Raw genomic sequence first — 57671 nt, forward strand, 5'->3', positions numbered from 1 at the left:
CAATCACTCGGCATTGCCTTGGTAGCAGGGATCGTCATCGACCGCTTCATGCGCGATTAAAGCATGAAGGCTCTGGAAACCGCGGGTGCGCTCGGACAAACGTTACTCCAAATATTGGAGGCGCGCATTGAACTGTTCGGCGTCGAATACCGCTTTGAAAAGGCGCGACTAGCGGCGTTGGTAGGCTTTGCCTGCCTCGCCGCTGCCAGTCTTGTCTTAGCAGGCGTCGCTGGCATTGTCGCTTTGGCAATGGCTACGCCGGAACATTATCAGACCTTGGTCATGGCTGCGGTTAGTGGCTTTTTCCTGCTTATTCTGGTTCTTAGCATCGCAGCCGCCGTCTACCTGATGGACCACAAACGCACCCCCTTCACCGAAACGCGCAGTGAGCTGCGCAAAGACGCCCAATGTATATCTTCACTTCTGAAAAAAAGGAAATAGCGCGCGTCAAAGAACGCATCCATGCCCAGCGTATAGAGTTGCTTGAGGAAGTGAGCGAACTCCTGCCTCAAGCCAGCAAGGCGGCAGCAATGGGCAGCATCGCGTTCACATTAAAGCGTTTAACTCCACTGCTCCGCCCTGTCCTTTTCGGATTCGCCCAGCGTGCGATCAGCAGTCGTGGAAGAGGCAAACGCCGTTTCCTCAAAATCGCTACGCTCGGTGCCCTTGGCTTCGGAGCCTGGAAGCTACTTGGCAACAATGAAGACCCAGATTAACCGCTAGTAAAAAAACGCCAGAGCCTCTGTTTGAGTAAAATTAATCAAGTGTCGCCGATTTTTCCGCGTGCGTTTAACGGGAAAGTATCGATGCTGACACCCATGTCTGCGCCCGTAAAAGCGGTCCTAGTGACCATGTTTGAGCCCGGTGACGACCAAGCCGGCGAACTGACCCCCTACCGTGAAGCATTTGGACTGGAGCCCATTAAGTTGCCCGGTAGTGGCTTGGACTTTGTTTACGCCAATGCAGACCGCACGCTGATCGCGCTCGTGGCGGGTGTAGGCACGGCCAACACCGCGGTTTCCCTGATGGCGCTGGGGCTGTGTGGGCAGCTCGACCTAAGCAACGCACATTGGCTGATCAGCGGCATTGCCGGCATCAATCCGCATTCAGGCGCGTTGGGGGGGGTCTATTGGGCAGACTGGGTCGTTGACGGCGATCTCGCCCACGAAGTCGACCTACGTAGCGCACCAGAAGACTGGCCAATCGGCATTTTCCCACTGGGCGCACGCGAGCCCTACGGCCCAAGCACTTTGGAGAATGGCCTCTTTGGGCGGCCCTACCAGCGCTTTCAGATCAACCCTGAACTACTTCGCTGGGCGATGCAGAAAACTGCGAAAATAGCCTTACTCGACCCGCCCGAGCTTTCCACGCCACGGAGTGAATTCGCGAACTACATCGGTGCCGCAAAAGCCCCACATGTGGCAGTGGGTGGTTCGCTGTCGGCCGCACGGTTTTGGCACGGACCGCATCACAACGAATGGGCGGAGCAGTGGGTTTATTACTGGACTGATGGCGCGGCGCGCTTTGTTACCTCGGCGATGGAAGACACCGGCTCGCTCCACGCAATCAGTCAACTTGAGCGCATGGCGCGCGCGCGATTAGACCGCGTGCTGGTCTTACGTGCTGGCAGTAATTTCACCTGTCCGCCAGAAGGCAAATCGGCCGTGGAAAATCTGATTGGCGAAAACGAGCCCAACTATCCGGGCATGGTTGCCGCGCTGGAGAATGTAGTCCGCGTCGGCGGAGCCGTGCTGCGGGAATGGCTTCGCTGAACCTCTACCGAATTGTCTGGCAGGGAATGCCTGTAGTTTGATTGCTAAAGCATACCCCTGGCGATGACTTGGCACCCGGCCTTATAGTCGCACAAAAAAACGTAAAAGCAGTTAGCTTCAACACGCGTTGGTTGGCTATTTGCCATATAACGGCTAGTTAGTTTAGCTATGCCCGTACTGCACAACAACCAACGCAACCGTGAACAGTTCTTGCGAGAGCTTGTTTCCGAACTAGCTTCAACACTGCAAGACGTAGTCGGGATGGAAGAAGCGGAGGGCTTCATTAAAATGGTCGGGCTGCGCATTGGTCAGCAGATCAATGAGGACTACACAACGGCGGCAGATGTCGGCAAATGGAGCCAGCAGGATTTGACTGATGTCCTCATCGACCTGAAAGCAAAAATCGACGGGGACTTCACCGTAGAAAGTATTGAAGAGGATCGCATCGTGCTGGTCAATAAACGTTGTCCATTCGGTGATATGGTATTGGGACGCCCCACACTTTGCCACATGACTTCCTCGGTCTTCGGCCAGATAGCGGCGTCTCACTTCAACTATGCCAATGTGGAAATCACCGAATCTATCGCACGGGGCGACAATCGCTGCCGAGTGGTGATCGGGCTAAATCCATCCATCGCTAATCAGGGCAGTGTTCACTTTCATCGGGGTAAGTTTTGAGCGGAAAAATCTATCAAGACCAATTCACCTTGCTCGAGCAGATCAGTTGCCCGGTTGCATTGGTGGATGAAAATTTGACGCTGCATTTCGCCAACAACGCTTTTGAGCAACGGATAGGCGAATTACCGATTCTCGGCGACCTGGAAACCATTCTCGCTAATCCCGAAGCGGTGATGCGCAGCTTGCAGGCTGCCAGCCAGATATCCGGTCTGCTCCCACTTCGTATTGAAAGCCTGCGAGGCAGTGAGGCGCTTTTAGGCTTAATCAGCCGGGTCACATTCGCCGGAAGACCAATGTTTCTGATCCAGGGTTCGCAGACCGACTCTAACCGCTATTACAAGATCAATCGGGAAATGGAATTCGTTGCTCATGCACTTTCCCGCGAACGGCGCATCGCCCAAGAGCACGAAAACACCTGCCACGCGATCGAGGCCTTCATCGATGTGCTCGTGCATGACATTCGTTCGCCGCTGGCTACCGTGGTGCAGGGCTTGGGGCTCTTGCCCGATGAGGTTGCAGCCGAAAACCGAGAATACAGCCGTGTCCTGATGCATGAGATAAAGCTGTCCAGCGAACGACTGGTCGACTTTGTGGACAGCCTGTACGCGCATTCGCAGGTGCATCGCGCCAAGCTTGTTTTGGAGAGCATTGATCTGTCTATCTTGCTCGCCAATCTTCAAGTGGACCTACGGTCATTGCTCACCGAGTGTGGGGGCGAATTGACTGGGCCATCTCTGCTACCCGTAGTTAAGGCTGACCGTCAGCTCCTTCGTCAACTCTTGCAGAACCTGCTGCAAAACTCCGTGAAGTTTCGCCATACCGAACGGGCATTAAAAATCCAGATCGGCTGCGACCGCCTCAATGATTCTCACCTAGAACTTTTTGTGAAGGACAACGGGCAAGGCTTCGATCCCAGTCGATTAAAAAACTTGTTCAACCCCTACGTACGCACTGGCCAATCCAACAACGACGGATTGGGCATTGGCTTGGCCACCTGTAAATCAATCGCCGACAAACATGGCTGGGCGATTCGCGCTGAGGGCGATCCAGGCAAAGGTGCAACTTTCCGCGTAAAAATCCCTTCCTGGTGCTAAGTACGGGGCGAATTATCACTCGTTACCGCAAAACCAAGGGGGGGGAGGAGCTAGGCCTTCCCGAAATAGTCTGGCTCATTACCAGGCTTCCACTTGATATTACAGCCGATAGACGGTTTCTGCACGTCGTCGAGGATGCGTTCGCCTTCTAAAGTAGCGTCTAGAGCAGCACGAACATCGGAACCCGTCACGGAAACACCGTTGCCAGGACGTGACTCATCAAACTGGCCGCGATAGCAAAGATAGCGATCACGATCAAAAACGTAGAAATCGGGCGTGCAGGCGGCACGGTATGCTTTGGCGACGCCCTGAGATTCATCGACGAGATACGGAAAAGTGTAACCAGCCTCGAAAATCTGGGACTTCATTCTCTCGGGACTGTCGTCTGGATAACACTCAGCATCGTTCGCGTTGATCGCGATAACAGCGACGCCACGGTGTTGATATTCATCCGCCAGACGAGCTAAGTCCTTGCGCAAATGCAGTACATAGGGGCAATGATTACAGATGAACGCTACCAAATACGCGGTCGCGCCATCAAACTGGCCCAAAGAAACAGTGTTACCGTCTGCATCAGGCAGAGCAAACTCAGGCGCCGGAGTGCCGAGGGGGAGCATGGTGGAGTTTACCGCAGCCATGCCTAATAGCCTAGGAATGAAGACGGCCAAATCAAACCAAAACGAACGTTTTAAATTCGGGCGAGAATCCAAGATTGCGAACCTGAATTTTCCGTGATACTAGGCAGGGCAATGAAATTACAATACTTTGGCCATTCTGCCTGCCTGCTCGAGACAGAAGGCACCAAGCTGCTCTTCGATCCGTTCCTGTCCGGCAACTCCAAATGCACGGTCAAACCCACAGATGTCCAGTGCGACTACATCCTCCTGACGCATGGGCACGACGACCATGTGGGCGACACCGTCGCCATTGCTAATGCCAACGATGCAACCGTGATCGCTAATTTCGAGCTGGCCAGCTACCTCAACTCCAAATTTGGCGTGAAAATCGAGCCCATGAACATTGGTGGAAGCATTACCCTGCCCTTTGGCCGAGTAAAGTTCACGCTCGCCTTCCATGGCTCCAGCTATCCAGGCGAAGACGGCCAAGCGCTCTACATGGGGATGCCAGCAGGCATCCTCGTGACTTCCGGCAAACGTAGCTTCTACCATGCGGGCGACACCGCGCTATTCGGCGACATGAGACTCATTGGTGACATGAACGACATCGAGCTTGCCATGTTACCCATTGGCGACCGCTTTACCATGGGCCCAGAAGACGCCGTAAAAGCTACGGAATTCCTCCGGCCGCGTTATGTTGTGCCGATTCATTACAATACGTTCCCACTCATTGAGCAGAATCCCGAAGATTTTGCCGACGGCGCAGCCAAACTGGGCGTCGAGGTCTGCATCATGGAGAGCGGCGACGTCATGGAGTTTTAGGAAACAACGGCGAAATGCTGGCCGGAGGACGGAACCATTGAGGATTGGAATAACTTTGCGGAAAACCCCATTTTCCCCACTGTGGTAACACGTATCCACCACGTTAAACTTGCCCTTCGCGCGTGGGACGCTTTACGGTCACTGTATGAATACCGCGACCGCCGAATCTCTGATTGACGCATTTAAACAGGCCGGACAGGGCCAAGTCTTCCGCTACTGGGAAAAACTCGATGCGGAAGCCCGCAAAACGCTCCTGACACAAGCCTTACAAATCGACCTGAATGAAATTGCACGCCTCAATGAAACGCTCGTGCTCTGCGAAGGGGAACATGGCGTCGATCTGAGTGACCTGCACCCAGCGCCCTACATTCCACGTCCTGAGCAAGGCGGTGACCCGCAACGATGGCACACTGCGCGCTGCGCAGGTGAAGAAGCGTTGCGCGCTGGTCGCGTTGCGGCATTCACCGTTGCTGGCGGCCAAGGCACACGACTCGGCTATGATGGCCCAAAGGGCACATTCCCGGTCACTCCAGTACGCAAAGCGACGCTCTTTCAGGTATTTGCGGAAAAAGTTCTGGCGGCGCGCCTCCGTTATGAGACCGCAATTCCGTGGTTTTTGATGACGAGCAACCTCAACCACGAGGCCACGGTCAATTTTTTCGAGGAAAACGATTACTTCGGGCTCGGCGCAGACACTGTGCATTTCTTCCAGCAGGGCCTGATGCCCGCCGTTGATCTGGAGGGCAAAATCATGCTCGCAGACAAAGGCGAGATTGCCATGAGCCCGGATGGCCACGGTGGTTCCTTACGTGCACTCGTACGTAGTAGATCGACTGAGATCATGAAAGCCGCTGGCATCGACATTATCTCCTATTTCCAAGTTGATAACCCACTCGTCCGCAGCATTGACCCGGCCCTGATTGGCTTTCATATACAGTCCAAGAGCGAGATGTCCTCGAAAATGCTGCCCAAAGCCTATCCAATGGAGAAGGTCGGCCATTTCTGCACGCAGCACGGGCGCACCGTCGTCGTGGAATATAGTGACATGACAGACGAGCTCGTGGAGCAGCGCACGCCTGCTGGCGAGCTCCGCTTCATCGCGGGGTCTATTGCCATCCATGTGCTTGACCGTGAGTTTGTGGAACGCATGGGGGGAGACAACCCCGATGCCGCCCTGCCCTTCCACCGCGCCAATAAGAAGGTGGCCACACTCGACGACCAAGGCCAACCCGTTAAGCCCGAAACGCCCAACGGTGTGAAATTTGAAATGTTCGTCTTCGATGCCCTTCCCTTTGCCGGACACCCAGTCATCATCGCCACGACCCGCGAAGAAGAATTTTCGCCCGTTAAAAACGCCGAAGGCCTCGACTCGCCGCAAACCTGCTGTGAAGCGCAATTGGCCGAATATACTCGTTGGGCGCAAGCCGCGGGCGTTGAGATTGAAACCAACGAAAACGGCCAACCGCCTTTCGTGTTTGAAGTCACGCCAAAGTTTGCTGACAATCAAGAAAGCTTTGTTCATCGCTGGATGGGTTTTTCCCCTAAACCAGAGATATCAGAGGGCATAGTACTTGATGCATAATCTTCGCTTGCCAGCGACACGACTGGCGTAGACAGTGCCCACATGTCCGCCAGCGAGAACTTCTTTCCCATACCCCGCACTGTGCGGAGTGCTTCACGGGCCTTGATCATCCAACATGACAAGCTTCTGGCGATTAAGATGAAGCGCCCGCGCGAAGACGAAATTTTTTATATTCTACCCGGCGGTGGCCAGCGCCACGGCGAGACGCTAGTGCAGTCTCTCCTACGCGAATGCCGTGAAGAACTGGGCTTGGAACCTATCGTGGAAACCGTGGCCTACGTTCGCGAATACATTGGCCGCAATCATTCTTTCGCCAGTCGGCATCGGCATTTCCATCAGCTGGAAGTCGTCTTTAACTGCCGTTTGCAAGAGAGCGCCCACATCGACGAGAATCTGTCAGGAGACCGCAACCAGATCGGTGTGGAGTGGCTTCCGCTCAAAGAGCTTGCTCAAATGAATTTTTACCCACGCAAAATCCTGGAATTCGTCCGCGAAAACTCGCTAACGGTTGATCCGCTCTACCTCGGCGACATTAACTAAATTTAGTTAGCGGCGGCGCTTTGGTGGCCACTCTTCGGTCATTTCCGGAGGATCAAAATACGAATCAAACAGGCCGATGTTCAGATCCGCCTTGTCCAGTGTGATCTCGGTGTTTTTTTTGCCATCCACGAACACCTCCACGACGTAGGGGATCATCAGCCAGCTTACCTTGCGGTTATCGCTAAACTTAGTCACCACCTCCTCGCCCGTCGAGCGCTGAGTCACCGTTTGACTTTCCAAATAGGTCTCAGGGTTGATCCAGAAAATTGTCGGCGTCTCACCCGGATACGCGAGCTCGACCCGATGATGCATGACGCCATCGAGCGGTTCATCTGGAAGTAGAGTCAGCACGTCTTTGCGGTCACGCTCCGTCCATAGAGGGCTAAGGATGATGGCGCTCCTTTTAGCGGTTTCGGCCTCATCTCCACTCACCCGAAAAACCGCTGGATAGTCTTGGTAGATCCGCCACACTTCACTACCATTGGTGTAGGTAGACAAGGTTTGCTCCTCGCTCCCAATGGTGATTCGGCTGCGATTAGGTACGCGCTTGACCTGGCTAAATTCATATTCCTTCCCCTCTTGGAGAAGCTTTCCGGACAAGCGAAGGCTCTGAATTTCTTTGATTTTTTCAGGCCCACCTTGCACCGCAGCATAGCGCTCCAATAATTGAGCTAAGCTCGTCGGCGGCTTATTATAGGTCAGCTTGGTTTCTACGCTGGAAGACCCAAGAGGCTCATCAACGATCTGTTGACTAACATCACCGTTCCACTGGCTTTTCATCCATAAAGCTCCAATGACAACGGCGACCAGCATCACCAAAATAATCACCGCCACGAGGGCCGTGAACCATGGTGATTTACGTTTCTTATAGCGAGCGCGTGGCACGCCAACAAGCTTGCACGCACAACACCAGAGTCAACCCGGAAGACATAAAACCCACACGCTATCCGAATAAGACAATTAATATGCCGAAATTGAATGAGATTCACTACGGAAAACCACGACGATCCGGCCCTCTCTTCTAGCATAGGGGGGGATCCAAAGCCTCAATCAACTAGAGATGGCCTCAACTGATAGGTCGATAGCTATGCTTCGCAATGTCGCGCGCTACTACTTGGCGGAATTCATCCAGCGAATCGATGACGCCCAAGCCAAGCAACTGATAGCCAATATTGCCCACCGTCGTCCCCTCAAGCTTGTAGCTGGTCACCGGAATACCCGCAAAGTCTGCAATCCGCTGACAAAGCAAACGGTTCTTCGAGCCGCCGCCAACGACGATGATGTTGTCAAAAACTTCCCCCGTCAGCGTGCAGAATTTGTCCACGGTATTCGCTACACTGGCACCGAGTGAATCACAAATCAGGCTAACGTAGCCCGGGAGATCGGCAGGAGGCTTACCACCCTGGTGCGCCAAATTAGCGTCGATGGCTTCCTTCATATTCTCTGGGTTGAAGAGTGAGCGGTCAACGGTGTCGATGAGTATTTCCGCGCGCCCTACATCATCTGCCCGCTCGATGAGGGCGGCCCACTCGGCGTCGTTGGTCGGCTTACCACTGAAGTACGGGAGCACTTTTTCCAGCAACCAAAGGCCCAGCAGAATTTTATTAGGACGATAACCGCCCTGCCCGTCACGCTCGTTGGAAACACCCAACTCGTAGGCAACATCGCCAGATGCAGACTGGGCCGTGAGTCCGCCAGCCAGCAACCAAGTGCCCGCTGAAACGAACAGGTCGTTGCCAATGCGCGGAATCGCCTCGAACGCGCAAGACGTATCGTGGCCCGGCGCAAGGATCACATCGATATCTTCCAAACCGGTGAGATCGCGGACCTTGCCCAAACTCATGCCCGCCTTGGCTGGCCCTTGGAACCATTTTTGCGGGATGCCGAAGTAGTCTAGGGTTTCTTGAGAGAAGCCTCCCGTCGTCAAATCCAGCAATTGGCCGGTACTCGCAATGGAGACCTCGTTCACCATTTTTCCCGACAGCAGGTAGTTAAAGTAATCCGGCAAAAGCAGGCAGCGGTCCACTGCTTCGCGCAGGTGCGGAAAAGCAGCCAATGACTCGGAAAGCTGGATGACGGTGTTGTAATTGATCAACGGTAAGCCCGTCCATTCGTAGAGCTTTTTGTCGTCTCCACTGGCGATAAGCTTGTCACGAAGTGGCTCAGTGCGCGCGTCGCGGTAGGCGTGTACCGGCGTGACAAGCCGTCCGTCTTTATCGAGTAATGCATAATCCACGCCCCAGGTATCCACACCACAGGAAACGAGATCGGGGAAAAGTTTTTTGGCCTCTGTCAGGCCTTTGCGGATGTGGCTGACAAAGCCGCCCAAATCCCAGTATTCATGCTGGTTCAGCCGATGAAAGGCGTTGGGGAAGCGATGCACCTCCGTTAGTTCGAGCGATTCGGCGGTATAGGCACCAACGATCACACGCCCACTTGTGGCACCAAGGTCAATGGCGGCGCAATGCGTCTTTTTCATAAGGGGTCGGTTACGGGGTTAAGAAAGCAATTACCGGGCAACAATTAACTCAGCACCTTGGTCCTTCATTGCCTTAGCCAGAGAAGCGGATGGCGGGGCATCGGTCGCAACAGTGATGTTGGGCTTAAAAGGCGTTGTCAGGTGTAAAACCCGACGATCATGTTTACTGCTGTCCAAAACAAAAAAAGTGCGATCGGCGGACTCCATCATTCGGTGCTGGAAAGAGACGATGAATGAGTTGGTATTCCAAATACCTTGCTCAGTGATGCCCGCTCCACCGCAGATCGCCATGTCCGCATGGACTTGCCCGAGCGCCTGCTCGCAGGTCGGCCCATAGAGTATCCCCAGCCGCGCATAAACCGTGCCGCCGGTGACAATCGTTTCGCAAGAGCCTACTTCGCTAAACAGCGCCGCGACCGGTAAACTGTTGGTGATGATGACTAAGCGTTTTTCGGTGAGAAGCTTGGCGACCGCATAACTCGTCGTCCCACCGTCAATAATGACGGTCATCCCTGACTCAATTCGCGAAGCCACGCGCTCAGCGATACGGTATTTTTCCTCGGAATGGCGGTCATCTTGCGTGATAAAGTCATAGTCGCTCGAACCGGTGTCCTCATCCACCAAGCTCGCGCCGCCATGATGACGCCGGATGACGCCGCTGACTTCCAGCTCATTGAGCGCGCGTCGAACAGTCGACAAGCTAATGTCAAACTTGGTCCCTAAAGTATGCAAATCCGCATACTTGTGTTCACGGATAAATTTCTCGATTTCGTCGAGGCGTTGCTTGTTCGTCATGGGATTTTCGTTTTCCAAGCAAACTAGATGGCTCATAGACCAAAATCAACCAAAAGCTGGCAAAAGCTTCCAGCGGCACCGATGTCGGTGGAAAAAATTTGAAAGATGGCGATTCAAGCGGATGCCTCAGTGGCAAAATTGATCTCCGAAAGCGCCATCGCTGGCGATCATACGCCAACTGATCAACCCCGCCGCGACAAGCGCGAACCCGCATTGCACCCACCGTAAGACTTTAGGCGAGATCTTGCCTTGATAGCGGAAGTAGCCGCCTTGGGCCAGCGCGAGCAGCGGAATCGTCCCCAAGGCGAAACCCAGCCCAATCTCTGCCCCACGCACCAAGGAACCCGAAAACAGCGCCACCGTAAAAATCAGATAAAGCGGGCCACAGGGCAGCAGCGGAGTCACCGCACCTAAGCCAGCCCCAAGCAGCCAGCGCGGCAAATTGCGAACGCGACGGCTGAGCTTTTGAAAAAGCCCCCCCAATCTCTTTGGCTTGGGGAAATAACGATCCAAACGAAAGGCCACGGTTAGCATCATGGCGATCATCAGCCAAGGCAAGATACGGGCTGGCGCAGCACCAAAAGCCCCTAAAACCGGACTCCCGATGAGGCCCGCCAGTAGGCAAATCGTCATGTAACACAACGCACGGGTCAGGTGATAGCTGGCAGTTGCCCAGGCCAGCGAGCTTTCTGACTGCCCCAAAGGCAGTGTTGCACAGCCGATCGGTCCACACATGCCCACACAATGCGGACTGGTAATCAGGCCAGCAACAAAGGCGGCGGAAGCGCTATCGATCAGGGCGGCAGAAAGCATGACCCCAACGAGAATCTGAAAATCTCGCCTTCAGGCAATGGACAAATACAAAAGGCGGAACCTGCTACGCGACTTTGCGGACGGGATTGAACTTGGGCTTCGTTGGCTTGGGCTCTGTGACCACAGGGCTTTCCTCCTGATGTTTTGCCCTGCTTGTCATCAGTTGATCCAATCGCCGATGGAGCCTTATATTTACGCAGATGCTGGCGATCTTATTGTCTTTGAATCCGCCGATCTGTTCGGCGCAAAGTGCCAATTCGCGCACTAGGTCTGCGTAAACCATGACCACCTTGGTGGGTGCCAATCGTCGTACACGCCATATAGATCGCGCGACAACATCAGGAATCAACCCACAATACGTGCGGATGAAGTCCTCGTTGTCATCCGTTATAACGCAACGGATCTCCTGACCAAGCAGTTCCGAATATGATAAGCTGTTGATGTGTGGCGCATTCATAACTAGGGTCATTATGCCATTTATCGTCAAAATAACCTATCAGGTCTTCGATGTATTCATACCGATTTGATAACCCACTTACTCCCCAGGCCAAAAGGTTCTGTTTAGTAGGCAAATATTGGCGCCGATCAGCACAATTGCGTGAGCTTACGGTCAGGATGCTTGATTTCATTCAGCAAACGCCATTGCAGCCTTAAACCAATGCATACATCTGCAGTATCATCATCTTGGAAGGACCGGAAATCGACATAGCACTGGACCAGCTCATCCACCAGAGAAGCGTAATGCTCAGCGATTTCTAGATCGCTGGCATACTTCAGCCGCACTCTGAAACGGTTCAGCACCGACGGAATCAGCTGACAATATTTCCAGATGAAGGACTCATTGTCATCCGAAATCACTTCGCGAATGGCTCTCTTATAGTAAGACAGTATCGAAACATCTTCATTAGGTTCATACTGAGGTAAAATAGTCATAATACCAGTAAGAGACCCCCTGAACTAATTTATTCCCTAACGTCGATTTCCATAACAATGGGCGGATCTTCCGTAGGAGACGCGTTATCGATTAACACGCCCGACAAAGCATTGAGCAAGTAGCCCGTTGCCATAATCCCCAACGCGGTGATACCGAAAAACAGTGCGATCAGCGGCAGTTTCATTGTTCGCCGCAACATAATAGCCTCGGGCAAGCTCAACGCCGCCATCGCCATCATAAAGGATAACGCCGCCCCAAGTGGAATCCCCTTCTCGAAGAGCACCACCGCCACGGGCACAATCGCTGCGCAACTGCCATACATCGGCACTCCAAGCAGCGTCGCGATCGGCACCGAAAACACGCCCGTCTTCGCAATCAAGTCCTGTATCGCATCTTGCGGGACATAATTGTGGATGAAGGCACCAATGCCCACCCCGACCAGCACCCAAATCCAAATTTGCCGAATGACGCTAATGGCCTCATTGAAGCCAAAACGAACACGGCTCACGAAAGTAGTGAAAACGGCGGTTTTGGTCTCAACCGTCGAACCGAGAATGTCGTTTTCTAAATAACGCTCCAGCTTCATCCGCCCCAAGATGGCACCTGCGGCCACACCGATGATCAACCCCGTAACGACATACGCCACCGTGATTGGAACACCAAATTCGCCGATCATCAGAATCACCAGGTATTCATTGATAATGGGCGACGTGATCAGAAAAGAAAATGTCACCCCCAGTGGTGCACCAGCCTTGAGTAAGCTGATGAAAATCGGGATCGACGAGCACGAGCAAAATGGCGTCAGTGCACCGAAAATCGCCGCGACCATATTGCCCCAGAGCCCGCCTTGGCTCATCCACCGCTTCAACCGATCTTCAGGCAGCCAAGTCCGGATCACTCCAATTACAAAGATCATCACCGCCAGCAGCAGGAAGATCTTCAGCGAATCATAAATAAAAAAATGGATCGCCCCGACTAATCGGGATTCCGGGTCGAGGCCGATCCATTCGTAAATCAAGACATCGGTTAGCTTTAGCAGCATTTTCCGCCGTCTTTACTATCGGAGCAGCAACTGCTCTTAGCTTGGGCATCAGCCTTTGCCTTCATTTTATCGTCGAGCTTGCTAACGATGCGTTGGAAGACGCTCGGCTTTTCTGGTTTCGAAGCCTTTGCTTGGTCACTTGTTTTTTCCGTCGGCATGGTTGTATTGATTGGGTGTGATGAATCGCCAGCACAGTGCTGAATCAATTCCAACACATGCATATTCCCACATATGCATATACAGTCAAGCGTATTTTTCGCGTGCCATGATTAAATTCCGTAGCGCGACTTATAAACATGCCAGACATTGAGCAATGGCTGACGGGCGGGCGCTGGGAAACCCATGGAAAACTTAAGGGTCAATCCGCCGCGCTGCTTCACGCCATAAATCACCCCTGATTGCAATTCGCCCCGCTCAACTTTTTCCCGAACCGCAGCCAAAAACTCAGACGGTAACGGACACGGCGTACTGGTGTGCATGACGCCCCCACTGACCCCCACCGCAAAGACGGCACCAGAGAGCAATCGCTTCACCGTGAGGAGCAAATTCATCCCACTACGCTCGGAAGTTGCCTACAAAAAACACCCATTCTTCTAGGCTCCATTAGCAGCGCTCGGGGCCGGGGGATTTTTTGCATTCCAAAGCTTATTGTAGGCTTTGACATCTTCGATGAATTTATGCGGTAGCCTTTCCTTCAGGACGGCAAGCGAGGACTTGAGTCTGGACCGGCCCAGCAAAATAGTGTCAGCGCTGGCGTTGCCCCGGATGTAAACCTCCAGATGCTCGGCACCTTCTTTAGCCTCGACCCCGTAGCCAATGAACTCAGAGCGTGGGTAGATCTTCAACCCGTTATGGAGAAATACGATCCATCGTTCTGAGCAAAAGATGGGATCGTCATCCCAGAACGTTGTGTCAGCCGCCATGTCGGCCTCGATCCCCCGCACGACAGTCATGGGGCTGATGCCCGACTTGGCCAGTCGGCGAATGTACGGATGCTTCTCCGGGTTTGGCCCGCGAATGAGTTGCCCCACTAAGAGAATTAATGATACGACAAAGGCCACCATCGCTACCAACAGAAATAGATTCGGGCTCAAGGCATAATTCACATAACCATCCAGCATCACGGGGTAGAGCGCTGGCGTCTCAGCAGCCTGCTCCTTAAAGTCATCTGGAATATCAGTAAGGCGCCCCGATACATGATCCCCCTCAAAATCACTGTCCACATAGACCAGCAACATGCGCGTGCCCACCGGACAAACGAGGTAGGAGCCCAGCTCCGCACCAGTATCGACCGCACCATCTTTGCCCAGCGCCAGATTTTTTGAGCCAACCTTTAGAAACGGAGCATCCGCCTCCACATACTGCACTGCTCCCGGATTACTCAGGTCAACCCTGCCCAGCGAATAAGGCCCCGTTGCCATGTTGTAGAAATACTTCCAGTTGAAGGCAAAAATCACCAGACATGCCGCCAAGACGTATAAAGTAGTGCTGCGAGTCGCGCGCAAGTCGTCGCTCGCTTTTTCGATAATGATATGGGCCATGCAAGTAGGTGGTTATCGGCTGTGTTTTTCGCGAATATTGTCATGAACGAAGCCCTCCAAGCCGTCAATCACTTGATTCTCTACGAACAAGCAATAACCAGAGCCAATGACCGCTATTTTTTACCACCTAAAGCCATTAAATAACATCGATCAGTCCATAATCAGAAAAAAACCTACCCAACCCAGCCAACTGAACCAGTGGAGCCAACCAAGCCAATGGAGTCATTGTCAGATGAGACGATACGTGGTATGATTGATGTTCATTCAGAAAATCGTCCGATTAGTCGGCATTGCCTAACTGACGTCTCACCGACGCCGAGCGGGCTTTTTGTTCTTTGATTCATTTTTTTCACTTTCTCCATCTCCCCCCCCCCCCCCCCCCCCCCCCGACGGCTCAGCGTTTCAAAAAAACGCCCCGGACGTAATTCACATCCGGGGCGTGTTGAAGAGTTAAAGCCTGGGTTTAAGGCACCGTAGCATTGACCGTGATTGGCACCGAGAAGCCATTTTCCAGCTTAACGAGGATGGTTGCCTCTAGACGATCACCCGAGCTCAGACCCGCAGTCAGCAGGGTGAAGGTCAAGGTCTTCGTACTACTAGAGGAGAGAGTGCCAGTGGCTGGAGTCACACTCAACCAGTCAACGGTGTCATTCATCCGGATCACGTAATCCAACGAACCGCCAAGCGCACCAGTCGTCAGCACGACATCCACTGGTGTGGTCGCACCACCAGCAACACCAGTAAGCTGGACGAAGTATTTATCTGCGGTGATCGCAATCGGACGAATCGGAAACAGCGAACTGTCGCCATACTCAATCGCACCTTGATCTGGATTGTCCCCCGCATAAATATCGGCGAAGTTGAACATCGCCAGACCGTCGTCAATGCCAGCAGAGCCACTGGCCAAACGAAAGTCGCCGACTGCCTCATTTACAAAGGTCGGAGCATCGTCGAGCGTGCCATTAGCTTCCATTGCAATGCCGCCATACCCAGCTTGTGTCGCCGCGTAGACCACATGCGCACTGGATAGACCAGCCGAGGAGAGGTTGTCGTAGTCGAAGCTATTCCACGGATCCTGCACGATGTCGGCAATTGGCCGGTCGTAGTTACTATGTGAGGTAAGGCAGCGAATGATGTTGTTGCGGCTCATCCCTAGGAAGAGTTTGCGCGGTGTGTCACCATCATCCCCAAAGCCAACACCCGTCAGGCCATTGCCTCGTGCATTAATGGTGTTGTTGAAGAAGAAGCTCTTACCTTTTGAATAGGTCGGCCCCCCCCCCAGCTTCACCACGGCATAACAGCTATCACGATCATCACCCGAGTTGAAAAGAAGGTTTTGATAGACATAGGACGGACCCACACTACATGGAGCCAAACTCAGGCCGACGAAGCAGCTCTCAATCCGGTTTCCGAAGTAACGGGTATTCATTTGACCGCCATCCATCTCCGTCCCGTCGTCATTAGCGAAGGCCAGCATGTTGCCATAGACATCGGTGTCGCGGTAGAAAGAGCCGTATTGGCTGTTATTGTTTTCACCTTCAATGACATCGTTCCAGCGAATTTCGTCACTTCCGATCATGTCATTATAGCGGACCACGAAGTTGCCCTTCATAATCTTGGCATAAGTACCTGAGACATTCTGCACATAGATCGCACTGGGGCCCATCGGGTGCTTGTTACCTTCCCAATTGTTCGCCATCGCCCGGGGATCGTGCATATAGCAGCGTTCCACAGTAACACGCGAACTCTGGTAAAGGTGGACTGCGGCATCCTTGTTGATCGCCTTCTTCTTACCCGCATTTTTGTCGGCCAAGGTCTCATAATAATAGACCCCTCCCTGATAATTAGGCTCACGCGCCCAACCAGACATTTCGCAATTAACCAAGCGAATATTGTCCGACATAAGCACCTGAACGGCATGGCGACGTCCGCCCACAATGTCGATGTTCTCTAGGATAAGATAGCTGCTGTTCTTGATCAGCACGGCAATATTCTTGGCATAACCGCCATCAATATCGCTTGAACCTGTGCCAGTGATTTTGATCCATCCGTCAGGCTCACCATGAAGGTCTTCAATCAACAACTGGCCGCTGGAGTAAAGGCTCGCCACGGTAATGGTCTCGGCAATGGGAGGTGTCGAGGACCAAGTCGTCACTGCCGATCCAGCTTCTTCCAGAACAGTCCCGTTTGCTTCGAGAACCACCTGAATTTCGTAATCGGTATCTTCTTCAAGGCCGACTACACTGCCACGGTATTCACCGCGAGTATCGTCATAGACCGGCTCAAAAGCTTCGTTCCATATCGTTTCCCCCGCCGCACGATAGTAGATGTGAGCGACCTCATCGCTCACCTGCGCCTCACGGCTTACATATACGCTCACCGACTGATAAGTTGGCACCGTACGGACAGGCAGGTTTTGCGATTCATAAACATGAACCTCATCCAAGAAGAGCTTGCTGCTCGGGTTGTCCTTCGGCATCGAAATGCCGATCTTGATGTAAACTGTGCCTGTAGGCGCGAGTTCATAGGGACTGGAAAATTTCCGATATGGCATAGTGCCCTCAATATCGAAAATTGTGCTCGTGCCACCCAATCTAGTCGTGCCGTCAGCCGCATAGAACCCGATGTTCATCGTCGGGCTAACCACGATGTTATCAATGGATGCTAAAACAGACAGCGAGTAATATTTACCCTCAGTGGCCGGAATCAAGTCGTGGTCATATGACTTGTAAAAGCTAGCGCCATTAAACTTCCCAGCCTGCGCCCCGACAGCGACGGCCGTTGTTTCCACAATTACACCGCCATTCCAATCTGACACACCGCCTTCGAAGCCGGCATCAGGCGTAATACTCGTCAATTGCTGGTTAATGAATGAGGGTGAAACAAGCCCCGTGGCGTCCGTTGTTATCAGCACGTCGTCCAGATAAGACATGCCGGTTCCCGGCTGAGCTGCTGCGAAATAAAACCGTGCAGTCGTCGCACCTGAAGGAGGGTAGATACCATCCGCATAATAGACAGTGTAGGGATTGGTGCCCGTCAGTGTAAGAAAATGATCGGTGCTCATTTGCGTACCGCTGCTATCATAATAGCGCATTTGGATCAGCCCACTAGAAGTCGCGGAATCAGAGGCTGCCGCGAAAGATAAGGCATACTCCTTGGCTGGGTCACAGGAGAATTCATACCAGGACTGTTTCCAGAATGTTCCATGTGTGATGGCTGAGGCATTGTTGCCCTCATAAGCATCTGCTCCGGTAACGAGACTCGCGTGTCCCTTATACCAACCGGAATGACCATTCTCGAATCCGCCATTGGAGTTCACCGTCACAGCCTTATGTGCGAAAATATCGAAGTAAAGTTCGTCGAAATAGGCAACACCGTACGTCGATGTGCTTTTACCAACATATAGTTGCAAGCTGGCGTAATCGGTATCGACCGGCACAAGCACGCCACCACTGTCGCAAGACGTATAGCTCGTAGTTCCGGAAACTCCTCCAGCCCCAACAGTCGAAATCTCTTGATCACTGGCGTCATAAAATTTCACACGAATGCCAGCGCCACCCATCACGATGTCTTCGCACTTCACATAGCCACCGAAAGAAACAATCTGGCCAGGCTCACAATCAATATATTGTATGATCTGTTTGAAGTAAAAAGTCTGATTAATGCGACCAGACTGGGTTCCGGCGTAGACCTCAGTGGTCTCTAAAGAAATCCCAGGCCAATTCGAAGTGCCACCTTCAAAGCCGGGATTAACTAATACATCGACGGCGGAGCATACCACCGGAGATAACAACACACAACAAGCAACCGCCATCAGGCGACGTGGTATCATTTGATTCATGATCAACTAGGGTTAACAATGGTGACGCCTTACAGGGGAGTAGCGCCAAGTTACGAGAAGTCCCACAAGTGGGATACATGGCTGATCAAATATGATATTCTGACTAAGTCAAACTAAATACTATCTTATACAGTCGCATCTGAGGATTTCATAATTATTTCACCATCCTGAATTAGTCAGAGACAAAGCGAATTAAAATGACCGCAGCTACAAGTTGCCAATCACTGGGAGCAGGGCGAACTTACCAATGACAAAAGCTCAATCAGAAATTTGGGTATGGCTCACCAGGATGAACGTTACGCCACATATTCCTCAAATGCACACCGTCATCTATTGTAAGACTTCGATAAAACAACGTACGTTCGCGCTGGGCCGCTTCTTCATCCGGCGCAACTAGTTGGTTAAACTCTTCAACAGCCAATGTGCGATCTAGGGCACGTGATCTATCGATACTCGATAGCAATTCTTCGAACCAATATCCCTTCACACCAATCCTTGGTGTATTAAAATGCGATGACATTTCTTCATTAAAATCTTCGTATGTGATATCGCCAGTCATCACTAGCTTCGACTGACCATCCCATTTGCTGCGAACAGAGGCCCTCATCCCCCCAGGACTAAAGCTATATGTGGCCGGAAATCCTTCAGTGATGGGCATAAAATCGACCATCATTTCAGCTGGTTTTCCACCGACAACGGCTGGTAGCCAATTCGCCTGTTGGTTGAACGACTCGTTCACCGGTTGCGACGAAATATACATAAGAAAATCCAAGGCCCAATCAAAATTCGGGCTCTGCTTATTGATGCCCATTGGAACACCAGCCTTGAAGTTGGCCTCCGATTCACGATATGGAATGTACTTCGCCCAACGCTCCCCTTCTACTGGTAAGGGTGCCGGTGTCAAAATGACTTCGAAGCGATCTTCTTCACGATCACGGCTAGCAACACCTTTAAAAATGCCCGAGGCATCCCAACCACCAGATGAAATAATCGCTGCATTACCAAGCACAAAACGTCTCTGAGCTTGTTCACGGTCTAATCCCAAATAGCCCATCGGAAAGAAATCGGAAATCGTTCGCGCAAAATTATAAAACTCGCGAATCTCGGGGGAATTGAAACTCCATACACCAAGATCCCAGCCTGATATTGCTTCCAAGCCAGACATCTGCGTAATGCCATCAATATCTAACTCGTCACTATAGTGAGAGAAAAATGCGGGTTGATAGAGATTGGCTAGGTTACTAACAAAATAGTTGCTCCCGGAAATAGCTGCGAGATATTTGAGATCCTGCTCCACCGCCATTTCCTGAATAGCATTACAATAGAGTAAGAACTGCCCCAATGTTTCAGGAGGCTGATCATTCGCCAACCAATCGCGCAGGCGCTGATTATCAGGCAAATAGCCGAATGTTTGGCCTCCTTCTTCACGGATCCACATATCCTGCAACCATTCGGGCTGGGGAGATAAGGATATGTTATGCCGCAAAAACGCTTTCCCATCCTTAAGTATAGTACCGTTATAGAAAAGGCGCAGTTTACCAAAGTTACTCACTGGCACGGAATAATAATCGCTCAAGTCGTCATTCCAACCGCCCTCCATACCGTCCATGAATGTATCTTTCCAAGGAGATTTAGCGAGGTAATCGCGCAAGTCAGCATCGAGTTCCGGCGAAGTAAATTCCTTAGCGTTGTAGGGATTAGGCTTCCCTACATACTCTCCCAATGCAGTAAAGAACCGAGCGACCCCGCTCCCCTGAATCAGTTGTGTTTTCCCTGTAACAGCAATATCTGGCGCAGTGCCACTAATCAAGTGCACGTTCATGAACTGACTATAAACGCGCTCAGTGATCGGCGTTTGCATCACCGTCACATTGGCCTCTTTTACACGCGGTAAAGCATTGTAATCATCAATCACCTTACCCAGCGCCTCTCTGTAACCAGGTTCTAATTGCCAATGGGCGACACGAATAATCCGCTGACCATTCTCTCCGCCATCACCCAAGGTACGTTGAAGCACAAAGAATCTTACGGCGCTTGCCAAATACGCGGCCAGCAACAGACCAAGTGCGATATAATTCCAGTTAATTTTCTTTTTTTTCTCCATGGCCTCACCAAGTTTTTATAACGGGTATCTCTACAGCTTCATCCGGATGGCTGCTCGCGTAATCCTTCAGATGATCACGCGCCATTGTACCATAGATGCTGCGTGGATGATCATTGATGATTCGCTGCCAAAGCTTTACCGCGAGCGCATCCTTGCTTAATTGAGCGGCCCACATCGACATTCCCCAAAGATAAACATCTGCGCGCGATGCGTTTGCCATACCGATTTCGTCCGCCTTCAAATAGCAATCCAATGCAGTCGAGATATCATTTAAATAATAGGCATAAAGATCACCAGAATACTGATATGCCACTGCCGCCCAAGGGTCAACGGGGTCTTTTTCAATCTGCGCTGCAATAATAACCAAGCCTTGCTGAATAGACTCAGGGGTCAGTAACTGCACATAGCTCTGTGCGAGGCGCAGGCTTGCTTGGTAACCAGCTTTCCCTGTCGGGTGCTCCTTTTGGACAGACTCGTAGAGGGCGCGTGCTTGTTCTAAATCAGTAACACCGTCACCGTCGGAAGAGCTAACTTCTTTAATGCGCGCCAAGGCCATTGTTGAAAGTGTCTTATAGCCATCATTTGCATCAGAGTTAAGTATTTCCCTAAACAAATCTACCGCAATTTTGGTTTTCTCTGGATCGGGCGGTGTGGCGTGCCAACACGAAATCGCATAGGCGAATGTAATTTCCTCCCAGCGTGGATTCGTTTGGGGTAACTCTGGCTGGATGCGAGAAAGAGATTTATATGCAGATGTAAAATCGAATATGCGGAGCGCAGCCAACCCCTCGTCGGCAACAACCTCGATCTGATCATCATTTACTTTGGACGGGGCACACCCAAACAAAGTTAAAAGGCTCATGACGAGCGCAAAGGCAAAGAGATGAAAACTGCGACTCATAGAAATAAATGCAGAGGTGTGGGGTTCATATTGCAAGCAGTGTTTTAAATTGATTTAGCTCGTGATAGTAACTTTGGCATAACCTGAACAAGGCGTCACGATTGTCACGATCCCCGAGATGCCATCCATTACTCTTGTTGATAGAAGTATTCCGCAGCAATCGTAAACTGTAATCTTGGCATTCTTCGTTGAGTTACCGAATGCGGCATGAATTACGCCCATCTCCGTGGCGTTCACGAGGGTTGCCGAACGTTCCTTCAGCGGTGGCAGTGTCATGATGCAATCTTCCTGATACACAACGGCGCAAAGTTCGGTGTCATTTTCAGCGATAACGACCGGATAGAGACACAGTGGGTTGAGCGGCGTTAGCTTGCCATGCATCAATAGGTCTTTCCGTTCGAGCCAGAAACGTAGATAAAAAGCCAGCATACGCTGATGCGCCTCGCCAATAGCATCCTTCTCAACCGAGATTTGCGGGACAGAAAACAGGATTGCCCATAGTTGTAATGCCGCGCGCTCAACGGATTCACCTGCATTCCACATCACCATGTCGGAATGCACGGCGGTATTGCCGGACAAAAGCCGTAAATCAATCGTTCGGACTCGATTGCTCAACGCGTCGTTGGGGCAGTCTTGTGCACGGAAAATATTACCATATTTCCGCATAGCTGGCCCGATATAGCGTTGGCGAAACTCAATCAGCACGTCGGGATTCAACGTGCGCAGCTCCGCCATGATATCAGTAAAGAGCCGGTCCGTCGCAGCCGGCACAGATACCATGTCAGCTTCCTCTGAATCACTTTTTACGGCAACTTCAGCTGTAAATTGATCCACGAAGTCCAACTTGAGCCCGTCTAGGCCCCATTCGCCAATCGCGCGACGGTAGCAATCAATCAGCATGCCGCGCACAGACGGAAAACGCGGGTCCAGGCAATCGGCATTGCGATGCGGCTTAGGTAAAACACGGTCTCGAAAACACTGCCATGCCTCGCTTTTGTTTCCGACATAGGGAACCGAATACCACAGGAGATATCGCATATCCAGCGCTTTGATGCGCGCCACATGAGCGGTAAAATCAGGAAACTTCGATTCCGCAATTTCCCAGTCACCACAATAGGCGTAGCCCTTGTTGCTGTCGTCGGTCTGCCAGCCGTCGTCAAGAATCAGCGTCCGGCAACCCAGATCGCGCGACCAAGCGCAATTTGCCTCAATCCCCTCTTCGCTAAGTTCCTGATGAAAGCTATACCATGAGGAATAAACAGGATCGTAAGCCGCCTCCGGGACGGGCGCTGGCCGATATTCATCCATGCCTGCCCACCAATCGCTAACCCCAGCCAAAGCCTCATTATACGCGATTGCACGCTCATCAATACGCAGGATGAAGGAATACTTATCCATCTCGGGCCAAGGCGCATCGAACAGGACCAGTGTGCATTTGAAGGCAGCGACATCTTCTTCCACCTGCACGCGGATTCCGACTGGGTTTATGGCATCCGACAGGGCAAAGGTGTGGCGGTTCTCACCACTGCCAGAATACAGCGCATACACAGGTGCGCCAAGCGTGGCGTAATTGTTGATCGTTTGTACCCAACCAGAGCTTAGTGAGCGGTCGCTGCCAATGGTGGGATGCCATTTTCCAGCAATATCAACCAGCGGGATGAGCCACTCCAGCACAATGGGGCTTGGTGCCTGTCTTTGTGCAAACTGAATACGTATATCGTATTCCTTAAGCCCCGGTGCGCATGTCTTCACCACGCTACTCGCGGTAAATTCCTGTTCCGCATCAACCGAACGGATCGTGGCCGATGGGATGAAAAACGGGCTAAAGGGGGGGGGGGAGGAAACACTGACCATAGCGCTTCATTCATTATTCAGCCTCTGACTAAGTCAACAACAATTCATGGATGGCTTGTGAGAGCGGCAAAGCTTTTAAGAGGTCAATTAGCCCGCGACAGTGCTGCTAAGGTCCATTGATATTCGGCTATCAATTGTTCGTCCACATTGGAACGGTGCAGGTCGGCAGGGAGAACGTCCCAAGTGTAAGTTTCCATCTCCAGGTGGTGACAAGCTGCTGGGTGACGCGCTAACCAGTCCAAGGCCCCTTCCAGGTGGTCACGGGTTGACTGCAAAGGTACCGCGGGTTCGTCACTCAGGGGAATATGAAAATGCACGCGCCATTCTTCGCCAAGCTCGTCACCGCGCTGGGCGGCAGCCAAGGCCTCGGGCAGGTCAATAATGCGGCGAAGTTCGGTGCCTTGTTTGACGATAACCTGGTGCAGGTACGTTTCGTCCGCAAACGGCGTGAGCGCTTGCCAGGCATCATTCCGCGGGTCGAGCTTGAGCGCGGAGCTCAGGTGCAGTTTGCTTAAGCGGATGCCAGCCCGCGAAAGGCGGTCCAAGGCCATGGCGGGTTCTTCATATTCCACCGCAAGGTGGCAGGTATCGTAATTAACGCCGACAAAGGGCCGAAGCCAATCGCCGTGGCTATCAACGAGTGCGTCAAAAAAGTCTACAGTCTCGGGCGTGGTCTCGAAGAGGCCAAGGGGCTCCGGCTCCAAGCCAAGATGCAGGTCCTTGCCCGTTCGATCCACCAGATCGGCGATGTGACGCCCGCAATTTGTGACATTGCGCCGCAAGGCCCGGATAGCCTCTGGTGTGAGATCAAAGCGCTTGAACGAGCCAGGCAAGGTGCTAACACTGCCCTCTAAGATATCGGCTGGTAGCAACTCGGCCAAGATGTCGAACAGGCGATTGGTATAATCGAGGCGCTCCGGCGTCGTCCAATCTGGCCGGTAAACATTCTCCTTCACTCGCGTCCCGTGAAAATCGCCGTAGGGGAAACCGTTGATCGTGAAAACATAGCAATCCGCACCGTCGAGCCAGCGGCGAAAGGCTTGCATCGCGGTGGCGTCGAGTTGCTGCGCAGCTTGGGCGCTCAGGCGCAGGCCAATGCCAAATCGCTCATCCGGCGCGACGCGTTGCTTGATTACGGGGATATGCGTTTGCAGCTGGCGAAAAGTATCCTCCCACGTCTCCGCCGGATGGATATTCGTGCAATAACCGAGATGCCTGTCGCCACGTAGCTGCATGACTAGGATTCGACGCGAAACTTCTCACACTGACGGAGAAAGCGGCAGGGGTTTGCGAAGAGGAAATCGTCTAGGTCCTGTTCGGAAAACCCGCGGGCGCGCAGTTCCAAGGCCAGCCGCGGCACCGCGAGTGGATCACTCGGCCCCCAGTCGCAAGCGGAGTTCGCCCAGAGACGTTCACGTCCATGGATTTCCAGAATATCCGCCGCGCGCTCAGGCGTGCATTTGGAAATCGGATAAAGCGTAATGCCTGCCCAAAAACCCGCATCGAGCACCTCGCGCACGGTGTGCTCCTCGACATGGTCAATGATCACGCACTCGGGGCGAATCCGTGGATTATTTTGCAATGCTGAAAGAATCAAACGTGTGCCCTTCAGTTTATCTTCGAGATGCGGCGTGTGGACGAGGATTAGCTGTTCATGCTGCACCGCTAAATCGATATGCTCCTCAAGAATCGCAAGCTCGTTGCGGGTGTTTTTGTTAAGGCCGATTTCGCCGATTCCCAAGACATTTTCCGCCGCCAAAAATTCTGGAATCAATTGCATGACCTCACGTGCGAATCCAGGGTCTTCGGCTTCCTTCGGGTTAATGCAAAGCCAGCAATAATGAGGCAGGTGATACTTCGCCGCCCGACGCGGCTCGTACTCGGTGAGCTGCTTGAAATAGTCGTAGAAGCCCTGCGGTGATGAGCGGTCAAAGCCCGCCCAGAAAGCCGGTTCGCAAACCGCACGACAGCCCGCCATGACAAGACGTTCGTAGTCGTCCGTCACTCGGCTGACCATGTGCGCGTGTGGTTCGATATAACGCATGATTATTCGGTCGATTGTTGCCAAGCACCCGCAGCGGGCCCAGTGGTTGCACGGTCCAACGGCTGCTCAGTGGGGTCACTCATCGCGCGCAAAAAGGCATCCGCTCGTTGGCTGGCCGATGCGGAATCGGAGAGCGTGGCCAAGGCTTTTTTCAGCGCGACGACACGGTAATCATCCGCCCGGCCATAACGCTCGGCACGGTCGAGAAACGCCGCCACTTCAAGCAGCTTGCCCCGTGCTTCCAAAAAACCGCGGTCGACAATATCTTCCGGATTAGGCATCAGAGATCCGGGTAAATTTTGTTGAGCGAGAGCAGGACGTAAGCCGTGACAAGGTTCGGGTCTTGCTCCATCCAACGACCGTTTTTGTTCTGCCAACTGCCATCCTTTTCTTGAATTTCAAGCAGGTGCACAACCAGCTCTTCGCGCCAGTTGATTTCCCCACGATTGGCGACGTCCAGCATCTTGATGTGGGCGGCATCCAGTCCGATGGCCATCGTCATGTAATAGAAAAACAGCCCTTGCTGATCCATGCCGGGATTCTCATCAAGCGTGTAATGAATTTGCAGCCAATCGAGCACACCTTCGACGCGTGGATCGTCGGCGGACACATCCGCATAGGTATAACTGAGCAGACCTGCGTAACTGACGCTGCCATAGGAGCGCAAAGCGGTCTCGCCGTTCTCAAGCTCGATGCTGCCCGCCTTGGAATCATTGGGGGCGTAGACGAAGCCACCGCGGTTGCTCGAGTCCTCTGGCTCATCGAGGTTTTGGCAGCGCGAAAGGAACGTAATTGCGGCCTCCCAGTCGAGCCGCGCGTCGTCCTTGACTCCTTCGACCAACTCGCGCGTTTCGGCTAAGCTTTGTATCGCAAAAGTTGTGTTAACCATGTCCGAGTGCGTGTGCGAATTCCCATAACCCACGCCACCGTAGTAGTCATACGCCTCGGTGCCCGGCTCATAACCAAGCTGTTGGCCACGGATCACAAACTCACGCGCACGGAGCACGGTGTCTTCGTAATCACCAATTGCGTGGAGCGCCATCATGCTGATAGCCGTATTGTAATTGGCCAGACCCTCCCCTTCTGTATAAATACCGCCATCTTTTTGCACGCGAGAGAGCAGGTAAAGCGCTCCCTTCTCAACAGCAGGATTTTCACGACCAACTGCGGAGGACACTGGACTGGTGGCGAACGCCTTGATGGCTAACGCGCTCAGGCCCGGATGATCAGCCGTGGACCAATAACCGGCTTCGTTTTGCTGGCTCGCTAAGAACGTCAGGGCGCGCTTCATCGCAAGCCCAGTTTCAATTTTCAAAGAGACATTCTCCGCCAAGGCGGTTGCGGCGGTTAGCATCGCCAGCGTCAGGCTAAGCCCAAGGGTCATTTTTCTAATCATTGTGCTGGGTGGGTTAATTTTTCAGGTGACAACTTAAGCGCGTCAGCGCTGGCGTCAACCGGTTCAGGCAAAAGGGCTATTTCCAGCAAAACCGTCTCGTCGGCCTTCGGCAAGGAGGAAGCTTGAGCATTGATGTACCAATTGTCGTCCACCGTTCGGCGCGGGTCTCCGCTGTTGATGAGCGAGGCGGGATCGGTGATCAGCGATGCAAACGAGCCATCGACCTCTGCGATAAAATTCACACCCTGAAAGTATGAACCTGTGTAAACCCAATTGGCAGGCAGCATGGCTGATTGACGCGCCTCATCCCAGACCCAGGTCTCGACCGGGATACGTTCTTCGCCGGCGATAATTGCGATTGAGACACCGGGCCCCAAAGGCGACGGGGCCAGCGCCAGGTATTCATCGTCAATGTTTTCCGGCGGTGCGACGGCGTGCTGCGCCGCGGCGCGGGAGACACCAAGCAAGAGCATGGCCGTGTGCAAATGAAAGGGCTGGATGCTGGTCTTGAGTAAGCTCTCGTGCGTCTTGCCGTTCTCATGCACCAGCAAGTATTCGATCTGTTCCCCGTCATTACTTTGATTCAGGCGCACTGGCAACGTGGCCGTGCGGCGGTCAGGATCGACAATGACGCCACCCACATCCAGCCGCCCGTCTTCCAGCTGTTTGACTTCGGGCTTGATCGCGGGTCGCCATTCCAGGGGCGGAGGTTCCTCCCCCCGAGTAATGGGCACCAGCGTCAACATGCACAACAGTGCGCACACAATTTTGCCTCGATAAATCACTCTCGCACCATCATAGGCTCGATCCAGAGGCCCGGTGCCTCCCGGGTGTTTTCGTTAACGGGGAGCACCTCAAGGATCACGTATTGGCGAATGGGATCGCGGACGGAAACCACCTGAACCGGGCTGGATGAATTCATCGGCTTACTGCGGAAGGCGACACGCCGGTCAGCCCGCACTTGGAAAATCACTTGTTGATCAGGTGGATACCCTTCGGGCACGCCAATGCGCGAGACGAAGCCGCGGTAGGATTCGTCTGCCATGACCGCCATCGCGTTGCCAGCCGGCATGCGCACAATACGCTCCACGGGATCGACTACCAGCGGCTCGGCCGTGGTCGGATTGGTACGAATGGCCAAGCTGTCTTCGTCTCCTGAGACCGGAGCCCGGCGGATATAGGACATATCCGTCAAGGATCGCAGACGGCGACTGCCCACCGTGATCGAAGCCAGCTCATCGCTTTTAAACGTCATTTCTCCGAAAAAGGGGTCTTTCGCCTTCACGTCATTGCCACTCAAGTCAATGTCATTGGCCAAGAGCCGGCCGCCGTTCCTCGCGGTCACAATATAAGCACTGGAGACAGTCGCGTAATCTTGGAGCACCAAGCCGTGGAGCTGCTTTTTCTCGAACGACTTGGGCCCAAAAATGAGCGAATCGATGTAGATGCGGTCCCCCACCATCTTCACGAACTCGCCCTCCACAAAGCTGCCATTTTTCATTACCACGCCTTGAGCACCGGGGGGGATGATCGCATTGACGACTGGAGCCAAAGTAAAATTGATGCGGGAAACATCGCGCAGCGGCACCCTTTTCTCCTTGTCCTCACCATAGGCAACGGTGACCTCTTCGGTCGTAAATTCCTTAATCTGCCCGGCCAGAAAACTGCCATTAACCATCAACACGCCTGCATGGGTGAAATTTTCTTGGTAATGCGCCTCCAGCGGTCCAGGCTCACCAGCATAACCAGCTGGCTGAAAGTCTGCATGCCAAAGCTCGAAATCGCTCACCGTTCGGTCGACACCCGCTCCCTGAACAGTGATGCGCCCACGCTCAAGGCCCACCTCGCCGTCGATAATCTCTCCGGTTAAAAGCACCACCGTGCCCGCGTGGGCGACCGTAAGTATGAACCCGGCCAATGCGATTAATGTCGGCCACCTTTTTCCTGTCATAACACTCATCGTTGATAGAGAGGCAGGTAATTATAAGGCATCGCAAGCACCGTCGTATAAACCGACGTCATGTAAACGGGGCCACTGTCTGCCCGGCCAACGCCTGCACCCAACTTCCCCCAATAACAATATTTTCCGTCTCGATTCACGCTGCCCATAAACTTTTTGTGGGCTGCTTCATACCAGCGAACCCAAGTATCACCGCCAATCATGTACTGAGCCGGAGCCGCGTAATAATTGCCGTAGGCAGCCCAGCTAGCTTCCTTTTTATCAAAGAGATACTGCGAGCCAGGCGGGATCAGCGGGTCGTCGTAATTACCTAAAACCTGAAGCGAATAAATTGCCGCCGCCGTGCGGGCAAAGCCCGGCCGGTCCTGCCCCGCCTGATACGCGAAACCCGCAGAATCAGCCACCTTGCAGGCACGAATATACTCCACCGCCTTGTCAAAAACGTCCTGCGGTACATCAACCCCTACATTGCGCGCGGCGCGAATCGCAACCGCCTGGACCACCGTAACGGAAATGTCCGCCCCTGACGGACGCGGCTGGTAGCGCCAACCGCCCGAACGATCCTGTGCCTGCATAATGACCTTCACCATGCGCTCGAGCGCAGGCCGGATTTCCGGATTTTGCGTCTGCCCATAAAGCTCCGCCAGCACCAGCGTCACGATGCCGTGGCTATACATGTAATGGCGTTGGTTATTGGTGCGAATCTGGCCATCGGGCAGGACAATGCTAAGCAAATAATCCACGCCCTTTTCCACCGTTTTCCCATGCGGGCCTTCCCCAGGAAGATTACCTGCCGCCATGTAAGCAATAAGCGTATAGGCCGTCATGGCACCATAATATTGATCCCGCCCCGGTGCGCCTTTGCCCCACGAACCGTTGGGCTGCTGTTGCGATGTCAACCAAGCCAACGCGCCGTCGATTACGTCCTGCGTGGCAGGATCGATCTCGGGCATTTCCAACACGACTTCAACTACAGGTGGTTCCTGCGCAGCAAGGCCAACCACACTGGCGAGTAAAAAGAGGCAGCAACGAAATGGCTGAAATAAAGTCATACTAACGGGAACCGGATGCAAGATTACGACGGTACTGCTCAATCATAGAACGATATTCATCGGGATAAGATTCGGCTAAAGATTGGCGGATAGCTTCGCGTTCGCGGGCGGGTAATCCCGTAAATTCGCCTTCGCCAAGGATGTCTTCGCCCGAGGTGGTAGACTTTTCTCCATCAGAGGCCAGTTTGCCAGTGCCTTTGGGATCACTGGAGTCCGAGGACTCCTCGCTACTTTCACTGGGTTCGCCTTCGCCAGATTCCGAAGAGGCCATATCGCCGGGTTGTGTGGGCTGACCTGTATTCTCGCCTTCTTGTGGTTCCCCAGGTTGTTCACCGCCACTAGCCTGCTGGGCTTCAATTTCAGCGACAAGGTCACCAGAACCAGCTTCAGCTTTGGCCTCGGCAATGGCTTTCTTAGCACCGTGCAACGCATCAAGGGCCTCTTCGGCCTTCGCTTTGGCGGACTGAGTGTTGCCCCTCTCTAAACTTTTCTTAGCGGCGTCTAATGCAGCTTCAGCGGCGGCAACTGCGTCCTTGGCTTGCTGAGGTAGGTCGCCGATGGCCTTGTCCTTGGATTCTTCCCCTTTTTTGTCTTCGGCATCGGCTTGCATTTCTTCTCCAGGTATTTCGCCCGTCTCAGTCTTATCACCGGCTTCACCCTTCTCGGCAGCATCATTAGTAGCCTGGGCCTTCTGGGCCTGTTGGGCTTCCTGACCAGCGTCATTGGTGGCTTGAGGCTCGGCATCCGCGCCATTCAGAGCATCAAGAGCGTCCGCAATATCATCAAGCGCCTCGGCTTGATTGCCTTGGTCTAATTCGTTGAGTGCGTCATTCGTGGCCTGTTCGGCTTGGTTCAAAGAGGCATCGGCTTGGGCGAGTTGTTCTTCGTTGGCGGCAGGTTCGGCATTTTGGTCTGCCACTTCGGCCTGCTGATCCGCTTGCTCACTGGCAGTCTGTCGACCTGCGAGCAACAGTAATTCCAGCGCTTCATCTTGTGCATTAAGCACGAGAGCGCCGCGGCCCTGAAAAGCCATATTGTTGCTGGCACCCTCCATTTTTCGGGCAGCACGACCAAGAATTTCCGCGGGTTCAGGAGTGGCCTCCCACGCTTCTTTCTGCAAAAACTCAGTAGAGTGGCGAATGCGTTCCTGTTCTGCAACAAGGCTACTAAGATCCGAACCGGACTTCTCACGCTTGCGAGCTTGGATGTTGAGCGCGGTCTGCCACTGGATCAGCTTTTGCAGCTTCTCGGCGAATGAGGCCAACGCCTCCTGTTGATTTTCCGGCTCGGCATTCTGTTGCTGTTTTTCCTGTTGAGCGGCTTTCTCTGCATCTTTTTGAAGAGTAGCGAGGGCCTGCTCCAACGAAGTAATTGCCTGTAATGCGGTCCCTGCCGCTTCAGTACGCTTCTCGAGATCCTTTGATGGCATCTGCGAACGAGCGGCACGCATCCGCATCATGGACTGTTGCAGATCAGGGACAGCCTCCGGGGCCTCATTGCGAGCAGTTTCAAAAATCCCGACGACATCCTGAAGAATCACGCCTTGGTAGCTGGCTAAACTGCGCATACTGTTCAAATCCTTCACTTTCTTGACACTGTCGCGGTGTAACAGCGTTTGCTCCTGAATAGCTTTCTGCAACCGCTCTGCCAGCTCCAGAAGACGCTCTGAACGGGGGGATTTGGGCGTCAAGTAGCCGATGAGCTCCTGCATGGCGGTTAAGGCGTTTTTTTCAAAAGAAACCGCGCTGTAGACCTGCTCTTGGTCCAACGCCTCACGGGCGCTAGAGAGCTGCCCAACAATCCGCTTTTGCTGGATGAGTGCTAATGCCCCCTTGTAAAGTGCTGAAGACTCAGGATCGCCACTTGAGGCAATGATTTCGATCGTCGAGATGACATAGTTAAACTGATCGCTGAGATCGCGCTGCTCTTCGTATTGAGAGTCCACCGAGGCGGATTGAATTTCCGACAATGCGCTTCCGGCCTTCACGTGCTGCGCTAGCCCAATGCCAGCTTCCAGATTGCCTTGTTGACGCTGAACGAGCTCTTGCAAGATCGCTGGGACGGCGGAAACGTCTCGCTTCTGGTTGTATTCGTTGACGAGGTCGCGCAACTGTACAAGCACCGAGAGCTGCCCGCTGTAGGCGCTCATGAGAAATGCGCGGGCCTCTGACTCCGAACCAGCCTGTTGTGCTTGGTCCAGCTTGTTGAGGATCTTGGCCATCTCATCGAGGCTGCTATTGGACAAGAGTAGGCGCGTGCGCTTCAAATCTTCGACTTGCTGGCCACCCAGTCCGTTGCGCTCGTATTCGAGAATGATCGAATCCAACTGGCTAATGATCTGCTGGGTGCGCTCACGCAGCCTTGCCTGCTCAGCCTTTTTGTCTCCCAAAGCCATTTTTCCGTCCGATGAGGCAATTGAGGGGGGGGGGGCTGACTTCACCGATTGGCCTATTGCGCCAGTGCTAAATAGGACGCTGGTGAGGACGAGGAGAACGAGGCGGGGTAAATATTTCACTGTGTCTAACATAACGGGAAAAGCGGCTGAAGGTCAAGTAAGCAGCGGGCTTACAGCATATAGGACAACTAGGATCATTCCTTGCGATCGATGAGTTTCCCGAGGTCCTGATTGACCGTTCGCTGGCTTGAGGCGACGCCGGAAATCTGATTAAACTTGTCTAGGACACGGTTAACCAGCTCAGCCTGCTTTTCCTCCGGTGTAACGACGCGAGCGACATAACGACGGGTTGAGCCGGAACCCGGCCCTGTGATGTCATTCGTGTCTTCAGCCACGATCCAATATTCGACGATGTCGCCAATCTCCAGCAGGGGCGACATCTTGCCCAACGGCCAATCATACCGATTGTGCAACGCCGCCCCGGGATTCTCGCCGATATCCAATTCAAAGGACTGCTCTTGGCCGCGGTTGATGGAATAATGCAAAGAAACATTGCCAATAAGGTTGTCGTCCGTGGCCTTGAAGCTCAGGAGCATATCCGCATCGGGTGTCACCAACTGCTGGATTTCGACCGGAAAAACAATCTCTACGGTCGGCGCTTGGTCCTCGATTATTCGCACTGGGTAGGCGGGCGACGCCGTGGATCGCACGCCGTCTTCGTCCTTCACTCGGACACTGATTCCCGTCAGGCCTTCGAGGGGAATTTCAACGGTTCCCCCAGCCTGCTCAACATTACCCGTAAGAACGGACATTTCTTGCGTTTTCCCCAAACCAGCGAGATGCAGCGTGCCGCCGGAAAGCTCCTGATTCGAATGGGCAACGAGCATCAGCTTACCACCCGGCAGGACATCGAGCGCTTGCAAGGAAATGGATTTCGCGGCCCGCCCCGTGTAACTCGGTGGCTGATAACGCGCGTCCACCTTGAGCAAGACAGGCTTTTCACGGGTGGAAACCGTGTAACGCTCACTACGCCCATCACCCAGATAAACGCTGTATTCAAAGGTCTCTGGCACAGCTTCGATCAGCCGATGAAACACCTTCGGGTCATCGCTATACACGCTAACTGGGAACTCCTGACTGCGGCCCGACTCGTAATCAATCTCCACGCGGCCTTCCTTCGGGATGATCCCCTCCGTGCGAACCAGCAGGTCGATATCGTCACCAAAGCCAATGATCACGTCACCCGTAATGCCGTAGACCATCGTCTTGCGGGGAACGGGTTCCCAAGAAAGCAGAGCACGGCGCATCAGCGCCAACCCAGTGTCACCCGCCAGCAAAAAACCAGTCACCGCAGCGGCAGTAATGAACAGCCCACGCACGAACATTTTGCTCGCGCGTTTAAGCGGGACTGCGGTGCCAAAACGCGTTTCCCGCGAAACAGTCTCGGTCTCCTCGGCCAATGCCTGCACCATACTTGGGGCGGTGTTGCCAGCGATCACGCCCGGCTGCATCAGCTGCAACGTGGAAATCAGCCGGGTCTTTAAACTCGGATGAGCACGCTCGATCATAAGCGCGGTTTCCTCGTCGGACGGCGGGTGCCGATACGGCCAGAACACATAACGGTAAAACGCACCGCCGATGAAAAGTACCTCGGCGACCAATGCGAAAAAACGCAGGAACCAAGGCATGACCAGCCACCAGTCGATGAAACAACGCAATGCGAAAAACGCCAAGAACGTCGTTGCAATCAACGACAGCCCGAACAATGCCCGCTCAAACAGATAACGCCTCCGCACCCCGTCGACTTTTCGCATGAAGTCGAAATCGCGCTTTTCCAGATGGACCGGACGTGCTGGCACAGGCGGCGTCAAACGCGGACGCGCCGCCCACTTGCGCTTGAGGGTAGCAAGCGATTCGTGCAGCAGAGCCTGTAATTTTCCCTTCATACAGTTACTTCAGCCCGGAGAGTTTGCGGATGATCCACTCCGTGGTCATCAGGCCGATTAAAATGATAAAAAAGAGCGGCGAAGACCAAATATCGAGGTCCACGTGGGATTCGACCGTCTCGGATTCGGCATCGAGAATATCCGGCAGGCCAGCAAGATCTTCTTCACGGAAGAAACGCCCACCCGAAGCGTCTGCCATTTTCTTCATTAAGGACGCATTCATCGCGGTTTCACCAAGCTCAAATTGGGCGTCGGTCACCAGCGCATCAACCTTCGCCGAAGGGTCGTGGTCAAGCGTCAACGAGTAGGAACCCGGTCGCGCGGCCAAGAATGAGACTTCGTAAAATCCCTCCTGCTCAGAAGCAGGCTGCAAGATAACTTGCGACGTGCTTGGCTGGTCAGCAATCTCCGCGTCGGCCAACGGCTCGTAGCGCAGCGTCGCAGGAACGGATTCCTCGGTGTAGGGGCGGTAACCCGGCTTGAACAAGCGGCCAAAGACCTTAACCCGATCGCCCGCCACATAGTCATTACGCTCCACATTAAGCTGGCTGAGAGAGGACGAGGTGAGCAAGCGGCTTAGGGCCATGCGCTGGACCACTTGGCTCCAGAAATTCCAATATGGATTGCCGCCGCGCAGCGCACGCCAACGCCAAAAATTGTCCGTGCCCAGATAAAGACAGGAGCCCAAGCCAAAACCTTGCAGCGCGATAACGGGCAATTTGCCAAAGCGCGTCGCCCGCAGCAGAGAGGGGTCCACCGCCAACACTTCCGTGGTCGCTTTGGCCTGCGTGACGGGCGCGACCCAGTAAATTGGCGGCAATGCCTGCCAATATTCTGCGTTCTCCTCTGGGTCAGGCTCAAGCTGCATCATTGGATTACGCGACCCCGCAGGCGTGATTTCCAAATTGACCGGCTGGTCGTAGTAGTTGCCGATGCCCGACGTTGTGACGCCCGACTGGAACTCCACCGGAATCAAGTCGGCCAGCGGACTCTGGAGATATTTCCAGGGCATGTTTTCGCGCCCGGCCAGTAGGATCAATCCGCCACCAAACTGCGAAACCCAGTCAACCATAGCCTCCATCGCGGGTTTGCCAATGAGCTCCGGCGGAAGATCACCAAGGATAATAATGTCGTATTCAAACAGCTTTTCCCGCTCGCGTGGGAAATCCTTAATGTAATGTGAGCCTTCGCCCTCAGCCATGGCGGGTGAGGCACCGTTGAGGAAGACATTCAGCTCGATCCGACGGTCACGACCCAAAGCGGCCTCAAGGTAGCGGAATTCCCAGCGCGGCGTATTCTCAGCCAGCAGTACATTGATCTTGGAATCGATGACCCGGATGCGCTGCTTGCGCGAGTTGTTTTCCTGGCTGGTTTCATCACTACGCGGGTCGATACGGGCCTCAACGGTGTATTCACCCACTACGGTAGGCAGAAAACTCAACGTGGCAGTCTGTTCATTGCCAGTAAATGTGACCGATTCGCTGTCAACAATTTGCCCATCAACAAAGAGCGTAAGATTGGCGCGTTGCCCCGCCAGACCTTGCCCACGGAAGCGGATCGTGGCATTGACTTCGTCTTCCACCGTGACCACCTCGGGCATGTAAAGATTGTTGACGACAATATCCAGCGGCTCGGTGATCCCAACGCCGAAGAAATAGAGCGGTGCCTTGTCTTGGCCGGCCTGAGTCGCCGCAGCCATGGGCGGCATACCGCCGTTGCTGGCACCATCGGTCAAGAGCAGCATCCCGGCGAGTGGTTGCCCGCGCTTACGGTCGAGAATTTCGCGGACCGCGTTGCCCAACTGCGTGCGCGGGCTAGTCGCAGTGAGGTCGGTCAGCTTCTTGTTCTCGCCACTCTCAGGCACTTCAAGCGGATTAGAAATCTCGGAGACTTCCTCGTTGAAAGTGAAAAACACCAAGTCGAATTTATCGTTGAGCCGCGGAATCAGATCGATGTCCGTATTGCCCAGCACCGCGCGCATGATGTCCAGCCGAGGCACCGAAGAATACTGGTCAGCGTTGCCTGTAAGGCCTTGTTTGAGGCCACGGTCAGCAGGTAAATCCCCCTTGGCAATGGCAGCGCGCACGAGGTCTTCCTGACGCTGACGCACGTCGGCAATGTTGCTCGATGAGCTGGTGTCCAAGCCGATGAGCAGCGTGCGGCGAATCGTGCCCTCCACCGTCAACTGGAGCACCGGACGCTGGATCAGCAGCAACATGGCCGCGATCACGCCAATGCGCAGCAAAATCAGGAAAATACGACGCCCTTTGCTAATTTTGCGCGCAGTATAGCGATAAAGCCAGATCACACCGCCAAAGAGAAAAATTGACAGAAAAATCAGCGTCCAGTCACCCAATGGACTGCGCAAAATCAGCTCAGCCCCGGAGAGATCCCCCGATTGCGCCGAGGAAAGCCCGAGTAAGAATGCAATGACTTTGTTGACAATATCCACGACTTAACGAGATCGACTAAAGCGTTGAGCCAGAATGGTTTCTGATATAATTAACACAAAGGCCAAGAGAATGAAAATTGAGGTCAGCTCGGTGCCGGCACGGTTGGTGTCCATCTGGCCCCGTAATGATGCGCCTTGCTCCCAAGTGACGACTTGGGCGGATTTTGCCAGCAGCTCCTTTTGGGCATCGGGGAGCAGCTCAGGGCGCGATTCAGAGGGATCAAACTGGGCGGCAAACTTGATAATCGTCTCCGGCTGGGTGTCCAAAGTAATCTGATACCCCCCCCCCTGCCGGACGTTGGGGATGCGCAAACGCGCCTGCCCCTCGACCAACTCCACCGTGGTGCTTTCCTGGTAAGGAACATCACGCTTATCAATGCTCTCCACCGTCGCCGTGGCGTCGGCGTAGCTGTCACTCATGTTGAGCATGAAGGGCTGACCCGCGCGAATATTCAGGCGGTCATCCTGACTCTGGATGATGTAGCCAATCGTCCGGTGTAGGAACGGCAAATAAATCGCGCGCAAGGGGAAATCGTTCCAGCGAGTATCCGCCGTGCTACCAAACAGAACCACGCGACCATCGCCATAAGCACGCTCCATGATTGCGGGCGTGCCGTCGCTGTAGTTGAGCACCGATACTGGCGGACCAGCGAGACGAAGCGCCTCCGGGCGCAGGCGGGGAGTTTCTTCTTCTGGCGGCCATTGAGTTGGCAGCAATTCAGCGCGTTCGTAGATTAACGCCGTGCCGAGGGACCCCTCCGAGGAACCTGTAAAAATCGCCGGAATCGGGTGCTCTGGTGCCCGCGCATCGAAGCTGAAGACCTCGTTGGGAATCGCGCCTGGCATGTAGAGCGCGGCAGGCAGCATCGCGTATTCGTCGAAAAGCACGTCATTATAAAAGGCCGTGTCGGTCTTGGGACCAGGGAATATCAACAGCCCCCCCCCGTTGCGCAGGAAGTCCGCCAAACTGGCCACCATCGAGCTTGAGAGTCGTTCGACATCGGAGATGACCACGATGTCCGCTCGGGCAAGATTGGCGGCGCGAAATTGCGATGCGTTGACGTCTTCCACCTGGATATAGAACTCACTCCGACGCGACTCCGGCACCGGCTGAAGGGCACCTTTTAAGAAGAACAACGAACGGTCCTTTTCTTCCTTAGCCTCGGAGCCATCGACGAGGAGCACGTTAATCGTGTTGTGGGCCTGGATGGCGATGGTCCGCTGGTCGTCCGCCTTCAGACGATCATTCGGGATCGAGGCCGTGACCGTGTGGTAGCCATCTTCAGCCAAGCGCGCGTCCATGGACACCGTCTTGGATTGGCCGGGCTCGATCAGCTCAATGTTGGCGTCGTTGATCGGCGCCCCACCGTCCAGCGCAAGGAACACTTTGACATTGTGCGCCTCGGTGTTGCCGTAGTTCGTGACTTCAACGTAGAAGCGGACTGGACGGCGGGTCGAAACAAGTTCTGAGTCCGGCCGTAAAAGGCTGACGCCCAAGTTCGGCTCAGTCCCCTGCCCCAGAAAAATCATGGTCGCGGGAAAACGCGAGGCCGCCGTCTCCAGTGTGTTGACGACCTGCGTTAAGTCGCGAAAACCGAGGCTCTGACCGTCGGTCAGCACGTAGAGTTCGCCCTTGGCCCCTTGGTCCGAGGTGATCAGATCCACCGCACTTTGCAACGGCCCAGCAAGATTCGTCGACTGGTCCGATGGCTCGAAATTCCGCAGTGTGCTCCGCACCAGAGACATATCCTGAGTTGGCACGGAAATGGCCGGATCGAGATTGTCCGAAATCAAAAACACCGCCACTTTGGAGCCCGTCGGCAAAGAGTCGACAATGGCCTCTCCAGCGGCGCGAGCGCGGTCACGACGCGTGTCCACCCCGTTACTCGTACTCATGCTATAGGAGTTATCGATCAGCAGAACGGCGCTGGTGCTCGACAGGCCCATAAAGTTATCTCCCGGCAAAATCGGGCGAGCCAGCGCCAGCGCCAGCATTATGATGATCAGACAGCGAATGAGCAGCAGCAGCAGGTCCTCAATACGAAGTTTTTTCTGATGCTGCTGGATGCTCTTTTGCAGAAACTGCATGGCTGCCCACTTCGTATACTCGACGCGGGTGCGGTTTAGCAATTCCAGGAGAATGGGGATGGCGATCGCCGAAGCTCCGAACAGCAATGCGCCATTGAGAAATGTCATAGCAAAGCGTTCGGGGTTAGTAGCGGCCAGTCACGCGCAAGCGTGTCGCCAGATAGCGGTTTAGGACCTCGCCCACGGGTTCCGCCGTGTTGCAGAGGATATAGTTGATATCGAATTGTTCGCAGCCATTGCGAATCTGCCTCAGAAATTTTTGAACTTCCTCCTGATAACTTTTGCGAATAGCATGGGGTTGCAGGGTCAGTTTTTCCGCCACTTCCAGTCCCTCAAACTCGACCGTTCCATCGAAGGGAAAATCAATCTCGTAGGGGTCCATAACGTGGAAGACCACCACCTCGTGCTTGCGAAAGGCCAAATGACGCAGCCCATCTAGAATGACTTCCGGGTCGTCAAAAAGGTCGCTGATGACAAACGTGATCCCCGCCGCTTTGAGCTGGTTGGCAAACGAATGAAGCACATCGCCAATCTTCGTTTGTTCCGCAGGCTCGAAGTCCATGAGCATCTTGCAGATGTTGGTCATCGCACGCGGGTTACTCGTCTTGGGATACATCGAGCGGGACTCGGTGTCAAAAATGCTCATCGTCAGACTATTGCGCTCGTGGACGATCAGGTAGGAGAAAACCGCCGCAATGATGCGTCCGTAGTCGAGCTTAGACGTCTCGCCCGAGCCATATTGCATGGACTTGGAGCCGTCTAGAAGCACACAGCCGTCGAAGTTCGTCTCCTGCTCATACTGCTTGATCAAATAACGTTCCGTGCGGCCAAAAACCTTCCAGTCCATATGACGCATATCGTCACCAGCGACGTATTCGCGGTGCTGATGGAACTCAATCGCAAAGCCCGTGAACGGTGACTTGTAACGGCCCGCCATGGCACCCTCTACGACCTTACGCGCATGCAGGCCCAAGGCCTCGGCCTTGGTCAGGGTCGACGGCTCGAGCAATTTGCCCTCTGGTGTATCAGCGTTGGAGCGCTTAGGCTCCGACAATCTGATGGGTGAACGTTTTCGTTTGCGCTTGGAAAAAGCCATACTGGTCGCGCCAGGGGGGGTTACAGATTAGGCGCGAGGCACGGTTTTCAGGATGTGCTCGATCAACGATTCAGAGGTAATCCCCTCGCTTTGCGCCTGGAAATTCGGCGAAATACGGTGACGCATAACTGGCAAAGCAACGGCGGCAACATCGTCGCAACTCACGTAGAAGTTACCATGGAGCAGTGCGTAGGCCTTGGCAGCGGCGATCAAACTGATGCTCGCGCGAGGGCCAGCCCCCCAGCCAAGGTATTTCCTCGCCCAATCATCTTTAATGGACAGGTCTTTTGAGGCACGCGTCATGCGGACAATCTTTTCAGCGTAGGAAAAAACATGGTCGGCGACAGGCACGCGCTTAACCGTCTTCTGAAGCTGCAAAATGGTCTCCTCGTCAAGGATCGCGTGAACCTCCTCGCTGGAGGGGCTGGAAGCACGCTTCATGATTTCGATTTCCTCGTCGGTGTCGGGGTAATCGACATTGATCAAGAACATGAAACGGTCCAACTGCGCTTCTGGCAGCGTATAGGTGCCTTCTTGGTCGAGCGGGTTCTGTGTGGCCAGTACGAAAAATGGGCTGGGCAGCTTATGAACGGTCCCACCAACAGTCACCTGACGCTCTTGCATCGCTTCGAGCAACGCAGCCTGCGTCTTGGGGGGGGTTCGGTTAATTTCGTCCGCCAGCACAATATTCGCGAAAATCGGGCCGTGCATGAAGCGGAAGTTGCGCTCACCCGTTTCGGGGTTTGTCGCCATGATCTCGGTGCCAGTGATGTCGGACGGCATCAAGTCCGGCGTGAACTGCACGCGCTTAAAGGAAAGATGGAGCGTTTGGGCGAGTGTCGAGATTAACAAGGTCTTCGCCAGCCCCGGCACGCCGACCAGCAGCGCGTGGTTCTTGGTGAAGATCGCCATAAGCACCTGGTCGATCACATCTTCCTGACCAACAATGACCTTGGCCAATTCCTGCTTAATGGCACCATAGCCATTGCGGAGGACTTCCAACGCCTCCATATCTTCGTCCGTCGCCTGCTGCATTGCCGCCTCAGCGTAGGCGGCCTCATCAATTGCCGCGGGCTCTTCGTATTGAACTTCTTCGGTTTCTTCCCAAACAGGTTCATTTTCGGAGCCAATTTCATCAGAATGTCTAGCCATGGGGTACTATTAGTTAAACGTTAATCAAAGCGATAAGTAGTCAGTGTCATAAACCCAATACGGTCAAGCAGCGTTTATATCACTTGATAGACCCGTCTGCTAAGCTCTAAAATAGATCTGCCTCAAATCAGCAACTAGTTGCGAAAGATTATGGCGATACTTTGCCCAATTTCGAATCGGTGGCCGGAAAGTAAATGGTGAGTAATTTGCCTTTGAAACGAAGGGGAAGTTGATTACGCTGTAATTCATGCGGACATCGTTTTTTCGTTTTCTAAGTCTCTGTTTACTCAGCCTCGCCACCACGACCTTCGGACAAACCGAAGGGCGGCGAACTGCTGTCTTTGTCAACAACTTGGCTGGGGTCGAGCTAGCCGACAAAGCCAATGCTCTGGAGTCCCTGCTCGCGGCAAATCTCAATGGACAAGGCTTCTCCGTCATCAGCCGACAGGAGGTGGCCAATTCACTGGAGAACGACCCTGCCCAGACCAATCTAGGCCGCGCACTGGCGTCGAGTTCCTCCGCGCTGCGGCTCGCGCAGACGCTGGATGCTGATTACCTGCTAGTGGCCAACCTAGTCTCCTTCGGCAGCAAACAAATTGCCTATCGCGGGTATGACGTTGCCACGGCCAACACCACCTATGTCCTTCGCGTATCCTATGGCCTACTGGAAGCCAGTGGCGGCGCAGGGCTGGTTGGCGAAGAAATCACCGTCTCCGAAATGCTTCGCCAGGATGAGAGCATCAACATTGTGGACACCGACCTGCTCAACGGGCTGATTACCCAAGCCGCCGCGCTCATTGCCAAGAATGCCCGCGAGGAAGCCCAACTCGGCAATATTCCCGTCGCTCCCGCACTCGCAGCGCCAGTTAGTTTCGCCATCACCCCTCGCCTTCAGGACATCGCACTGCCCAACGTCATTATCGACGAAAACAACGTCGTCACCCTGACCGCCGAGAAGTTTCCCATCGAGGCAACCGGAGTGGACATTGAGCTAGACGGCGTGGTCTTAGGGAGCGCGCCAGGCACCTTCACCGCCCGCCCTGGCCTGCACCAACTTCGCCTGACCCGCGACGGCTTCGTCTCCTGGGAGCGCAACGTGAACCTCTACGACGGCTTCGTCCTCGTCGCGCAATTGAACTTTTCCGCTGATGGCCAGCAACAATGGCAGGAGCTCTCCGGCTTCCTCCAAGAACTGCAAACCGGTCGCGAACTCAATGACGCCGAAGCTGAGAAACTCCGCGGCGAAGCCGAAGCGCTGCGCCAGAGCGGTTTCCGCGTAGACACCAATCAAGCGCCGTCGTTCATCTATGAGAACAGCCTCTGGGGGAACCCATTTCCCGTTCCCATGGTCAATGAGTAATCATACATAACGATAAGCCACCATGAAACTGTTTCCCATCTTTCTGATTTCAATAGCCAGCACGCTCCTCTTCGCCCAAGAAGAGTATCCAATCCCAGTTTCGTCTTACCACGAACCGATCCAACGAACCAGAGAGGTACCGACCAAGTGGGAATATAAGATTGTTCAAAATCAGATGACTGAGGAATCCATGAATGCTTTGGGTGAGCAGGGATGGGAACTCGTCAGTTTATCAGTCACAGAATCCAGTTCAGCCAGGGGGAATAGTCTCCTATACAACTATGTCTTCAAACGGCAAAAAAACACCCTGTTACTTCGAAAAAGAGTAACAGCCGAATAAATTCGCCCCTTCCATCGTTTAACCACCATGAAACTCGCTCTATCCGCCCTCGCCTTCCTCAGTCTCGCTCTCACCACGCAGGCGGACAAGCCCACACTGGCCATCACACCGGTAAATGTCTCGCCCGCCGTCGCCCAGTCCAAAGCCAACCCAGATGAAAAGGTGGCTCTACCACAAGTCGTCGAGGCACTCCAAGGCCAGCTCATCAACGCATTCGGGCAGACAGGCAAATTCACTGTCGTCAGTCGGACGGACCTCCCCCCTGTCATCTCAGAGCAAGTCCTTGGGCAATCCGGCAACCTCGACTCAAGCAGCGCCGCCAAACAGGGTAAAATCGCTGGCGCGAGCTACGTGCTCGTCGTCGGCATTGACTTTTTTAACCTCTACACCGAGCGCGCTAATTTTGCCTCCATTGCCCGATCACAGGTGAGCAGTATCCTGCGAATCAATGCAGTGTCTCGCCTCTATGACGCCACCACCGGCGCGCTAATCGCCAGCGACAGCACCACCGTCAACGACCAAGACTTCCAGCAGTACTTTGCCTTTGCTGAACGCGAAGGGAATCTGGAGACCGTCGTCTATCTCCAAGCCGCGCGAGCTCTTGCCGAGCAAATCGCCACCAATCTGACCAACGACCTCTACCCAGCCAAAGTCGTCGCTAAATCGGGCAAACAGATCACCATCAATCAGGGCTCGGCCAACGGTCTTACCTTCGATAATTCCCTAGTCGTTTACGCCGTTGGTGCCCCCATGACGGACCCCGACACCGGGGCCGCGCTTGGTCAGGAAGAAATCTTACTTGGCTATGCGGACCTCGTCCGTATCGACGAACGCACCTCCATTGCAATGCTCAAGGAAGACAACGGCGTCGAGCGCGGTCACATCGTCCGCTTTGAATAGCCCCCCCTGGGCCCTAAATTAGTGCACTTGGCGCATTTGGACAGAGTCGATGGAGCGCTCCCCAACGATAACATTGGTGATGACAACCATCCAATCCCCCGGTGCAGCCCAGCGGAAACGGCTGTTTTTGAGCCGCTCGAAGCTGTTCAAAATCGTAGTTTCCGTGTTGTCAGAGAATTCCATTAAAAATGGCTCGACCCCGCGCAGCAACAGCATTTGCTTAAAGAGCAGCGGCTCGTCGGTGAAGCAGAATATGGGGCTGTAGCCTGGTCGTAGGGCACTGAGCACCTCCGCAAGATACCCCTTGCGCGAGAAGACGATAATGCCAGCATTGAGATCCTGCGCCAATTGAGTCGATGCTTTCAGCATTTGAGCTTTGGGCGTCTTAAGCTGCACTTCAGGCATCAACGGATCGTTGCGTAGTTCCCGCTCAATCTGGCGAGCAATACGATCCATCACCTCGACGCATTCCGCCGGATAGTTGCCGGTGGTGGTCTCTCCCGAAAGCATGATGGCGTCCGCCTTTTCAAAGACGGCATTGGCAATGTCGGAAACTTCTGCCCGAGTAGGCAACGGGTTTTCGATCATGGATTCCAGCATATGCGTAGCAATGATCACTGGCTTTTTCTGCTCAATACACTTTTTAACGATCCGACGCTGAATGACCGGTAATTGTTCGTAAGGGCACTCGATACCCAGATCGCCACGGGCAACCATAACGGCGTCTGACGCGGTCACAATGCTGTCCAGATTGCTAATCGCCGTCTGGTCCTCAATCTTTGCGATGATGCGTGCCTGTGAACCCAGCGACGCCAAATGACGGCGCAAGATGTCTAAGTCTTCTGCCTCACGGACAAAGGATAAGGCAAAGAAATCGACCCCTTCCTCAACGCCCAAGGCAATGTCGGCCCGGTCTTTATCCGTCAACGCAGGCAGACTGATCTGTGTGCCCGGCAAATTAATATGGCGGCGGTTTCCCATGGGGCCAGGAATGACCACTTCGCAGCGTACACGATCTTCCAGCACTTCCAAAATCTTCATCCGCACTAAGCCACTGTCGACGAGTAATGTCCCGCCGGGGCTCACATCATCGACGAACTTTGGGTAATTGACTGTAACGCCACGAATCCCCTCCTCCAGATTATCGAAAATGTTACCCTTGACCAAAAAGTCGAACCGCTCTCCCGCCTCAAGCATGATTTTCTCCGGCAGATCGCCAGTGCGAATCTCCGGTCCCTTAACGTCCATCATGATGGCGATGTGCCGATTGACGCGTTCACAGACCTCACGAACACGGCGGATAGAATTACGGGTCCACTCGTGACTGGCGTGTGCCATATTGAGCCGACAGACGTCCACTCGGGCATGGATAAGTTCTTCGAGCCGCTCCTCGCTTTCGCTGGCAGGCCCGAGGGTGAAGACGATTTTCGTATGTCGATAGCTGATGTTCATAGGCAGACGCGTTTGGGTTGCATGGTTCTAAAGCATGCAATGCGCCAACTGCCAGCCAAGATTCAAGCCCACCAACATAGATTCAGTAATTGTGCCCACAAAAGAAGGAAATGTTTACCCTGGCGTAACAGGCAGGCTAGACATTTGGTTGGCAATTTTTAATAGCTATGGCAATTTATGCGCTGTAATTTCAGTGTAGAAAGCAGGCAATGTCTGCTTATCCACCCACATTTTTTCTAATTTCCCAATGGCCCATGGCCCTACAACAGACGCCTCTCAATCAGCGGTAAGTACCAACCTGCGCGAACTGGTTGGTCACAACCATTGCGTGGCTGGCAGCACCAGCATTGCCAAAGTCCAAAAGCTTTTCCAACAGCATCGCTTCAATTTTATGGCCGTGGTGGACGACCACCGAGTCGTAGGCATGTGCGCCAGGGAGCGTATCGGCGGCCTACTTGGATCACAGTTCGGCTACTCCATTTACGGCAAGAAACCGATCCGCGAGCACATGGCACCCTCGCCCGAGATCATTCGCAACGATACCCTCATCCAGCACGTGCTCGACCGGGTCTTCAGCCGTAGTTCGGAGCGCTTTTATGAAGACGCAATCCTCGTGGATCAGCAGCAACACTTGATTGGCCTGATTCCCATCAATAATCTCGTCCGCCTGCAAAATGTTTTGCTCAACGAGAAAATACGCCTCCTCGAATACAGTGAGATGAAGCTCATCCAGCAGAAAAAGCAGCTCGAAACGCTCACGCTGGACCTTGAGCGCGCCAATCAAGAGTTGGGATCCGCCCGTGATCTCGCTCTCGAAGGCACCCGCCTCAAATCAGAATTTCTCGCCAATATGAGCCACGAAATCCGCACGCCGATGAACGGTATCGTGGGCATGATCAGTCTGCTGCAAGAATCCGATCTGGACGAAGAACAGGCGCAGTTTGCGGACACCGTCCAACGCAGCGCAGATGCCCTAATGGGTATCATCAACGATATTCTCGACTACTCCAAGATTGAGGCGGGCAAGCTTGAAGTTCAAGCCGAAGACACCCCTGTGCGCGAACTCGCCGAAGAGTGTAGCCAATTACTGGCCCGTCAGGCAGCTGATCGCGGAGTGGAATTCATTTTGGACATCGACACCTCTGTGCCCGATTGGGTGCAACTCGATCCCCTCCGCTATCGTCAAGTGCTCAATAATCTAATTGGCAACGCGATTAAATTCACTCACGAAGGGACGGTGACGGTAGTCATCGACTTGGCGCACACTCCCGAAAAAGGCGCGTTTCTCCGCACCTTAGTGCACGACACTGGCATTGGCATCAGCGAAGCGGAACAACAGCACCTTTTTAACGCCTTCCGACAGGCGGACGGCTCTACGAGTCGGAAATATGGAGGTACCGGCCTCGGTCTCGCTATCTCACGCCGTTTGGCCGCGCTCATGAATGGCACACTTGAATTCACCAGCCAGAAGGATGTCGGAAGCTCATTTTGGCTCGATTTGCCACTTATCCATTCCGATGGCGAAAACATTCGCGCGGATTCCATCCGCATTACGCCTGGCTTGCACGCGCTCGTGGTTGATGACCATCCACGCGTTCGTGAAATCGTCGGCCGATACCTGACCGCCTATGGTTGCAAAGTAGAAGAACTGCCTGATACAGCATCAGCCTTGCGACGCATCCACGAACAACTCCAGCAAGGCTCCGCCTTTGATTTCGTCTTCATTGAAGCCGAGCAAACCGAAATCAGCGGCAATCAGCTTTGCGAAAAGATACGGGCCGATGACGCGCTCAAGGACCTGCGGCTGGTCCTCATTGGTGACATTAACAACCGTCAACGCCCCTGTTGCAACGAAGTGTTCCGCCTGTATAAGCCAATCTGCCCCAGCCAATTACGACGCATGCTGGAGCGTCATCAACCCGATAGCCCAGCCCACACACGGACTGAGGCCCTGAAAGTCGCCGAGCCAATGCCCCAAGCTGCCTTGCACATATTGGTCGTCGAGGATTCCCCAACCAACCAAGAAGTTGCCATTGAAATGCTCGAACGCCTCGGCCACACTGTTTATCTAGCCGAAAACGGCCTACAAGCATTGGAATTTCTCCGCAGCCAAACCGTCGATTGTGTACTTATGGATTGTATGATGCCCGATATGGACGGCTACGCCTGCACCCGTGCTATACGCGAAGGCTTCCACGGCATCGCCTGCCGAGATATCCCCATTGTCGCCATGACCGCCAACGCAATGAAAGGCGATGAGCAAAAATGCCGTCGCGCAGGCATGAACGCCTATCTCAGTAAACCCATCAAAGTATCTTCCTTAGCCACCGTCCTCGGTCGCATTCCAGCACGAGTATAAAATCAGCTCAGATCATTACCTCAATGCCTGCAGGGTATCTGCGAATCCTCGCCACTTCATTTTTTACGGATAAAAAGATCAATGGACACTCATTCAGGAGTATAGTATTTCCTAACTTCGTCCTTGACCAGCAAAGCCCAAAATGATGTTTGTTTCAGCTTTACTGGATGCCGGGCTAGCTCAGTTGGTAGAGCAGCTCATTCGTAATGAGCAGGTCGACGGTTCGAATCCGTTGCCCGGCTCCACTAAATAGCCCCCCGAAACCCGCATCAGCCCGCACGCCTAAACGCACCGCGGGCTTTTTTATGCCCTAAGCCTTATCCAAGGGGGGGGCTTATGTGCTTTGACGGCGACGCCAGATCATTACGCCGCTGAGGATCAATACTGCCATGCCCGCTGCTGTCGATCCTGGCTCAGGAACAAAGTTGATCTGGCCAGTACTGCTGAAAGTCGCTGGGTCGACCCCTGAGAGTGAATTAAAGTCATTGGCAACAAAATCGAGGTCAAACGTGCCGCCAGTCAATATCGCGATTTCATCCATAAAGGCTTGACCAGCAACGGAATTGGCAGTCAAAACTGCAGATCCAGAACCGACTGCACTGGGGTCCGCATTATTCGGCACTTCAATGAGGAACTCGGTGATATAGCCAGTGGCCCACTCAACGCCATTGTATGAAAATGTCAAATTAGTTGGTGCCGTAAGACCAAGATCGTCGTAACGATAATCTTCGTAACCGGGCGATGCTGGGCCAGGAGACTGCGTCACTGAGTCGCCCACTCCTACACCAAGTAGATCCATCGGACCAAAACTCCAAGTCAACAATGTGATATCTAGGCCACCACCGCCCGGATCAAATAGGCTGAAACCCGTTTGAGTAGCACCAGATGCGCCACTCTCACTCGGAGCGCCCGCATAGTCGTTGATAATCTCTTTGAACATCACCGTTGGGCCGACCCAAGCTGGGCCACTTCCATCGTTTACGTTGGTGATCCCGTCCGTGTAGGTAATGAATGCAGCCGACGCTGATAGCGAAGATAAACAGATGAAGCAGGTAGTTAGCAGTGTTTTCATGGTGCCAAGACGTATAAGGAATACACTCCATCAAGACAAGGTTTTTATACTAGATTTTATAAATATGCCCAGCTAAGTCCCTTTGCTTTCCACATTATTTGCGTTGCCCACTCAGATGCACCATAAGCAACATGCCACTCAGGATTATGCCCGGCAACAAGACCAACCAAGGAGCATTCGTCAGGTAGGCTTGATTCTGCCTGAGCATGGCCCCGAGCTCGGGGAAATCCGGATCGCCAATTACACCCAAAAACGCCAGCCCGCTCAACTCTAACGCGCTCAGTGCAAAAACCAACCGTGCCAGTGCAACAACGTCAGGCATGAGATTCGGCCAAAGCGTCCAACGAAAGAGTTTCCATCCCGTCACTCCCAGCGCGGAACTCGCCTCAACATAAGCCATGCGGCGCTGCTCGCGCCACGTTACCCGCAGTTGGCGATAGCTGACCGGTGTGTTACCCAGCGCGACCGCGAGCACTACCGTGCCGCCAGCTGGTGGCAGGAACATCAGTAGGATCAGACTCAAAAAAACAACAGGAAATCCCAGCCAAACTGCTGCCACCAAGGGGATCAGTGTGCGGCCTATTATGGGGACTTTCTCTTCAATTACAAGCATCATCGAAGCCACAGCAAAATTCAAAACTAAAGCAATCAGGCTAAGCGCGACAGTGTTACCCAAGCCTCGCCAGAGCCGGCTAAGTACATCGCGGCCCAAGCCATCAATACCGAGCAAATGCGGCGGACTAAAGCCTCCCAAGCGCAGTTCGCGGAAGTCTTGTGCCAAAGGATCGTATGGCGTCCATAGGAGACCCAGAGCTGCGATCAGCGCCACGCACACCAGCAGCCAATTAATGCGCATCATCGACCTCCGAATTTGCCAGTTGCGGGTTAAGGGCAACAGCTAAAAGTTCAGCGCCCCAAACCACCACAAAAATTAAAAACATCACGAACAGCAGCGCATACTGAATAACAAAAACATCTCGGTCGAGCACTGCACCAACAAGGTACCGGCCCATCCCCGGCCAAGCGAACACAGTCTCAGTCAACACCGAACCACCCAACAACAGGCCAAAGCTCGTTCCCAAAGCGATAATCAACGGAGCTCCGAGCAGCCGTAAACCATGCCTGAGCCAGATGGCCGCGTGGGAAAGCCCCTTGGCCCGCAAAGCAATAACCAACCGCTGCCAGCGTGGCTCGTGCAACCGTGCACGCAACAATCCGCTAACCACTGCTGCCGGAAAAAATGACAGGCAAAACGCTGGTAACGCTAAATGATGCAGCGCCGAAACAAGTGCCGCACCATCCCCCGATCGAATTGAGTCGATAACTAAAAAGCCCGTACCACTCGGCCGATCGAGCATAAAGTTGAATTGCCCCGAGACCGGAAACGCCCCACACCAGACGGCCCCCACGATGATCATCAGAAGACCGAGCCAGAAGATCGGCACGGTGAGGCCCAGTGCCCCGAGTACCGCGGGCATTTTTTTCGCCCAGCCCCATGGTAACGCCTCCCCCAAAAGTGTCGTCGCCAAGCCCATCAGCGTCCCGAGAACCAGCGCAATAAGGCTAAGTTCCAAGGTTGCGGGTAGTCGATTGGAGACCTCATCAGCAACAGGCCTCTGGTTAAGAATGCTCGCCCCCCAATCGCCTCTCAGGAAGTTGCCAAGGTAGTTCAGGTATTGAGTGCGCCAAGGCAAGTCCAGACCGAGCGCCGTTTCGATCTCCCTTGTTCGCTCGGGGTCTGGTGCTTTTTGCGCGAGCAGCACTCCATCGCCCAACGCCAACCGTGATGCGCCAAACAGCAAAGCACTCGCCGTCAGAAACAGCGCCAGCAACAGCAAAGACTTGCGCAGCACGTAAGCGACCATCTCGCTATGCCAACCGCGCACGTCTCCTTGTCAAGCCAGCGTCCCGCTAAATCGGAGAGAATTCCACATTCTGGAATTTAAAAGCGGGATCAAAATAATGCAGAGCAGGGTCAGCTTAGGGGGGGGGGGAGCTGGCAATAGCGACCGATGGCTTCGGGCATAAAGACGATGTGCAGCTGGGCAACAGGCGATCAAATTAGCATTGAGCATACAAATCCGCCACAACAAAAGAATAGCCATCAACTAAAACTTTTCCGAGGATGATTAACTCGGATACCTACAGCTATAGCTTCTCGGTGTAAGTTAGCCAAACATGCCCCGGCGGAGGCTCACCGAACACCTTGATTTCATCTTCTGTATAAGTGTGTCGCATGCCACTGGGCGAAAAAACCAAAACACCAGTTACTCGCTCGCTTGGTCGCAGCATCGCCACACTTTGATAAAGCATTTGCCAACCAGTAGATCCACTCTCAGCAACTTGAACTGAAACTCTGTTCTTTCGATCAGGTTCCGGTTGTAGTATTTTTGCCTCCCCCGGATCGACGGTTGCGCGAATATCATCCAAAGCAATTGCCATTGAGCGTTGGCCGAGATTCAACACACGAAATGACCGCTCGGGAAATTCTCGTGTGTCATCATCATAATAAACGTTTTGAAAGCCGCTTTCACCTCCGGTAAGCCGGATCACCGAGAGAACGGAGGTCGAGTCATCTTCCGTCGGAGATGGTGCCGTGAGCGTTGCTACCTTTACTCGGGTAAGTTTCTGCTCAGGATCAACAGAAGAAACGTTCTTATAGATTTCCAATCGTTCCCCCGGACTGACTTGAACAGGACTACTGATTGAGTAAGGAACGTTACTTATCTGCTTGTATTGATTGCCATCTTTCAAGAAAAGCGCTCCGCCGGATTCATCAATAAAGACGAATCGCATGCTCACCTTATTCCCAATTGGCGCAGCATTCAAAGCGACAGTAGGACATAAGCACAGCAATGCCTGAAAAGTCAAAAATATTAATAATTTACGATTCATAACTCATCATGATCAAGCCACCTGAAAGAGACGATTTGGTAGCGGCGACCAAAAGCAATATTCTTAGAATCAGTGGGATCACTATATGCATCATCAACTGACGACACATAATCTGGAAGTCTCTGCACGACCGCCTCGCACCAAGATTGAGATTCAACTTTTTGGCTGATCGGATTGACCACGTCCCCATAAGCGCGGATTCGAAAAGTATCAGATCGCGCTGTAAGATATGGCCCCAGAGCCGAGAGCACATCTGCTTGAAGTAGATAGCCAGGAGAGCCAACCATTGTGGACACCTTCATGTAATCTCTCTCAGCGTAGCGATTTGCATCAAACTTGGGCTTAATCTTATCGAAACTATGGCTGATGGTGTTGATTTGAGATTCAAAATCGTCGCTATGGATGGTCGCATCGATTGCGGACTGCAACGCGCCACTCAGTCCGAGACCATAGACATCATAATTTCCGGGTATAAGGCGGCGGTTAACGAAATCAGACATTGATAGAAATGGTCCACGAAGTCGCACCTGCAAAACAATCTCATTGGCGAGCTGATCGATCTGATCGGTTGTTAAATTACGAAACCCTCTCCATGAGTCCTCAGTGGTCACTGTATCTACGACATTTGTCGCTCCTGACCGATGAATTGTCCGCGTGAAAGGTGCCGTCAAATTTTCGGTGTCAATTTCACTTCCGATCTTGATATCACGCAGACTCGATAGAACCGCTTTCCATGCTTCTGGTGAGGTGGAATTCACATTGAATGCACCTTCGCTAATAAGGTTCTTAGCCGCCATACGGCTATTTTCTTGTTTAGTGGCAGACCCACTTCCACGGTAGAGTGACTCGTCAGCCTTTGATTCATCATCCAGTGAACGAAATGGCCTATATCGTGCGTTGACTAAGGTATCGGTGTTGAAATCGAATTCGCCGGAAGCTGGATAAGAAGATAAATAAAACCGGTCCCAAAGTATTTCATTCCAAATATAAGAACCATCGTAGTGCGTACCTGAATACGGCGACTCGAAGAGCTTATCTCGACTGACTAAGTAATGAGGATATGAATTGGAAATCGGGTAATTGACCTGCCAAGACTGAACCGATGTCTTATCACTTCCGGTCGTCCGGAGATCTACTCGGTCAATGAATGCGTTGGTATTTAAGTGCTGGAGCTGCCCAAGCGACGTCAACGGATTTTTAGGATCTGGTATCGAATAGAGTAGGTTTTCAAAACCAACGTCAGAATCCAAAAATGGTGACGGTGCCAAGGTATTATAACTACCCGTTCCCGTAGCGATCGGCCCCCAACGAACGTTTGTATAATTACCGGGCTTCATTAGCAGGTGCGAATGGTAATACCCTTCGTTACCCGGATATCCCTTTTTCTGATGAACCGCACCCCATTCCGTCAGGTGATTTCTCGAGGTCGCACTATGATACCCAGTGATGTAATTCGTTCGATAATTTCGCTCATAAAACAAACCAGTTCGCGTAATGTTATGGACGATATCCGAAAGCGAGCAGGTCAGCCCTGTACCTTTCATCTCATTCCCATTTATGGGATTATCCGCATTCATGGGGTAAACATATATGCCATCAAAGTCCGTAGTCCCGCCCGGATCAGCTACGTAATGACCTGTAACAATCTGGAGTAATTTGCGGTCCCTTTCGTTTGGATCATAATCCATGTAAAGCTTGGTCGTATAACTCGAGCTACCATATAAAATGGCGTGAGTATTGGGTGGCGTGATGCTGACCTCCGTATTATAGGTCAAGTGAGCATCCGGTGAGAAATCATTAACCATGATTACTTCGAATTCACGCTGGGCGGCAGTAGATTTTGGAATTGGAACGGTGGCTAAAAACTCTTCAACAGTAAAAATTTGAGCTACACCTGCTTCCATGCCAGAACTTCTCAATACGAGCTTGATCTCTCCAAGCCCACCATTCGGCAACAGACTTATACTATTCTCTTTGAAATCATCAGGTTCAGGATCCAGCGGGTCATCCGTAGGTTCTAATTCGTCAAACCCGATCTTCGGCTGATTGCTAGCGAAACGTATCGTATAGTCAGACGGACCAAGCGGTACGCTGTAGGGATTGGCCAAAACTACGAGTGGATAAAAATTGACCCAAATTTGACCGTCCTGAATTCGTAATCCATAATACAACTTCGAGTGAACCACAATGGGATGAATCCCGTGCTGTGTCGACGTTAACAGCCTTGGGACTGCCTGCCCCCGGTCATTAAAAACACCGGCTGGCACATCCCCAACTTGATTACCCATATTGTTAAAAGACCACAGCATTTCCCAGGTCGGAGTATATGCCAGAATGCCCGGCGCTACATAAGGGTCTACCTTAACGAACGGCATACCAGTGGGGACTTCCGCCAGCGGCGACACCTCCTCATTCAGCACGCGGTTATAATCAGCAGATGGATCAATGACCGGCCCATCATATACAGCAGCAACCGCTGATCGAAGTGAGTTGATATCTGATTGGCCCAAAATATAGGAAAGGTCACGCTTTAGCCCGCCATGCTTTACATCTGCGAGCACGCCTCGTGAATATACCGTCACATCATGAATGTTTTCATCGATTTCATCCCGAAAGTTGTCGTCGCTATAAAGTAGCCCCAGTTGATCCAACTCAAAAATGCCACTTAGCTTTGCGTCATTCGGCTGATAGATCGCAGCAAAACCGTCGTCCTTGCTTGTCGCAATCGCCTCAGCTGCGACCCGCTGAGCCGAAGCAATACGGCGAAAGTAAGTGTCACTCGACGCCAGCTCTCCAGCATAGGGATCAACCAGATTAACGCGCGCTTTAACACCTTCGTCACCAACCCAATAAGCGTAGTGGCCAGTCGTTAACCCGGAATCAGTGGTTAAAGAAACTTCGGGAGCCGTCACCGCACGATTCATCGCATTCAAGTCAGTTCCGTTTCCAGGGCTAACCAGTATTCGATGCGGCTTACCGTTGATATCGAGCACAGACTCACGAGGAGAACTCGTCAAAGTGAGACCTGTAATTTGATCGATGGGGTCAAAGGTAACTCCATTCTCGTTGCCGCTGACCAGCCAGGATTTAAGGTCGGGCAAGGCATTTGCTGTCGTTGGGTTTTGCGGATCAAAATCATCCTCATTACCATTGCTCCATGCCCCAACCCAATGACGGTTTCGGCGATCATTCCAATAGTCATCAAACTTCACCATCTCAGCAGTTGAGTCCATATCCACTCCCACATCGACGCTCTCCGGTATGAGAATATCAGCCTGACCAGTCACTCGTTGATCCGGCCCAGTATGACGCTGTAATTCGCCAATCGCAACGCTCAGTGCGAGTATCGCATTTTGTCGCGCTTCACTATTTCGGGCCGCATTGGTTGCTGCATGTACCTCTACTTTAGTTAAAGTTGCCATTGAAAGCAGCAATAACAGAATAAAAGCGGCCAGTGACATTGCCACGATGATAGCGAAACCTCGCTTGTTTTGGGATAAGTACCTTCTATGTACGATTCTGCTGTTAGTCTTCATGCTAACATTGGGGTAAATGGTGTGTCATTATTCTACTTCTTAATCGGAGTACATTTTTCAAGGGGGGAGATTTGATCTGGGTAGCCACGGCTGCGAAAGCAACTAAGCATCTTAAATGGCTTAATATATTAAAGCCATGTTGATAACATATGGCATGCCCATATGTGTTTCAACTCCGCCGCTATGCAATTAGTTGCGTAGGCGAGATCGGTGAGGCCGTTTTTGCTACTAATGAGTGGTCGACGTTAACGTCTTTGATACCTCGGCAAATACCTCGTTCATGAGATTATTGGTATTTATGGAAATCTTGGAGGTCAAAAATCTTCCATGACTTTTCATCAGTGCGTCGATATTCCAGCACCAGCCCAATACTCTTGGCTGGTCCTTGATAGTAGGCTAAGTGAAAACGCTGCTTTCCTGCCTTAAGCACAGCTTTCCCAGTTTTAGCCTGCATGCCATGGTTACCGTCGTTGTCGATAATTTCTTTGCCGTTGATTTCAAGGATTGAACCGTCATCGGAACTGAGGCGAAACTCATATTCACCCGCCAATTCTTGTGGCCATTCCAGCACCGCTTTGAAGTCGATGGCAAACCACTCAAACTGATCGGTGACTCCGGGAAATCCATCGGTAAAATCCCGGACAGTCAGATTGAATGCGTAACTATAAATCTTTTGAGTTTGCCGACGCTTCTTCTTCACATCCTTGAACCATTCGTTATCTGAACGTAATCGACTGATGTGATCGAAGGTATAGATCGTGCCGACCCAAGAATGATCAAGTTGTTTAACGGTTCCGAATGAATCGATGTTTAAGGATTGTTTTTTAAGCATCCCTTGTAATTGGCCAATTCCACCTGCTCCCGAAATTTTGCCAATTCCGATACTATCGCTGGATTGAATTACCGGGACTTCCATATCCAGCGGCATTATCTCAGCCATACTCACTACCGATCGCGTCATAACGGGCGCACTAGCCGTACTGGAAAGCTGAACTTTAATTTCGGGTGGCGGTGGTGGAATAGCCGAAGGAATGTCTGGGGCAACTAATTCTGGCTCTGTTGCCCGTAAGGACTGAAAGATAGTAAATCCGCCCAGCGCGAATAAGGCGACGAAGTGCGCAATCAAACTGACAACTAGCACTTCAACTAGTGGTAAGTTTACTTTACGTCGCATACTGATATGTCCGTTTGAAAGTAATAATTAGCGCATTTTTTGAGATTTAAATTTTTTGCCAGAAAACGCTTCGATGACTTGCTCGCCCCAGAATGGCGTAGGCGTGTAGTTCCAATCAAGAAGAAGGCGGGGTGAAGCACGCGGATGAAAGCACCACGCAGTCCAATTGAGCCGGTAATCTTGAATCACTGCCAACATTGCCGGCACCCAAGTCTCGGCATCCTCCTGTGCACTGGCTGCCATCCATTCCATCTTATTAATGTCGGCCCCGACTTCACCAACGAAGATCGGGTATTTATCAGCGACTTTAAGGAATTTGTTCACCCAGCCCTTTTTCCATGGATAGACATGCGTCGAATACATGACTCCGTTAGCTTGTGGGTCATCCTTAACCGCATAGCCATCAAGAATACCAGAAAGGTCATAGGCCCAATCCAACCCACCGATAACAACAATATTTTTGGCACCCGTGGCGCGGACTGTATCGACCATAGCCTGCATTCCGGGCGACTCAAATCCCTGGGCATTCTTAACCTTTTCATCCGCAGTTAGAAATGCGTCCTCATCGGCCTTTTTGCCTTTTTCCGCCACAAATCCCCCATTAAGCCAAACATCCCAAGTAATGCCATGCGGCTCATTAATCAGATCAAATAGGACGGCTGGGTGGTTCGAATAGCGAGTCGCAGCATCCTTCCAAAACGTTAAATACTCGTCCTTGGGAGCACGATAGCGGTGGAGGTCCAGCACGACATACGCGCCACGATTTGCAGCGAGTGTAATGACGTTGTCTACAAGCTTACGGTAACTCTCACCATCATCATCGAACCAATAGGAATCCTTGACCGGTAGCCGGATGACATTCGCACCCCACTTATCAATAGCAACTTCTGTCGATTTTAATACATTTTCGCCGCGCGCACTCCATTCGAGACTGGCAACATTAACACCTTGGAGCCAAACTTCCTTGCCTTCAGGATTGTGTAGACGATTCCCGACAACTTTCAGCATCGGTGGCCATTGGTTAGTCTTGGGTGCTTCGACAGCAACGGTGAGGCGCGCCTTTTCGGCAGCTTTAGCATCAGCCTTAGCACGAACAGCTGTGGGATCAACTGGCTCCAGTCTGATATCGTCCAAGTCCATAACCCCTTGTTTGACCTGAAAGAGGCTGGGCATATATTCGAGGGCAACTGCGTCCTCTGGAACCAGAAACACGACTGATTTTTCCTGCCACTCATTTGTTGATTTCCTCAAATAAGGATGAGGAGGAGAAGTCGATGCCTTGCCGCCACTGGCGTTCTTAAAGTTCATCATAATGCGGGCGTCGTACCATGCTTTGCTGCCTGGTTTTAAATTTGTTGTCCGCCAGCGCCAGCTAAGTTTGAGCGCTTGAACTCCCGCAGGGATATCGACCACTCGATAAAGCATCGCGGTTTTACCCGGCTCCAAAGAAGTCAGCCGAGCATAAGTATTCCCGCCGTCTTTTTCGTAACTAAGCGATCCACCGGGGCCACTCCAATCAGCGGGACCGCTAGTGCCATTTCTCTCAAAGTCACCGTTGGATATTAAGCTGTCCGAAGCATGGAGGCCTGTCAC

General features: G+C 53.0%; 49 protein-coding genes and 1 tRNA gene (2 of these 50 cut by a window edge). 14 read left to right on the top strand and 36 right to left on the bottom strand.

Annotation, left to right across the window (positions count from 1 at the left end; genetic code table 11):
* The 6 genes from IE065_RS08730 to IE065_RS08755 all read left to right on the top strand — a co-directional run.
* Positions 1 to 60 carry the end of an ElaB/YgaM/YqjD family protein gene (locus IE065_RS08730; RefSeq protein WP_189514068.1) on the top strand. It extends 267 nt beyond the left edge of the window, so 60 of the gene's 327 nt are visible here — the last part of the coding sequence; its start codon lies off the left edge, out of view; it ends in the stop codon at positions 58 to 60.
* Positions 61 to 63: 3 nt separating this feature from the next.
* Entirely contained in the window at positions 64 to 441 is a 378-nt protein-coding gene (locus IE065_RS08735; RefSeq protein ID WP_189514071.1) for a phage holin family protein, read from the top strand.
* On the top strand, positions 408 to 716 hold the full coding sequence (locus IE065_RS08740) for a hypothetical protein (protein ID WP_189514074.1): 309 nt from the start codon (positions 408 to 410) through the stop codon (positions 714 to 716). The genes IE065_RS08735 and IE065_RS08740 overlap by 34 nt, the downstream gene beginning before the upstream one ends.
* Before the next feature lie 102 nt (positions 717 to 818).
* A complete protein-coding gene (locus tag IE065_RS08745) occupies positions 819 to 1772 on the top strand; it encodes a purine-nucleoside phosphorylase (RefSeq protein WP_189514077.1) in 954 nt (317 codons plus the stop codon).
* A 168-nt stretch (positions 1773 to 1940) separates the two neighbouring features.
* Positions 1941 to 2450, top strand: a complete 510-nt coding sequence (locus IE065_RS08750) for a methanogen output domain 1-containing protein (protein ID WP_189514079.1) — start codon at positions 1941 to 1943, stop codon at positions 2448 to 2450.
* Positions 2447 to 3544: a sensor histidine kinase gene (locus IE065_RS08755; protein ID WP_189514082.1), complete on the top strand. Its 1098-nt coding sequence runs from the start codon at positions 2447 to 2449 to the stop codon at positions 3542 to 3544. Before IE065_RS08750 ends, IE065_RS08755 begins: the two co-directional genes overlap by 4 nt.
* Positions 3545 to 3594: 50 nt before the next feature.
* Here the strand turns inward: IE065_RS08755 and IE065_RS08760 are convergent, their stop codons facing one another.
* Complete coding sequence (locus IE065_RS08760) at positions 3595 to 4182, bottom strand: thioredoxin family protein (protein WP_189514085.1); 588 nt, start codon at positions 4180 to 4182, stop codon at positions 3595 to 3597.
* A 111-nt stretch (positions 4183 to 4293) separates the two neighbouring features.
* Between IE065_RS08760 and IE065_RS08765 the strand changes: the two genes are divergently transcribed.
* From IE065_RS08765 to IE065_RS08775, 3 genes are all read left to right on the top strand, one after another.
* Positions 4294 to 4983 (top strand): metal-dependent hydrolase, encoded by a 690-nt coding sequence (locus tag IE065_RS08765; RefSeq protein ID WP_189514088.1) that lies wholly within the window; start codon positions 4294 to 4296, stop codon positions 4981 to 4983.
* 145 nt (positions 4984 to 5128) lie between these two features.
* Positions 5129 to 6565 carry a UTP--glucose-1-phosphate uridylyltransferase gene (locus IE065_RS08770; RefSeq protein ID WP_189514090.1) on the top strand — a complete coding sequence of 479 codons (1437 nt, stop codon included), beginning with the start codon at positions 5129 to 5131 and terminating at the stop codon, positions 6563 to 6565.
* Positions 6566 to 6607: 42 nt separating this feature from the next.
* Entirely contained in the window at positions 6608 to 7105 is a 498-nt protein-coding gene (locus IE065_RS08775) for an NUDIX domain-containing protein (RefSeq protein WP_189514093.1), read from the top strand.
* A 6-nt stretch (positions 7106 to 7111) separates the two neighbouring features.
* Here IE065_RS08775 and IE065_RS08780 read toward each other — a convergent pair whose 3' ends face one another.
* The 27 genes from IE065_RS08780 to IE065_RS08910 form a co-directional block, all read right to left on the bottom strand.
* Positions 7112 to 7990 (bottom strand): hypothetical protein, encoded by an 879-nt coding sequence (locus IE065_RS08780; RefSeq protein ID WP_189514095.1) that lies wholly within the window; start codon positions 7988 to 7990, stop codon positions 7112 to 7114.
* A gap of 181 nt (positions 7991 to 8171) precedes the next feature.
* Positions 8172 to 9584: a rhamnulokinase gene (locus tag IE065_RS08785; RefSeq protein ID WP_189514098.1), complete on the bottom strand. Its 1413-nt coding sequence runs from the start codon at positions 9582 to 9584 to the stop codon at positions 8172 to 8174.
* Positions 9585 to 9614: 30 nt separating this feature from the next.
* Positions 9615 to 10415: a DeoR/GlpR family DNA-binding transcription regulator gene (locus IE065_RS08790; RefSeq protein WP_200163366.1), complete on the bottom strand. Its 801-nt coding sequence runs from the start codon at positions 10413 to 10415 to the stop codon at positions 9615 to 9617.
* A 90-nt stretch (positions 10416 to 10505) separates the two neighbouring features.
* Complete coding sequence (locus IE065_RS08795) at positions 10506 to 11192, bottom strand: sulfite exporter TauE/SafE family protein (RefSeq protein WP_189514101.1); 687 nt, start codon at positions 11190 to 11192, stop codon at positions 10506 to 10508.
* Between the two features lie 64 nt (positions 11193 to 11256).
* Positions 11257 to 11649 (bottom strand): hypothetical protein, encoded by a 393-nt coding sequence (locus tag IE065_RS08800; RefSeq protein WP_189514104.1) that lies wholly within the window; start codon positions 11647 to 11649, stop codon positions 11257 to 11259.
* A gap of 128 nt (positions 11650 to 11777) precedes the next feature.
* Positions 11778 to 12125, bottom strand: coding sequence for a hypothetical protein (locus IE065_RS08805; protein ID WP_189514107.1), 348 nt, complete (start codon positions 12123 to 12125; stop codon positions 11778 to 11780).
* Between the two features lie 29 nt (positions 12126 to 12154).
* Positions 12155 to 13168, bottom strand: coding sequence for a permease (locus IE065_RS08810; RefSeq protein ID WP_189514110.1), 1014 nt, complete (start codon positions 13166 to 13168; stop codon positions 12155 to 12157).
* On the bottom strand, positions 13159 to 13326 hold the full coding sequence (locus IE065_RS08815; RefSeq protein WP_189514114.1) for a hypothetical protein: 168 nt from the start codon (positions 13324 to 13326) through the stop codon (positions 13159 to 13161). Before IE065_RS08815 ends, IE065_RS08810 begins: the two co-directional genes overlap by 10 nt.
* A gap of 111 nt (positions 13327 to 13437) precedes the next feature.
* On the bottom strand, positions 13438 to 13719 hold the full coding sequence (locus tag IE065_RS08820) for a DUF3634 family protein (RefSeq protein WP_189514117.1): 282 nt from the start codon (positions 13717 to 13719) through the stop codon (positions 13438 to 13440).
* Between the two features lie 42 nt (positions 13720 to 13761).
* Positions 13762 to 14709 (bottom strand): hypothetical protein, encoded by a 948-nt coding sequence (locus IE065_RS08825; RefSeq protein ID WP_189514120.1) that lies wholly within the window; start codon positions 14707 to 14709, stop codon positions 13762 to 13764.
* Positions 14710 to 15172: 463 nt separating this feature from the next.
* Positions 15173 to 18550: a hypothetical protein gene (locus tag IE065_RS08830; RefSeq protein WP_189514123.1), complete on the bottom strand. Its 3378-nt coding sequence runs from the start codon at positions 18548 to 18550 to the stop codon at positions 15173 to 15175.
* 262 nt (positions 18551 to 18812) lie between these two features.
* Positions 18813 to 20654 (bottom strand): type 2 periplasmic-binding domain-containing protein, encoded by a 1842-nt coding sequence (locus IE065_RS08835; protein ID WP_189514125.1) that lies wholly within the window; start codon positions 20652 to 20654, stop codon positions 18813 to 18815.
* Between the two features lie 4 nt (positions 20655 to 20658).
* A complete protein-coding gene (locus IE065_RS08840; RefSeq protein WP_189514127.1) occupies positions 20659 to 21555 on the bottom strand; it encodes a tetratricopeptide repeat protein in 897 nt (298 codons plus the stop codon).
* Positions 21556 to 21609: 54 nt separating this feature from the next.
* The gene (locus IE065_RS08845) at positions 21610 to 23409 is read right to left on the bottom strand and encodes a glycoside hydrolase family 36 protein (RefSeq protein WP_189514130.1); all 1800 of its coding nucleotides are present in this window, start codon (positions 23407 to 23409) and stop codon (positions 21610 to 21612) included.
* A gap of 83 nt (positions 23410 to 23492) precedes the next feature.
* Positions 23493 to 24644 (bottom strand): metabolite traffic protein EboE, encoded by a 1152-nt coding sequence (gene eboE, locus IE065_RS08850; protein WP_189514132.1) that lies wholly within the window; start codon positions 24642 to 24644, stop codon positions 23493 to 23495.
* 2 nt (positions 24645 to 24646) lie between these two features.
* Positions 24647 to 25453, bottom strand: coding sequence for a TatD family hydrolase (locus IE065_RS08855; RefSeq protein ID WP_189514134.1), 807 nt, complete (start codon positions 25451 to 25453; stop codon positions 24647 to 24649).
* A 2-nt stretch (positions 25454 to 25455) separates the two neighbouring features.
* Entirely contained in the window at positions 25456 to 25734 is a 279-nt protein-coding gene (locus IE065_RS08860) for a hypothetical protein (protein ID WP_200163437.1), read from the bottom strand.
* Positions 25734 to 26849: a prenyltransferase/squalene oxidase repeat-containing protein gene (locus tag IE065_RS08865; protein ID WP_189514135.1), complete on the bottom strand. Its 1116-nt coding sequence runs from the start codon at positions 26847 to 26849 to the stop codon at positions 25734 to 25736. Before IE065_RS08865 ends, IE065_RS08860 begins: the two co-directional genes overlap by 1 nt.
* Positions 26846 to 27595, bottom strand: coding sequence for a YdjY domain-containing protein (locus IE065_RS08870; RefSeq protein ID WP_189514138.1), 750 nt, complete (start codon positions 27593 to 27595; stop codon positions 26846 to 26848). The genes IE065_RS08865 and IE065_RS08870 overlap by 4 nt, the downstream gene beginning before the upstream one ends.
* A 35-nt stretch (positions 27596 to 27630) precedes the next feature.
* Positions 27631 to 28800 carry a hypothetical protein gene (locus IE065_RS08875; protein ID WP_194500019.1) on the bottom strand — a complete coding sequence of 390 codons (1170 nt, stop codon included), beginning with the start codon at positions 28798 to 28800 and terminating at the stop codon, positions 27631 to 27633.
* 5 nt (positions 28801 to 28805) lie between these two features.
* Positions 28806 to 29861 (bottom strand): prenyltransferase/squalene oxidase repeat-containing protein, encoded by a 1056-nt coding sequence (locus IE065_RS08880; protein WP_189514142.1) that lies wholly within the window; start codon positions 29859 to 29861, stop codon positions 28806 to 28808.
* A gap of 1 nt (position 29862) precedes the next feature.
* Complete coding sequence (locus IE065_RS08885) at positions 29863 to 32376, bottom strand: coiled-coil domain-containing protein (RefSeq protein WP_189514144.1); 2514 nt, start codon at positions 32374 to 32376, stop codon at positions 29863 to 29865.
* Between the two features lie 74 nt (positions 32377 to 32450).
* Positions 32451 to 34202, bottom strand: a complete 1752-nt coding sequence (locus IE065_RS08890) for a DUF4175 family protein (protein ID WP_189514145.1) — start codon at positions 34200 to 34202, stop codon at positions 32451 to 32453.
* Between the two features lie 4 nt (positions 34203 to 34206).
* Positions 34207 to 36654, bottom strand: coding sequence for a hypothetical protein (locus IE065_RS08895; RefSeq protein ID WP_189514147.1), 2448 nt, complete (start codon positions 36652 to 36654; stop codon positions 34207 to 34209).
* A 3-nt stretch (positions 36655 to 36657) separates the two neighbouring features.
* On the bottom strand, positions 36658 to 38850 hold the full coding sequence (locus IE065_RS08900) for a BatA domain-containing protein (protein WP_189514149.1): 2193 nt from the start codon (positions 38848 to 38850) through the stop codon (positions 36658 to 36660).
* A gap of 16 nt (positions 38851 to 38866) precedes the next feature.
* Entirely contained in the window at positions 38867 to 39796 is a 930-nt protein-coding gene (locus IE065_RS08905; protein WP_200163454.1) for a DUF58 domain-containing protein, read from the bottom strand.
* 69 nt (positions 39797 to 39865) lie between these two features.
* Positions 39866 to 40990: an AAA family ATPase gene (locus IE065_RS08910; protein WP_200163455.1), complete on the bottom strand. Its 1125-nt coding sequence runs from the start codon at positions 40988 to 40990 to the stop codon at positions 39866 to 39868.
* Positions 40991 to 41237: 247 nt separating this feature from the next.
* Between IE065_RS08910 and IE065_RS08915 the strand changes: the two genes are divergently transcribed.
* From IE065_RS08915 to IE065_RS08925, 3 genes are read left to right on the top strand one after another with little or no spacing between them, the layout of a single operon-like run.
* Positions 41238 to 42350 (top strand): PEGA domain-containing protein, encoded by a 1113-nt coding sequence (locus IE065_RS08915; protein ID WP_189514153.1) that lies wholly within the window; start codon positions 41238 to 41240, stop codon positions 42348 to 42350.
* A gap of 22 nt (positions 42351 to 42372) precedes the next feature.
* Positions 42373 to 42690, top strand: coding sequence for a DUF4177 domain-containing protein (locus tag IE065_RS08920; protein WP_189514155.1), 318 nt, complete (start codon positions 42373 to 42375; stop codon positions 42688 to 42690).
* Positions 42691 to 42717: 27 nt separating this feature from the next.
* Complete coding sequence (locus IE065_RS08925; protein WP_189514156.1) at positions 42718 to 43590, top strand: CsgG/HfaB family protein; 873 nt, start codon at positions 42718 to 42720, stop codon at positions 43588 to 43590.
* Positions 43591 to 43608: 18 nt separating this feature from the next.
* Here IE065_RS08925 and pyk read toward each other — a convergent pair whose 3' ends face one another.
* Positions 43609 to 45042 (bottom strand): pyruvate kinase, encoded by a 1434-nt coding sequence (pyk, locus tag IE065_RS08930; RefSeq protein ID WP_189514158.1) that lies wholly within the window; start codon positions 45040 to 45042, stop codon positions 43609 to 43611.
* A gap of 247 nt (positions 45043 to 45289) precedes the next feature.
* Here pyk and IE065_RS08935 point away from each other — a divergent pair, with 247 nt between their 5' ends.
* A complete protein-coding gene (locus IE065_RS08935) occupies positions 45290 to 47401 on the top strand; it encodes a response regulator (RefSeq protein ID WP_189514160.1) in 2112 nt (703 codons plus the stop codon).
* Positions 47402 to 47570: 169 nt separating this feature from the next.
* A tRNA-Thr gene (locus IE065_RS08940) sits at positions 47571 to 47646 on the top strand.
* 89 nt (positions 47647 to 47735) lie between these two features.
* On the opposite strand, the gene IE065_RS08945 is transcribed toward IE065_RS08940, so the two are convergent.
* The 7 genes from IE065_RS08945 to IE065_RS08975 all read right to left on the bottom strand — a co-directional run.
* Complete coding sequence (locus tag IE065_RS08945; protein ID WP_189514162.1) at positions 47736 to 48473, bottom strand: hypothetical protein; 738 nt, start codon at positions 48471 to 48473, stop codon at positions 47736 to 47738.
* 94 nt (positions 48474 to 48567) lie between these two features.
* On the bottom strand, positions 48568 to 49332 hold the full coding sequence (locus IE065_RS08950; protein ID WP_189514164.1) for an ABC transporter permease: 765 nt from the start codon (positions 49330 to 49332) through the stop codon (positions 48568 to 48570).
* Entirely contained in the window at positions 49319 to 50359 is a 1041-nt protein-coding gene (locus tag IE065_RS08955) for an ABC transporter permease (RefSeq protein ID WP_189514166.1), read from the bottom strand. The genes IE065_RS08950 and IE065_RS08955 overlap by 14 nt, the downstream gene beginning before the upstream one ends.
* Positions 50360 to 50621: 262 nt before the next feature.
* Positions 50622 to 51368 (bottom strand): hypothetical protein, encoded by a 747-nt coding sequence (locus tag IE065_RS08960; protein ID WP_189514168.1) that lies wholly within the window; start codon positions 51366 to 51368, stop codon positions 50622 to 50624.
* Positions 51365 to 54835 (bottom strand): hypothetical protein, encoded by a 3471-nt coding sequence (locus IE065_RS08965; RefSeq protein ID WP_189514170.1) that lies wholly within the window; start codon positions 54833 to 54835, stop codon positions 51365 to 51367. Before IE065_RS08965 ends, IE065_RS08960 begins: the two co-directional genes overlap by 4 nt.
* A 355-nt stretch (positions 54836 to 55190) precedes the next feature.
* Positions 55191 to 56078, bottom strand: a complete 888-nt coding sequence (locus IE065_RS08970) for a PA14 domain-containing protein (RefSeq protein ID WP_189514172.1) — start codon at positions 56076 to 56078, stop codon at positions 55191 to 55193.
* Between the two features lie 27 nt (positions 56079 to 56105).
* Positions 56106 to 57671, bottom strand: the 3' portion of a protein-coding gene (locus tag IE065_RS08975) for a glycoside hydrolase family 5 protein (protein WP_189514174.1). Its footprint extends 66 nt past the window's final position; 1566 of the gene's 1632 nt are visible here — the last part of the coding sequence; its start codon lies off the right edge, out of view — the gene reads right to left on this strand; its stop codon occupies positions 56106 to 56108.

The organism is Cerasicoccus arenae, from assembly GCF_014651635.1.
In the GTDB taxonomy this organism is placed as follows: domain Bacteria; phylum Verrucomicrobiota; class Verrucomicrobiia; order Opitutales; family Cerasicoccaceae; genus Cerasicoccus; species Cerasicoccus arenae.

Bases quoted from the DNA above. Each gene is read 5' to 3' on its own strand.
- IE065_RS08805 (WP_189514107.1), bottom strand. From the start codon at position 12,125: ATGACTATTTTACCTCAGTATGAACCTAATGAAGATGTTTCGATACTG.
- IE065_RS08765 (WP_189514088.1), top strand. From the start codon at position 4,294: ATGAAATTACAATACTTTGGCCATTCTGCCTGCCTGCTCGAGACAGAA.
- IE065_RS08925 (WP_189514156.1), top strand. From the start codon at position 42,718: ATGAAACTCGCTCTATCCGCCCTCGCCTTCCTCAGTCTCGCTCTCACC.
- IE065_RS08795 (WP_189514101.1), bottom strand. From the start codon at position 11,192: ATGCTTTCTGCCGCCCTGATCGATAGCGCTTCCGCCGCCTTTGTTGCT.
- IE065_RS08820 (WP_189514117.1), bottom strand. From the start codon at position 13,719: ATGAATTTGCTCCTCACGGTGAAGCGATTGCTCTCTGGTGCCGTCTTT.
- IE065_RS08735 (WP_189514071.1), top strand. From the start codon at position 64: ATGAAGGCTCTGGAAACCGCGGGTGCGCTCGGACAAACGTTACTCCAA.
- IE065_RS08815 (WP_189514114.1), bottom strand. From the start codon at position 13,326: ATGCCGACGGAAAAAACAAGTGACCAAGCAAAGGCTTCGAAACCAGAA.
- IE065_RS08950 (WP_189514164.1), bottom strand. From the start codon at position 49,332: ATGATGCGCATTAATTGGCTGCTGGTGTGCGTGGCGCTGATCGCAGCT.
- IE065_RS08875 (WP_194500019.1), bottom strand. From the start codon at position 28,800: ATGACAGGAAAAAGGTGGCCGACATTAATCGCATTGGCCGGGTTCATA.
- IE065_RS08915 (WP_189514153.1), top strand. From the start codon at position 41,238: ATGCGGACATCGTTTTTTCGTTTTCTAAGTCTCTGTTTACTCAGCCTC.
- IE065_RS08935 (WP_189514160.1), top strand. From the start codon at position 45,290: ATGGCCCATGGCCCTACAACAGACGCCTCTCAATCAGCGGTAAGTACC.
- IE065_RS08945 (WP_189514162.1), bottom strand. From the start codon at position 48,473: ATGAAAACACTGCTAACTACCTGCTTCATCTGTTTATCTTCGCTATCA.
- IE065_RS08800 (WP_189514104.1), bottom strand. From the start codon at position 11,649: ATGAATGCGCCACACATCAACAGCTTATCATATTCGGAACTGCTTGGT.
- IE065_RS08810 (WP_189514110.1), bottom strand. From the start codon at position 13,168: ATGCTGCTAAAGCTAACCGATGTCTTGATTTACGAATGGATCGGCCTC.
- IE065_RS08960 (WP_189514168.1), bottom strand. From the start codon at position 51,368: ATGAATCGTAAATTATTAATATTTTTGACTTTTCAGGCATTGCTGTGC.
- IE065_RS08855 (WP_189514134.1), bottom strand. From the start codon at position 25,453: ATGCGTTATATCGAACCACACGCGCACATGGTCAGCCGAGTGACGGAC.
- IE065_RS08970 (WP_189514172.1), bottom strand. From the start codon at position 56,078: ATGCGACGTAAAGTAAACTTACCACTAGTTGAAGTGCTAGTTGTCAGT.
- IE065_RS08860 (WP_200163437.1), bottom strand. From the start codon at position 25,734: ATGCCTAATCCGGAAGATATTGTCGACCGCGGTTTTTTGGAAGCACGG.
- IE065_RS08840 (WP_189514127.1), bottom strand. From the start codon at position 21,555: ATGAGTCGCAGTTTTCATCTCTTTGCCTTTGCGCTCGTCATGAGCCTT.
- IE065_RS08920 (WP_189514155.1), top strand. From the start codon at position 42,373: ATGAAACTGTTTCCCATCTTTCTGATTTCAATAGCCAGCACGCTCCTC.
- IE065_RS08845 (WP_189514130.1), bottom strand. From the start codon at position 23,409: ATGGTCAGTGTTTCCTCCCCCCCCCCCTTTAGCCCGTTTTTCATCCCA.
- IE065_RS08830 (WP_189514123.1), bottom strand. From the start codon at position 18,550: ATGAATCAAATGATACCACGTCGCCTGATGGCGGTTGCTTGTTGTGTG.
- IE065_RS08790 (WP_200163366.1), bottom strand. From the start codon at position 10,415: ATGAGCCATCTAGTTTGCTTGGAAAACGAAAATCCCATGACGAACAAG.
- IE065_RS08835 (WP_189514125.1), bottom strand. From the start codon at position 20,654: ATGGAGAAAAAAAAGAAAATTAACTGGAATTATATCGCACTTGGTCTG.
- IE065_RS08740 (WP_189514074.1), top strand. From the start codon at position 408: ATGTATATCTTCACTTCTGAAAAAAAGGAAATAGCGCGCGTCAAAGAA.
- IE065_RS08870 (WP_189514138.1), bottom strand. From the start codon at position 27,595: ATGTTGACGCTGGTGCCCATTACTCGGGGGGAGGAACCTCCGCCCCTG.
- IE065_RS08785 (WP_189514098.1), bottom strand. From the start codon at position 9,584: ATGAAAAAGACGCATTGCGCCGCCATTGACCTTGGTGCCACAAGTGGG.
- IE065_RS08760 (WP_189514085.1), bottom strand. From the start codon at position 4,182: ATGGCTGCGGTAAACTCCACCATGCTCCCCCTCGGCACTCCGGCGCCT.
- pyk (WP_189514158.1), bottom strand. From the start codon at position 45,042: ATGAACATCAGCTATCGACATACGAAAATCGTCTTCACCCTCGGGCCT.
- IE065_RS08770 (WP_189514090.1), top strand. From the start codon at position 5,129: ATGAATACCGCGACCGCCGAATCTCTGATTGACGCATTTAAACAGGCC.
- IE065_RS08775 (WP_189514093.1), top strand. From the start codon at position 6,608: ATGTCCGCCAGCGAGAACTTCTTTCCCATACCCCGCACTGTGCGGAGT.
- IE065_RS08865 (WP_189514135.1), bottom strand. From the start codon at position 26,849: ATGATTAGAAAAATGACCCTTGGGCTTAGCCTGACGCTGGCGATGCTA.
- IE065_RS08745 (WP_189514077.1), top strand. From the start codon at position 819: ATGTCTGCGCCCGTAAAAGCGGTCCTAGTGACCATGTTTGAGCCCGGT.
- IE065_RS08825 (WP_189514120.1), bottom strand. From the start codon at position 14,709: ATGGCCCATATCATTATCGAAAAAGCGAGCGACGACTTGCGCGCGACT.
- IE065_RS08890 (WP_189514145.1), bottom strand. From the start codon at position 34,202: ATGAAGGGAAAATTACAGGCTCTGCTGCACGAATCGCTTGCTACCCTC.
- IE065_RS08910 (WP_200163455.1), bottom strand. From the start codon at position 40,990: ATGGCTAGACATTCTGATGAAATTGGCTCCGAAAATGAACCTGTTTGG.
- IE065_RS08900 (WP_189514149.1), bottom strand. From the start codon at position 38,850: ATGACATTTCTCAATGGCGCATTGCTGTTCGGAGCTTCGGCGATCGCC.
- eboE (WP_189514132.1), bottom strand. From the start codon at position 24,644: ATGCAGCTACGTGGCGACAGGCATCTCGGTTATTGCACGAATATCCAT.
- IE065_RS08880 (WP_189514142.1), bottom strand. From the start codon at position 29,861: ATGACTTTATTTCAGCCATTTCGTTGCTGCCTCTTTTTACTCGCCAGT.
- IE065_RS08750 (WP_189514079.1), top strand. From the start codon at position 1,941: ATGCCCGTACTGCACAACAACCAACGCAACCGTGAACAGTTCTTGCGA.